Source organism: Arthrobacter sp. MYb214 (genome assembly GCF_002979865.1).
Taxonomy (GTDB): Bacteria; Actinomycetota; Actinomycetes; order Actinomycetales; family Micrococcaceae; genus Glutamicibacter.
The window spans coordinates 57554-115084 of record NZ_PCPZ01000002.1; the positions used below are offsets into that span (position 1 = coordinate 57554).

Sequence of the window (57531 nt, forward strand, 5' to 3'; positions counted from 1 at the left end):
GGCATGGGCGGGCTGACCGCCATGGGCATGGCAGTCATCGGCACGGTCATCCCGCCACGGGAACGTGGACGCTATTCGGGATATTTCGGTGCCGTCATGGCTGTATCTACCGCAGCAGGACCGCTGCTCGGCGGATTCATCGTGGACTCGCCCCTGGGCTGGCGCTGGTGCTTCTTCTTCGGCATCCCGATCAGCCTGCTCTCCATGCTCTTGATCCACCGGACCCTGCACCTGAAGCACCTCAAGCGTCCGGTGCACATCGATTGGGTCGGCGCGGTCCTGTTGACCACCGCCGTCTCGATCCTGCTGATCTGGGTCTCCTATGTAGGCAAAGCCGACTATTTCGGCTGGAATTCGTGGCAGACCTACACGATGGTCTCGATGTTCCTATTGCTGGTTGCCGCGTTGCTGCTTGTTGAATCACGGGTTCGTGAACCGATCATTCCGCTGAAGATCATTTGTACCCGAACAACCTCGCTGGCGATTCTCGCCTCGATCTCGATTGGCGTGGGGATGTTCGGCACCGGCGCATTCATCGGCCAGTACTTCCAGATCGCCCGCGAAGCGACACCGACCATGGCCGGCCTCATGACCTTGCCAATGATCGCGGGCAACTACTTCGGGTCCGTCTTCTCCGGGCAGATGATTACCCGCTTCGGCCGTTGGAAGATCTACCTGCTCATCGGTTCGGTCCTGAACATCGCCGGACTCGGCCTGCTCGGGCTGATGCGCCAGGATACCGAATACTGGCTCTTGGCCTGCGGCATGTTCCTCAACGGCGTGGGCATGGGATTCATGCTGCAGAACTTGGTGCTCTCGGTGCAGAACACGGTGAAAGTTACCGATATCGGGGCGGCAAGTTCTTCGGTGGCGTTTTTCCGTTCTGTAGGCGGCTCAGCAGGTGTGGCGGTGCTCGGCGCGCTGCTTTCGCGCAATGTGGTAGATCTTATTACCGAATCATTAGCGGCCAAGGGGCAGCTGTCCTCAGCCCCGGCCACCGGGGATTCCTTGAATCTTTCCGGGATGCCAGATGCGTTACGGCAGGTGGTGGAATCGGCGTATGGCGAGGCGACAGGGATCGTCTTCATCGTCTCGGCGGCCGTAGCCGTGGTTGCCTTCTTCTGCGTATTGCTCATCAAGGAAGTGCCATTGCGCAAGACGATCTAGTACCTGGCCTTGCCGCCGGGTCGAATCAGGATAAGCTTCAGACCATGAGTAGCATGCAACCGATTAAGCCGAAGGTATCTCTTACTGAGCAGGTGACCACGATGATCCGTGCCGCCATCGTTGCCGGTGAGATGGCTCCGGGGGAGCACTACTCGGCCATTGGCATCTCGGAAAAGCTCGGCGTCTCGCGAACTCCGGTGCGCGAGGCCTTGCAGCTGCTGGAAAAAGAGGGAATCGTTACCGTGGCGAAAAACCGCGGGGTGCGCGTCAACCAGATTTCATTGGAGGACATTGTCGAAGTCTTCCAGCTGCGTTTGGCTATCGAGCCTCCAGCTGCCGCACGTGGCGTGCGGAACGCGACCGAGGCTGATATCAACCAGCTGAAGTCGTTGCACCAGCGAATGCTCGCAATCGGCGAAACCGGTGATGGCCGGGCGACGCTGGAAGCGGACAAGGAATTCCACCTGTGCCTTCTGGGGCTGGCCGGAAATGCGAAACTCGACAGCGTGGTGGGGGAGCTGCGCAACCTTGTCCTGGCCCACGGGCAGACCACCGTGCCCTTCGCCCGCTCCAGCCAGGACCTGGCCGGGGACCGCGAGGAGATCATGGAGGCGATTCTGGCTAAAGACCCCGACGCCGCCGCGCTGGCCGTTCTGGGCCACGTCATGCGCACCGCGCAGATGCTGATCCGCTCGGTGTGTTCGCGGACCCCGGGACTGGACGCAGAACCGTTCCTGGAGCGGCTGGACGCCTTGATTTCCTAGGGCATTCCGCGCCCCCTGCAGACCCGAGCAGCGAAACATCCTGAAAATCCTTGCCAAGGGTGATCCGGGCAACATAGAGTTGCATGCAACATGTAACTAAGCAATTCTGTGCGGATTGAAGGTGTGGAAGCAAATGAGCCAACCGCTTGAAGGGGTCAAGGTCATCGACCTCTCGCGCATCTTGGCCGGGCCGCTGTGCTCCATGACCCTGGCCGACTTCGGGGCCGAAGTTCTCAAGGTGGAGAACGCTGCTGGCGATGAGACCCGCAGCTGGAAGCCTCCGGTCAATGCCCAAGGCATCAGCACCTACTACTGGTCGGTGAACCGCAACAAGCAGGCAGTAGTCGCCGACTTCGCGGACGCGACCCAGTTGCAGGCCCTGCGCGGATTGATCCGCGACGCTGACGTGCTGGTGGAGAATTTCCGCCCCGGCGTCCTGGCCAAATTCGGGCTGGACTACGAGAGCCTGCACGAGCTGAACCCTGCACTGGTCTATTGCTCCATCTCGGGCTTCGGCGAAAAGCAGGGTGCAACCTTGCCCGGCTTCGACTTGCTGGTGCAGGCAGTGGGCGGACTGATGAGCATCACTGGAGAACCAGACGGGCCTCCGAGCAAGGCCGGCGTTGCCCTGGTGGACGTATTGGCGGCGCAGAATGCGGTTGCCGGCATCCTGCTGGCCATGCGCGAACGCGATGCCAGCGGTATCGGCCAGCGGGTGACCGTCAACTTGCTCGGCTCGCTGCTGGCCGGACTGACCAACCAGTCCAGCAGCACGCTGGCTACCGGAAAATCCCCGGCACGCATGGGCAACGCGCACCCGAGCATTGCCCCCTATGAAACCTTCGCGGCCAACGACGGCGTGGTGGCCATCGCCGTGGGCAATGACCGCCAGTTCGCTGCCTTGGCCAAGCACCTTGGCCAGCCGGACCTAGCCCAGGATCCGCGCTTCAGCAGCAATAGCGCACGGGTGGCCCACCGCGAAGAACTCAAGGCAATCATCGAAGCGGCCACCGCCTCAGCCACTGCCGCGCACTGGGCGAATGCGCTGATGTCCGCGGGAGTGCCCGCCGGAAAGGTCAACTCCATTGCCGAGGCCATCGACTTCGCCAAGGAACTTGGCCTGGATCCCGTCGCGCTGATCACCGATCCGGACACCGGGGAAGCGACCGAGCAGATCGCCAGCCCCATCGGGCTCTCGCGCACCGGCGCCCAATATCGCACCATCCCGCCGGCCCACGGGGAGCACCAAGCGCTTCTGGGCACCCTGGCAAATAGCTAATCGAAAGAACTTTCAAGGAGACTTAATATGAGCACCGCAGAACGCCTTCTGGATCCGGCCGACCTGATCAATTTCGATTCGCTGCTCTCGGCGGAGGAACTGGCCCTGCGCGATACCGTGCGCGGTTTCGTCAACGAGAACATCAAGCCGAATATCGCCAAGTGGTACAACGACGCAGTCTTCCCGCTGGAGATCGTTCCGGAGATGGCCAAGCTGGGCCTGCTGGGCATGCACCTGGAAGGCTACGGCTGCGCCGGCCGCTCGGCCGTGGAATACGGCATTGCCGGCGCCGAGCTGGAAGCCGGCGATTCGGGGCTGCGCACCTTCGTTTCGGTCCAGGGATCGTTGGCCATGAGCGCCATCTACAAGCACGGCTCCGAGGAGCAGAAGCAGCAATGGCTGCCCAAGATGGCCGCCGGCGAAGCCATTGGCTGCTTTGGCCTGACCGAACCAACGGCAGGTTCCGACCCGTCGAGCATGAAGACCTTCGCCCGCCGCGACGGCGATGACTGGGTGATCAACGGTTCCAAGCGCTGGATCGGGCTGGCCAATGTGGCGCAAGTGGCGGTGATCTGGGCACAGACCGATGAGGGCATCCGCGGCTTCGTCGTGCCGACCAGCACCCCGGGCTTCACCGCCACCCCGATCGAGCAGAAACTGTCCATGCGCGCCTCCATCCAGTGCGAAATCGATCTGGTCGATGTGCGCCTGCCCGGTTCGGCGGTATTGCCGAATGCCAAGGGCCTGAAGGGACCGTTCTCCTGCCTGAACGAAGCCCGCTACGGCATCCTGTGGGGTTCCATGGGGGCCGCCCGCGATTCATTCGAAGCGGCATTGGCCTACTCGCAGGAGCGCCTGCAGTTCGACAAGCCGCTGGCCGGATACCAGATGACCCAGCAGAAGCTGGTGGACATGGCCCTGGAAATCAACAAGGGCTTCCTGCTGGCCCTGCACATCGGCCGGTTGAAGGATGCCGGGAATTTGGACCTGCACATGATCTCGGTAGGGAAGCTGAACAACTGCCGTGAAGCCATCGCGATCTGCCGCGAGGCACGCACCATCCTGGGAGGCAACGGCATCACGCTGGATTACTCGCCATTGCGCCACGCCAACAACCTGGAATCGGTGCGCACTTACGAGGGCACCGACGAGGTGCACACGCTGATCCTGGGCAACAAGCTCACCGGCGTGCCGGCCTTCCGCTAAGCCGCGAAGCCAAGGAAGACGGGAGAACCAAGCAAATGAACCTTTCCACAACACTTGCCACCCTGGAGCACTGCATCAATGGCGCATGGGTGCCTGGCGAAGGCCGCCGCATCGATTCGAAGGCGGCCGCCGACGAATCCATCGTGCTCGCGGAGGGCACCGCGGCCAGCGTGGATCAGGTGGACGCCGCTTTCGGCGCCGCCCACCGGGCCAAGAAATCCTGGGCGTCCACTCCGATGGCCGCCCGCGGGGCGATTCTGGCCAAGGCCGCCGGATACCTGAAGGAGCATGCGGAGGACTTCGGAGCGGAACTGGCCGCCGAAGAGGGCAAGACCAGAGCCGAGGGAATCGGCGAGGTGCTGCGGGCCGCACAGATCCTGGTCTACTATTCCGGCGAAGCGGAGCGCGCTGCCGGCACCGTCTTCCAATCCCCGCGCGCCGGGGAACAGATTCTGGTTACCCACAAGCCGCTGGGGGTGATCGGGGTGATCACCCCGTTCAACTTCCCGATCGGGATTCCGGCTTGGAAGATCGCCCCGGCGCTGGTTTTCGGCAATACCGTGGTGTTCAAGCCGGCCAGCCTGGTGCCGTTGCTGGCCATGCGCTTTGTGCAGGCCCTGGAGCACGCAGGGCTGCCCGCTGGCGTACTGAACCTGGTCATCGGCCCGGGCGCGCTGGGTGATGCCTTCATCGCCAATGAGCATTTGGACGGGCTGACCTTTACCGGTTCCACCGGCGTCGGGCGCAAACTCTGCGCGGCAGGTGCGGCCCGGGGGATTCCGGTGCAGGCGGAAATGGGCGGCAAGAATGCTTCGGTAGTGCTGGCCGACGCAAACCTGGACCTGGCCAGCGAGCAGGTGCTTTTCGGGGCCTTCCGCTCCACCGGCCAGAAGTGCACGGCCACCAGCCGGCTGATCCTCGACGAGTCCATCGCCGACGCATTCTTGGCCAAGCTCACCGAAAGGCTGGAGCAGTGGGTGACCGGGGACCCGCTGGACCCGTCAGTGCATATGGGCCCGCTGGTGGATGCCAAAGCGGCGAACTCGGCGGCACAGGGGATCGACCGGTCGCTGGCACAGGGCGCAACACTGCGCTATCGCGGGCTGGCCCCGGAAACCGGCAGCTTCCTGGCACCAACCATTCTGGAACTTCCGGAGGGGGAAGCCGGGCGAGCCAACTGCGCCTGGCAGGAAGAATTCTTCGCGCCCATCGTGTCCGTCCGCCGAGTCAACGGGTGGAAGGAAGCTTTCGAGGCTGCAGAAGACTCGGAATACGGTTTGAGCCTGGCATTGTTCACCTCGAATCTTGCGCTGGCCCTGGAGGCGCAACAAACTCTCGACGTGGGTATTCTGCATGTAAATTCGGAGTCAGCCGGAGCTGACCCGCACGTGCCTTTCGGCGGTGCGAAAGCTTCGGGCTACGGACCGAAGGAACAGGGAGCAGCAGCTCGCGAGTTCTACACGCACACCACGACGACCTACCTGCGCGGCTAAAAGGCGCAGGCCAGGACTCCAGAGAAAGAATGGTCAATGAAGATTGAACGTATTTTGGTGATCGGTGCCGGCACCATGGGCCGCCAGATCGCGATGAGCTGCGCGCTGGGCGGTTACGCCACCGTGCTGCAGGATATCTCTGCCGACGCGTTGGGCGCAGCACGCACCGAGCTGGAGTCCTGGGCTGCCGGCCGCGTGGCCAAAGGCAAACTCGACCAGCCCACGGCAGCTGCGGCGCTGGGGCGCTTGAGCCAGAACACCGACTTGAACCAGGCTGCTTCCGCAGCCGACTTGGTGATCGAGGCTGCTGTGGAGCGCCTGGACATCAAGGAGCAGATCTTCGCCCAACTGGGCGAGCATGCACCGGCCCACGCCATCCTGGCGACGAACTCCTCGACGCTGCTCTCCTCGAAGCTGGCCCAGGCCAGCGGCCGTCCAGCGCAGGTGTGCAATATGCACTTCTTCAACCCTGCATTGGTCATGAAGTGCGTTGAAATAGTCCGCCATGGGCAGACCAGCGATGCCACGATTCAGGCTGTTACCGAGGTAGCCAACCAGCTGGGGAAGAACCCGGTGCTGGTGAACAAGGAGATTCCGGGTTTCATTGCCAACCGCATGATGGGTGCGATCAACGCCGAGGCGCTGAACCTGGCTCACCTGGGAATCGCCAGCATCGAGGATATCGATACCACCGCGAAGACCGCTTTGGGCCACCCCATGGGTCCGTTCGAGCTGATGGACATGGTGGGCCTTGATGTTATCGATTTCATCGCCCAGGCGACCTACGCCGAGACCGGTGACGAGGCCGACCAGCCGCACCCGATGATCACCGAAAAGGTGGCTGCGGGCAAGCTCGGACGCAAGAGCGGAGAAGGGTTCTACCCTTATTCCCAGGCATCGGCTTAAAGCTGGAAACGCCGCTGCCAGCCCGATGGCCATTGGGCTGGCGGCGGCGTTTGCCGTGCAGATCGGAGAGAACTATTCAGCGACCTCTGGTTGCTCGCCGAGCTCGAAGTGGCGCCCGGAGACCGAATCAATGTTGACCCGAATCCAGAAATCCTTCTGGGTGGGGATCCAGGGAGTGACGCCGCTTTCGCGGGCCTCCTTGATATCGGCCTCATGCTCCAATACTTCGGCGCTGCCGTGCACGACAACGGACCAAGCTTCATCGGAAAGGATGCCGTCGACCTCGAAAGCGATCTTTTCATTGATCGCCATGGCCGCAAGCTTATTACCGGGCGAGGTGCGCAAGAACAGCTTCCCGTTGTGCACCGCGTAGTTCACCGGAACAATATCGATCAACCCTGCAACCGAAGTTGCTACGCGTCCGTGGGAGCTGTGCGAGAGCAGCTGCCACGATTGGTCCTCATCCAATACCAGGACCGGGCTATTGAGCTCGTGTTCGAATTTCATAGCACCAGCTTTCTACTCTTTGTAGAAAAAGGCAAGGGCTCGAGACACAAGTTGTCGTTTTCCCGTGCTTGGCGGTCGACATGAAAGACTGGGGCTATGAGTCATATTTCGGCTGATGGCGATGCCCGGCATGTAGCTTCGCGAATGGAAGACGGAGTGCATCGTTGGCGTGCACGGCGCGCCCTGGCCAACGGCCACCAAGCGGTAATCCTTCCCTATGTGGGATATGGCTCTACCGGACCGAGCGGCGGCTGGATTCGCGTCTTCGCCCGCGTTGTGCTGGCCAAGCCCGGCGCCTTTGAAGACGGGCAGCACCAAGCCCAGGTCATTGCCGATGGCATTCGCGGTTTCCGCAATTTCATTTCCCCGATCCTTCCCGGCGGCAAGGTCAGCATTGACGTTGGCGACCAGCGCTTCGAGGTCCAGGCTGACCGTGGCGGCGTCATTGATGTGAAGCTGGTAGTCGACCTGCCCGCGGGCTGGAATGAGATCCGGCTTCATGCCCACAACGGCGATGCCGCGCAGGCGAAGATTCTCGTTATCGACCAGGCGCAGAAGTTCGGGGTGATCAGCGACGTGGATGACACCGTCGTGGTCACCGCGCTGCCGCGCCCCATGCTGGCGGCGTGGAACTCCTTTGTGCTCTCCGAGCATGCCCGCGTGGCGACCCCCGGGATGGCAGTGATGCTCCAGAAGGTGCTGCTCGAGCATCCAGGAGCTCCGACCATCTACCTTTCCACCGGCGCATGGAATGTCGCGCAGACCCTGCAGCGCTTCATCTCGCGCAACCTGTACCCGAAGGGGCCGTTGCTGCTCACCGACTGGGGGCCAACAGACCGTTCCTGGTTCCGCAGCGGAATGCAGCACAAGGTTGACCAGCTGCGCCGCCTGGCCGAAGAATTCCCGCACATTTCGTGGGTGCTCATCGGCGATGACGGCCAGCATGATCCGGCCATTTATGCCGAGTTCGCGCGCCGCTATCCCGAATTGGTCCGGGCTATTGTGATCCGCCAGCTGACCCCTTCGGAAGCGGTGCTAGCCGGCGGACGTTCGCATGAGCTGCGCCGAACCACCCCCGGGGTGCGTTGGGTCTACGAGCCGGACGGAGCCCGGATCCTTCGGGAGCTGGCCAAGTTGGGGATCGTGGGCAATGACGGCGCAAACCTGCTGAAGGAAGATTAGCCATGGAAGAAAGCATCCTGCGGGTGCAGGTCCCTATGCGCTGGGGCGACATGGATGCTTACGGCCATGTCAATAATGTCAATCTGATCCGGTTAATGGAGGAAGCGCGAATCGCCGGCTTTGGCGTGCCCGGTGGCACCGGCGCGCCAGGCTCGCAGCCGCAGGCCGATATCTTCTCTGCAGTGCCTGCCGGAACCCAGATCCTCGTTGTCGAGCATCGGGTGCGGTATTCCCGCCCGTTGGAATACCGCAACGTGCCGGTCAATGTCGATCTCTGGGTTGCCAATGTCAAGCCTGCCAGCTTTGATATCTGCTACGAGTTCCGTGACCCGGTGGAGGACTATTTGTGCGTCAAGGCCTCCACTACGTTGGCTTATTTCGACCCGGTGTCCTCGCGGGTGCAGCGTTTGAGCCCCGGAGAACGCGCGGCGCTCAGTGCATATGAAGGTCCTCCGACCTTCCCGAAGTAACCACTTGCGCTCCCGTCAATTAGGATTGATCTATCTACCCTTATTAAGACAGGAAGTGATTTTGTGTCCCAGCCGGCTGGTGATCGCCCGCAAACTGGAGGCCGACCTGCGCGCCCCCAGGTCCTCCTGCAGGTCCTCAAGCGCGAGAATATCGCACCTCATCTGGTGCGGCTCACCCTTGGCGGTCCAGGCATCTGCGATTTCGCAGACAAGCCGGTGACCGACCGCTACGTGAAATTCCTGTTCGCGAAGCCGGAACTGGGCCTTGAATTGCCTTATGACATGGAAGCGCTGCGTGAGCGGCTGGCTCCCGAGGATCTGCCGGTTCGCCGTACCTATACCGTGCGCCGCAGCGATATGCAGGCGGGAACCATCGAGGTCGATTTCGTGGTCCATGGCGATGAGGGCCTAGCAGGTCCTTGGGCGCGTGACGCGCAGATCGGCTCATCGATCTGCTTCTCGGGCCCGGGCGGAATGTTTGTCCCCAAGGATGAATTCGATTTCCACTTCTTCGCCGGAGATGAAACTGCCATTCCCGCCATTGCGGCCTCCTTGGAGTCCATGGCCCCGCAGATGAGGGGCCTGGTGGTCATCGAGGTTGCCGACGAGGCTGACGAAATGCAATTGCAGGCGCCGGCCGGCGTGGAAATTCGCTGGATTCACCGCGGTGCCGAATTCTCCCCTGAAACCACGATCCTGGAGTCCGTGGTCCGGGGGATTCCATGGCCCGAGGGCCGGGTGCAGGTCTTTGCCCACGGTGAGCGCGAAGTCATGAAGAAGCTGCGCGCATACTTCTATGACGAGCATGGCGTGGACCGCCGCGACATGTCGCTCTCTGCCTACTGGGCCTTTGGCCGTGCAGAAGATGCATTCCAGGCCGAGAAGCGTACGGAAGTTGGCAAGATCTTCGCCGACTAGTCTTTTGGCGCGGACAAAATCGAGCAAGTTAGAGCGACCTAAGAAATAAATCGAAAAATTACGCAAACAGGGCTTGACGTTATTACTGGTTCTTAGGATATGCTTATTCCAGAGCTTCTCCCGTGTGTGGTCGGGAGAAGCGTCAAGCTTGACCGATATTTATCGGCTAGTTCGCTGCTTGCCGGGGCTGCTCACCTCGAAGCAGCGAGCGGCGTAGCCGGCTTGAATAAGGGGAATGGAGAATCGGCTGACTTGCTCAGTCGGCCGATTCGTCGAAAAGGGAGCTTATCAGGATTGCACACCTTGATAAGCTCCCTTTCTCGTTGCTACAGCTTGGCGGCGTCGAAGGACCAGAGCAGCAACGTAGCCAGGTAGCCCGCACCCTTCGGTGGAGGCGCCACAGTGACACCGCGATCATGAAGCTTCCTCATGGCTCGGCGAACTACTAGATCCGACTCCAGGAAGATCTCCGGATCCCGCAAACCCCGCAGGGCCATGTAATTGCGCGTCCATGGACCCACCCCGCGCAGCCCTTGGAGCTGCTCCAGGAATGCCGGCACGTCTCCGAGCAGGAACTTTCCACTGTGCTCGAACCATTCGGCTACCGCGTGCAGCGCCGTTGCCCGCGGCAACGGGCAGCGAATGATTGCACGCAATTCCCCAGGCGTGCAGGCGGCCGTTGAGGCCGCTGTGGGGAAAGCCCGAAGGCCCGAGCCATGCTGCTGGCCCAATGCGCCGACGTAGCGCCCGCCGAGGGTCCGTGCCGCCGCCAAGGACACCTGCTGTCCAATGATCGTGGTGGCCAGGGCCTCGAAAATATCCGGGTAGCTGATCAGCCGCAAGGAGGGGTAAGCCATCGCGAGCGGCTGGTAGCAAGGAAGGGCCTGGAGCGCTTCATAAGCAGCTGTGGTGTCTTGCTGCAGTCCAAGCCAATGGTTGATGATCTCCGTGAGGCGCGCAATGGATTCAGCCGGGGCGTCGTGGGTGAGCGATACGCCTGCAGGATCCAGGCTCAATGAAACTTCAACCAGGTTCCCGTCCAGCTGCAGGACGCGGTGCAGCTGGGCCGCAGCGGCATCCAGCCGCTCCTGGGCAGGCAGCGAATGCAATTCCAGGACTGCCAGTGCGTGGCCGACGTCCAGAATTCCCGTTGCCGGTAGGCGCAGTGCCATGACCTCAGGCCCAGATGCCGGAAGTGCCGCGGCGGTGCGATCCGACCAGGTGGGTATCGACCATGCCGATGGCTTCCATCAACGCGTACATGGTGGTCGGGCCCACGAACTTGAAACCCCGCTTCTTCAGCGCCTTGGCCAGTTCCTTGGACTCGGGGCTTTGCGTGGGTACTTCAGTGAAATTACGCGGAGCCGGGGTCTGTTCCGGCTTGAAGGACCACACGAAATCCGAGAGGCCGCCCTCTTCGCGCAGCATCAGGGTCGCTTCTGCGTTGGCGATCGTTGCGCGGATCTTGAGCCTATTGCGCACGATCCCGGCGTCTTCCATCAGGCGATTGAAATCGTCCTCGGTAAACAACGCGACCTTCTCGGGATTGAAGTGCTCGAAAGCGCGGCGGAACGACTCGCGCTTGGAAAGGATGATGGCCCAGGACAGGCCTGACTGGAAGCACTCAAGGCTCAGCCGCTCGAAAAGTCCCTCTTCGGAGGTGATCGGCATGCCCCATTCGGCGTCGTAGTACGTGCGGAGCATGTCATTCGAGGCGGCCCAGCGAGGGCGCGCCAATCCGTCTTCGCCAACGATGAGATCTTCAGTCATATTTTCATCTTGCCATCCATCGCGATGCGCAGTTGGCCATGCAACGTTCCGTTTCGCGGCAAAGTCACCTATCATCGTTATATGGCGATAATAGAGTCAGATATCGATGCATCGGAAATCCGCAGCGGCAAGCTCCAGTTCGCTGCGCTCTTCCACGCGCTCGCTGACCCGGCACGGCTGCTGATCCTGGACCATCTGCGCACCGGGGAGCATAAGGTCAGGGAACTGACCGAGCATTTGGGGCTTGCCCAAAGCACGGTCAGCGCGCATCTGTCCTGCCTGAAGGACACCGGCCTGGTGCACGTCCGAAGCCAGGGCCGGGCCAGCATCTACTCGCTGGGCCAGGGTGAAGCACTTGACGCATTGACCGCTGCCGCCTCGGCGCTTCTGCCGCAAGAGGCATCCCATCACCATTGGGAAGAAGCGCACAGCATGGATCCGAAGAAAGGCTGAACTTGGGACACGATCACTCTCACGGGCACTCCCATGATCATTCCGGAGCAAACCGAACCCGCCTGGCCTGGGCCTTCGCCATCACCGCTACAATCCTCGTCGCCGAGGTTGTTGGCGCTATCGTCACCAACTCGCTGGCCTTGCTGGTCGACGCAGCGCATATGCTGACCGATACCCTGGGGCTATTGCTGGCTCTGACCGCTGCCAACCTGATCATGCGCAAGCCAACGACCAAGCGCACCTGGGGATTCCGCCGCGCAGAAGTCCTCTCCGCCACCTTCCAATCGGCATTGCTGCTGGCTGTGGGCATCTATGCGGCCATCGACGCCGTGCGGCGGCTCTTCACCCCTGCAGAGGTCCAACCGGAGGGACTGCTGGCCTTCGGCATCATCGGCCTATTGGGCAACGTCATCTCCATGTGGATCATTTCCGCGGGACGCAATAGCAACCTGAATATGCGTGCGGCTTTCCTGGAAGTAGTCAACGACGCGTTGGGCTCGGTTGCCGTTATCATCGCCGCGCTGGTTATCACCTACACCGGATGGATGCGCGCCGACTCCGTGGCAGCCCTGGTGATCAGCGCCCTGATCGTTCCCCGGGCCATGAAATTGCTGGGGGAAACCACCCACATCCTTCTCGAATCCACGCCTAGGGGCCTGGATCTGCTCGGGGTCAAAGCGCATTTGGAGGCATTGCCCGGGGTGATCGCGGTGCACGATCTGCACGCCAGCCAGATTGCCTCCAACCTTCCGGTGCTCACCGCCCATGTGGTGGTCGAGGACTCGATGTTCTCCGCTGGGGTAGCCGGTGGGCTGCTGCGGGATTTGCAGCAGTGCGTGGCAGATCATTTCACCGTGAGCGTTGAGCACTCGACCTTCCAGATTGAGCCGGCATCGCACCAGGAAACCGAACGCGAACATGGCTGCTAATCGGTAACCTGCGGGGGCAGAGCGTCCACGAATTTGCTCATACCTTGGTATGACGCACCCCCGGGAAACTAGGTCCTGATGGTGGATGCGGGTTTGGCTAGGCGCTTTGTAGTATTTCTAATATGACTTCTGAGACTCTGCCAAAAACCGAAGATGCGGTCGCTGCCCGCGGCTTGACCAAGACCTACGGGCATGACAGCACCCGTGTTGAGGCCCTTCGCGACGTAAACGTTTCCTTCGAACGATCCCGCTTCACCGCCATCATGGGCCCATCGGGCTCCGGAAAATCCACGCTGATGCACTGCCTGGCTGGACTTGATACCGCCGACTCCGGTGAAATCATCATCGGCGGCAAGAACCTGCTGGAGCTGAGCGATGACCAGCTGACCGAGATGCGCCGCGAGCAGATCGGCTTTGTCTTCCAGTCTTTCAACCTCGTGCCAACCATCACCGCCAAGGACAACATCCTGCTGCCATTGTCGCTGGCCGGCAAGAAGCACGATCGCGACTGGTTCAACACCGTCATCCAGGCGCTCGGCCTGGGCGACCGCCTGAACCACAAGCCGCATGAACTTTCCGGCGGCCAGCAGCAACGTGTCGCGGTAGCCCGAGCACTGCTCACCCGGCCGGAAGTGGTCTTCGGCGATGAGCCAACCGGCAACCTCGATTCGCGTACCGGCGCCGAAGTGCTGTCCTTGATGCGCACTTCCACCCGTGAAATGGGCCAGACCATCATCATGGTCACCCACGACCCTGTGGCCGCGTCCTATGCAGACAATGTCTTGCTGATGAAGGACGGCACGATTGTCGGATCCATCCAGGAGCCAACCGTGGCTACCGTAACCGAGGCCCTGGCCTCCTTGGCGGAGTAAGCAATGCTGCACGTAGCACTTTCGAATATCAAGACCTATGCACGGCGATATATCGCCGTCATCCTGGCTGTGGCCATCGGCACCGCCTTTCTTGCCGCAACGCTTTCGGTGAACTCATCCACCCAGGCGACACTGAAGAATTCGCTCGGAGACGCCTACAAGAACGCCGATCTGGTGGCCTACCCCGATTGGGACCTGGTTCCCGGCGCCGAGGAGTTGACCGAGCTGGGCCTCAAGGACATCGCAGATGTCCGGAACCTGCCTGAAGTTTCCACCGCCTATGGCCTGGCCTACGCCGATGGCCTGCTGCGCACGGCGGACAACAGCTACGGCGTGTCCGCACAGCCAGTAGATCCCGACCAGGGGCTGGGCGGCATGGAATTGATTGAGGGCCGGGCGCCCCAAGGTTCCAACGAAATCATCATCGATGCTTCCCACGCCGAGGAAATGGGCGTGTCCATCGGGGACGTCGTGGCTCTGGAAAATGGTGCGATTTCGCCGGCGAACTACAACATCGTGGGCATCCAGCGCTCGACCACCAACCCTCGGACCTCGGCCTACGCCTTGGCCGGCATGAGCGAGAAAGCGTGGCAGCACTTTTCCGGCGGCCAAGCGCTGATCACCGAAATCGTGGTCAATGGCGACGGCTCCGACGAGTCATTGAAGGCAGAGCTGGAGAAGCTGTTTGCCGGCAAGAAGATGGCTGACATGGCGGTGGTGACCGCCGATGAGAAGGTCTTGAACGAAGTCGCCCAGTTCACCGGCGGCACCGACCAGCTCAGCGTGATCCTGCTGGTCTTCGCACTGATTGCGCTGGTGGTCACCGGGCTGGTTGTGGTCAATACCTTTGCCGTAGTCATTGCCCAGCGCACCCGCGAACTGGCACTGCTGCGCATCCTGGGCGCCAAGCGCAAGCAGATTCGTAGCTCGGTGCTCATCGAAGCACTGCTCATCGGCATTCTTGCCTCGATTCTCGGTGTCTTGCTCGCCGTCGCACTGATGGCGGGCCTGATCCAGCTGCTGCACGTGATGGTGCCGGAGATGTCCTATGCGGCGTTGGCCCTGACCCCGCAGGGATTGGCCATCCCAATTCTCGTCGGCGTGCTGATGACTGTGGTCGCAGCGAGCCTGCCGGCTCGACGGGCGATGAAACTCGCACCGCTGGCGGCCTTGCGCCCCTTCGACGCTGCCAGCGTGAAGAACCGTGCCGGCAAAGCCCGGATCATCTTCGGATCGCTGTTCGTGGTGGCCGGCGCCAGCTTGCTGGCCTACGGCGCGATCCAGGGGGATCTGGTAGTCGCCTTCCTGGGCGGCCTGGTTTCCTTCCCGGGGATCCTGATGCTGGCTTCGCTGTTCGTGCCGAGCAGCGTTTCCGGGATCGGCAAGGCCGTGGCTGGCAAATCGACGGCGGGAAAGCTCGCGGCCCTGAACGCCGTGCGCAACCCGGGCCGAACCACCGCGACGGCAACGGCACTGCTGATCGGGGTGACCTTGGTGTCCATGATCATGGTCGGCGGCCAGACCGCCAAGGCCAGCTTGAACAACGCTGTGGCCGCAGAATTCCCGGTCGACATGATGGTCTCCTTCTATGACCGCCAAGTTTCAGGCGCCGAGACCAAGAGCATGCTTGAGCAAATCAATGGCGTGGACGGGATTACCGCCAGCTCCAGCTTCAACTCCGGATATGCGGATGTGGACATGGGAACCGATGAAATGTTCAACGCCGAGGTCATGTCCGTTGATCCCACGAGCTTCGCTGACGTTGCACTGGATCCGAATATCGTGCCGGCAGATGGCGAAATCGTCTATGTGCTGGGTAGTCCCGAAAACCCGACGGTGGAAGTTGGCGGGCAAACGCTGGCAGTGAAGAATTCCGAGGCCATGCTCTCAGGAAATATCGTCACCGAGCAGACTTTCAGCAAGCTGGAAATCGATGAAGCCAATCAGTACTCGGGGATCCTGATCAAGGTGGATTCCGACGTCAATGCAGCGGGCGTCAACGAACTGGTCACCAAGGTTTCTGCCATCACCGGCGTTGAATCATCAATGATCAATGGCGGTGTGGTGATGAAGTCGATGTTCTCCCAGATCATTGACGTGCTGCTGATGATTGTCTCTGCGTTGCTGGCAGTGGCGGTGCTGATCGCCCTGATCGGCGTAGCCAACACGCTCAGCCTCTCGATCCTGGAACGCACCCGGGAGAATTCCCTGCTTCGTGCCCTGGGCCTGAAGAAGAAGCAGCTGCGCGGCATGCTGGCGACCGAAGCGGTACTGATTGGCGGCGTCGCAGCCCTGCTCGGCTTGGTGCTGGGTGTGGCCTACGGCCTGCTTGGAGCCCGCTCGGCACTCGCGTCCATGGGAACGATGACCTACGAGATCCCATGGTGGCAGCTCGCACTGGTCCTGCTGATCAGCATCGTGGCAGCGCTCTTGGCATCGGTGACTCCGGGCCGCCGCGCCGCAAAGTTGTCGCCGGTTGAAGGATTGGCCGTCGAATAGCCGGTAGCCAGCCAAAGACAGTGGTCCTGAAAGCCAAGGCTTTCAGGACCACTGTCTTTTCCGCAGGTGCGGCTCAAGCCCATAGGCTGTAGACATGAAAATTGAACTCACTCGATTCCGAGTTCTGCTAGGCAAATCAGCGCTAGCTAATGAATGGCTGGAATTCCTGAACAGCAATATGCCCGCGGTGCTTGAAACCCTGGAAGGCGAAAAGATGTACGTGGAGACGATCTTCAGCGAAACCCTGGATGGTGTCGACTACCTCTACTGGTACAGCATCCAAGGCGAGGGCGGTGCCGCGGTGCAGGACTCTGCACATGAAATCGACAAGGTGCACCTCAGGTATTGGAAGCAGTGCATCGATCCAGGCTTCGCACCCCAAGAGCTGTCCCCGCGGGTGGTCATGATCCCTGAACGCGTGCAGCGCAGCATGGTCTAGAGGCGAAGCACCAAGGCACGAGGTCCAGAACTCGCTATGGCGAATTCTGGACCTCGTGCCTTGTTCTGGATGTTCAGCTGCGCAGGGTAATCGTCGTGGCCATGGCCGGGGAACGGCCGGTGGTCACGAAGCCTGAGATATTGGAGCCAGGGTGCTTGATGATATCCGTGATGGATCCCAGATGGCGGCTCAAATCGATCTTGTCCTCGGGGGCCGCGAGCACCAGATGGAAACCGAACTCCTGCAACGCGCGTATGCCTGCCGCTGCATATTCGGAGTTGGCTTGAATGAACGCCTCGTCGATCATCACCGTGCCGTAGGAAGTGAACCCGGCTGAAGCGAAGCCCAGCTGGTAGGCCAGGGCAGCACCCATGATGAAGGATGTGAAGCGCTGGCCTTCGCCGCCGGAGAGCGTCCCGGGTTCCAAGCCGGTCTCAATCTCCCCATTGGGCTTGTGCTCATTGCAGCTGATCATCACATGCTGGCGGACATCGAGCACGGTCGAACGCCATGAAGCCATCGCCGGGTCGCTGAGTGCGGTAACCAGTGCCTCCAGCGCTTGGTAGGAGCTGGCCAAGGTGGATTCGTCCTTGGTGGTGTAAGCCTCCTGCAATGCGTCCTTCAGGTCCTTGCGGAAGGTACCGGCCTCAACTGGAATCGCATTTACTGCTTCCAGGCGAAGGACCGACCCATGCTCGAAAGTCACCTCTGCCAGAATCTGGTTCAGCGGCTTGATGCGTTCGGAGATCATCCGGCGCTCTTCATCCAGCAACTGCAAGAGGTCGCTGAAGCGTTCATAGGAACGGTTCGCGAAGTATTCGCGGAACTGCGCCTCATGGTGCGGCAGGCCGTCGGCCACGATCTGGTCGTGCAGCTGCGCGTAGTGCTCAGCTGCTTCAGCGGTGGTGCCATGGGTTTGCGCGTGCGAGGTGCCGAATTCACGGGCAAAACGACGGAAGGTTTCGCTCAGCGCGCCACCGATTTCCTGGCGCTGCGACTGCAAGGAGTTGACCTGGCTGCCCAACTGGAGCTTGACCTCGGCAAAGGCTTCGCTGATTTGTTCACTGGCAGGGCAGTTCCCTGCAACCACTTGCTGGAGAACCGGGCCAAGCAGCTGATGCTGGCGCAGCGCGGACGGGATGCTCTGCTCCCATCCGGTCCCCAAGTCATCGCTGGTGGACAGGATCTGCTGCGCACGCTGCACCTGCAAGCCAAGATCTGCAATGCGTGAACGAACCAGTGCGAGGTCCCCGACCAGGGTTTCTGCCTCGGCCTTCGCCGTTTCGATTTGCTGGCGAACCCGGGAGGAATCCCCGGACAATGCCAAGGCATCGCCGAGCTTCTGCTCGCTGCGGCGCAACGCTTCCAGTGCCTCGGACGCGTCGAACTGGCCAAAAGTCCGCTCATCGGCAATGAGGGCCTGCAAGAGCTGGGTTTTGGCCACGATCTTGTTCTTCGCCGCACTGCGTTCATCGGCAGCCTGGTGGGCCTGGACGATTTTCTCATCCAACCGTGCCGCCTTGGACTGCAACTCGGCAATCTTCGACTCGTTGGTGAAGCCCAGCAGATACTCGGAAGCAGGCAACGTGCGGGTATCGCGCTCGAAGCTTCCGGTTCCTGACTTGATGGTGCCGGCCGGGGTTATCGCCTTGGGGTGCACATGCATGGCTGCATCGTTCTCAACACAGGCCAATGGGTAGTCGGCGGTGATCTTCGCCTTCAGCCAGGCCCCGGCTTCGCCGGGCGCGAAGTCCAGCTTGGCCACCAGGTCTGCCGGGCCGGCTTCAGCGGTGCGCGGCGGCTGGGAAATGTCGCTCCACCGCACGCGGCCCAAGCCGTCGAGTTGATCAATGGCGTGGGTGACTTGGGTGAGCAGCTCCCCGGGAACCAGCAGCGTGCGGGCCAAGGAGTGCAAGGCCTTTTCAGCGGCCAAACGCCAGGTACCGGCATCGGCCGAAACATCCATGAGCTCGCCAGCGAAGGGAAGCTGTTCTTCCTTGAGCGAGCAGGCCGAAGCGATGGCTCGGCGGGCGGCTATCGAACGGTCATCGATATTGCTGGCCCGGCGCTGGTAGGAGCGGATCTGGTCAGCCAACGTTTCTGCGCGCTTGCGCAGGTTGACCAAGGTGGCCATGGCCTCGTACTCAACGGTCTGGGCATCATGCGTAATCGAGCTGAGCTGCTGCAAGGTACGTGCCGCGTTGGCCCGCAGCTCATCCAGGCCGGTGGCTGAGAATTCGAAGGCCAAGCCAGCATCCGAGGCCTGCTGCTGCAGGGTCCGGATGATGTTCTCCTTCTCGCTCAATGCCTTGCGAGCCACATCGGCCTCGCGCTCCAGCAGCATCAGGGAAGCAGAGCCCGCAGAGTCGTGGGCAGCCTCCAGCGACGCCAGCTGGTCATCGAGCTTTTCCTTGCGCTGCCGCAGCTCGGCCTTTTCGGTCTTGAGCTTGGCTAGCTCCGATTCGTGGGAGTTCAGGTCATTGCGCAGCACCAGCTGGCGGACCTGGGTTTCCAGGGTGTGCACGTCGCTTTCCAGCAATTGCCGGGCGGTGGCGATCTGTCCAGCCAAGGAACGGTAGGCCTGATCCTGCTCCGGCACCTGCGCGAGCACGTCACGCTGGGCGCGGGCGGTATCCAGCTGGCGGTAGATGCCACGCAAATGGGCAAAGTCTTCCACTGCTGCGGACGCGGCCTTCAACGTGGCTGGTTCTTCCAGCACTTCGTGGCGGAAGAACTGGTTGACGCCCTTGGCCAGGCCCTTGCCATTTTGCAAGGTGCGCAACAGGGCAAAGGCCTTATCGCTTTCGACGCCTAAACGGCGGCGCAATCGCTCAATGAACGCCTTGTGGGTATCGAATGCCTCGCTCGGTGCCAGGGCCTTGGATAGCGAGGACACGGTAAAGCGGCGCGGGCCGTGGTTTTCCAGCTCCGCAATATTGACCTTGCCTTCGCACAAAAGATAGTGCTTGGAGACTTGTCCTTCCAGGCCGGCATCGGGCAGATCGAAGACCGCGCCGGCTGTAACGGTGTTGCCCATGCCATCGTCGTAGCTGAGCACGATGGCGCTCCACGTCGCGCCGGGGCGCTGGTAGACAGTGCCGGCGCTGGTTTTGAACTTGCGCCCGCGCATGTAGGAGAACGTGGTGCGGCGGTCCTCGCGGGTGGCCGCGTCATTGGCCGATTCGTTCAGGCGGGGCGTTGCAAAGAAGACGTGGCCCATCGCATCGAACAAGGTGGATTTGCCCACGCCCGGATGGCCGGTGACCAAGGTGCCGGCGCGGTCCACGGCCAGATCATGCAAGCCGTGGAAGGTTCCCCAGTTAACTATTTGTACCCGGCTCAGACGATGCTGGCCTGGGTTGAGTGCCCCGCCCAGCGGGAGAGTCATTTCAATGCTCATCGGTTACTCCTGCACCAACTCGGGGGTCTGCTCTGCGAGGTCATCAGCTTCTTCGGCTCCCAGGCTGAAAGCTGGATCATTAGCGTCGATTGCCGCGATGTAGCGTGGTATGTCCTGGATATTGGTGATCGGCAGCGCCATCGCCAGGGCCGGGGAAATGCGGAACTCGTTCTCCAGCTCGGTGCCGGTGAGCAAGCGCAAAGCCTGCAGGCGGGTGACCGCAGCATCGCAGGATTCGGCAAAGCGCTTGTCATCGCGGTCTGAGGTCTGGCGGTGCTCGGCCAGGATCTCGTGCATGCCCGCACGCGAAATCACGGCATCGCTGCCGCTGCCTGAATGCTGTTCGAGCAACAGCCGCAGCCGCAGGGCGAGCAGGGTTTCATCACGCTTCAGCGGACGGCGCGGAGCGATAGGAGAGGTGTGGACCTGTTCAATCTGGACGGGGGCAAGCATGGCGATCTTGCGGTCCATGTCCAGCTGCAGTGCCAAGAAGATCTCGGAGAAGTAATCGCTGATGCTCTGCTGCTGGTCCAGCAGCAGCTGCCAAGCCGAGGCATCGATGGACCCATCAAGGTACGGGCCGCGCAACAACCGGACCAGCAGCTGGCGCAGCGGCAGCGGGAACTTCCCGGTATCGCCCTCGAACAAGGGTTCGGTGATCGGTGCGGCGTATGAATCGCTCTTGGTCATAGCGGCTCCTTCGTAAAGCTTAACGCGGGCAGGATTGCGGTTCGCATCGAACCATCGAGTTGCTGGAAATGGATGCTGAGCAGATCGCTCTCGTTCAGCGATTCGCCATTGGTGCGCCCGATTTCCACGAGGGCACGAATGGAATTCAAGTGCCGCTGCTCGGCATCCAAGGATTCGAAGACTTCATCCAACCGGATCGAGCCGGAACTGGACTGGCCCAGATGCCGGGTGATCGATGCACGCAGCAATGGCATGTCCGCCTGGGGCGTCGAGGGATTACGCACAATGTCGGCTTCGCTGAATTCTGGCGCTTGAGCCAGCGGAGGCGGAGCCACATGCTCGGATGGGTCGTAGATTCCAAGACCGGAAAGGGTGACGAACTGCGGAGCGAAGAGCTCCATCGGGGCCAAGCCGCTGCGGGGTTTCAGGCTCGTGGATTTGCTGATCGCTAGTTCAGCTTCGCGGACCGCTTGGCGCAATAGCTCGGCCTGCTTGTAGTCCTCGGACTGCACGAATGCGTGCAGGGATTCAGAGAGCTTGCCATAGGAGGCATGGACTTCAGCTGCCTGGCGGCGCAATTCACGCAACAGGTTAGTGAGGATCTGGCGTTCGGGCGTTTCCAGGTCATCTACGAAGTCGCGGTCCAGGACTTCGGCCAATGCGGCGCGGAAACGCTGCTGCGCTTCCGGGGAGTTCAGGAATTCAGTGAATCCGCTGAAGGTTTCGCCTTCGGCAGTGGAACGCAACTGACGGTCAGCTTCAAGAACCTGGCCCACAGCTACGCCCTTGGCTGTGGAGGCATCCAGAATGCCTTCACGCAATGAATGGAGCATATCCTGGACGCCGTCGCGCATGCGTCGGAAATCTGCTGGCAAACTCGATGCCAGATCGAGTACGGAACGTGTTGCCGACAAGGCGGTCGTGCGAGAAAGCACCGCCGGGTCATCCCCGCTGCGCAGCTGGTCGATTTGGGCTTGGCGCAGCGCGATCTGGGATTCGAGGGCACGGATACGTGCTTCGGGATCCGGATCGGTTTCGTGGGCCAGCGATTCCAGGGAAGAAAGCAACGTGTTCAGGCGAGACGAGTTCAAATGCGAATCGTCGGTGGAAAAATCCGCCAGGTAGCGCAGGGTGCGCAGGGTCTGCGCACTGGGTTCATACACGAAGCGCCCATCAATCAGCGGACGAGCCAGAATTCCCTGTTTGACCCATGTTTCGGCGAAATCCTGGGCCGAATACGAGGCGGGAATCTGGTCATCGCTTTTGCGCGCTTGCTTCAGGAAGGAATCCAAGGAGGCATGGAAAAGTTCCAATGCGATCCGTGAACGGTCTGCGGTGAACTCTGCGCGGATGAAGGCCACAGCCCACGGCTGGGCGGTCAGAAGCCGATACGCTGCCGAGCTTTTGAACTGCTGGGACTGAAGCCACAAACTATTCGCGCGGTGCGAGGGCTGCATGTACTTCCTTGATCTTTGGGACGCCTAACCAATCAATTCTAAATCATTGGACTCCTTCCAAAATGTGAGCTCCCTAAAAGCTGAATGTTAGACATCGCTCAAGTTCGGTAATTCATCCTGAAAGGGTGTTGCCTCCAGCGCTACCTGTGTAGGGTCGAAATAACCAGATGACAACTCGTTTTCTTCCGGCCTGGCGGGCACGGTGGAGGTCACGGAGGTCGAAGCCATTGAAGAATCCACGATTGGTGATTTCGCTCGGGTTGGCGCTGGGACTTGCCGGGTGCAGTGCTTCACAGGAGCCGCCAACGCCGGCCCCGGATCCCGCTGCCGTTGAAAAGGCTGAGCAGGAAGAAGAACGAGTGGACGGCGTGAGAGCCGAGATCAACCGGCTAGCTGACGGATACGACTATGACGCGGCGATTAAACTCGCCAAGAAAGACAGCGCCGAACAGCTGAACCAGATGGCCAGCGGCCTAGAGGAAGAGAAAGGGCAGGTTTCAGCTTGGGAAGAGCCGAACAACATACCTCACCTGTTCTTCCACTCGCTGATTGTCGATCCCGGCAGGGCCTTTGACGAAGGCAGCAGTTCGCAGGGGTACGCCGACTACATGGTGACCCAGAAGGAATTTGCAGCCATCCTCGACGAGCTGTATGCGCGTGATTATGTCCTGGTCAACCCGGAAGATTTCGCCTCGCTCGACGGCCAGGGGCAGATGGAGTATCGGGATATCATGCTGCCCCAGGGCAAGAAGCCAGTGGTGCTGTCCATCGATGACCTGAGCTATTACGAATACATGGAAGGTGATGGCTTCGCCAGCAAGCTGGTGCTGGATAAGGACGGCAAGGTCCGCAACGAATACGTCGATGCGGAGGGAAAAACGCAGGTTGGCGCTTTTGACGTGACCACGATGGTCGATGACTTCGTAGCGGAACATCCCGATTTCACGTATCGGGACGCTCGCGGCCTGATCGCAATGACCGGATACAACGGGGCATTCGGCTACCGCACCTCTGCCAGCCAGTATCCCCAGAGCAAGACTCTGGAAGCTGACCAGAAGAAGGCTGCGGAGATCGCAGAAGCGATGAAGAACAGCGGTTGGGTTTTCGCGTCCCATTCGTGGGGGCACATTGCCACTGGGACGGTCAGCATGGATCGGCTCAAGCGGGACACCAAACTGTGGAAAGCCGAAGTGGAACCGATCGTGGGAAAAACCGGGCACTACATCTATCCTTTTGGATCGGATATTGCCCGGACCCAGCGTTACGCGGGGGACCGGTACCAGTTCTTCAAGGACCAGGGGTTCGGTTACTTCTACGGCGTTGACGGTACGACTCGCACATGGATGCAGCAGGGTGATGAGTACCAGCGGCAGATGCGCATCAATGTGGATGGGTTGCAGTTCGCCAAGGAACTGCGCGGTGACCGGCCAGTCCTGGGAAGTTTCTTCAAAGTCGAGGATGTGATTGACCCGGCGCGCGAATGACCGGGCCAATCGATCATCAAGCTACAAAGCCATGAAGGCACCGAGCTGCGCGAGCGCCGATGGGTTGGAAGGCAGATAATCGGTGAGCCTTTCGCTGCGCACGATGATGGCCTTCCATTGGCCGCGGGAAATCGCAACGTTGATGCGATTGCGGTTAAGCAGGAATTCGATGCCACGCGATGCATCGGTGGCGCTGGAACATGCCATGGTCATCAGCACAACTGGTGCTTCCTGTCCCTGGAACTTGTCAACCGTTCCCACCTTGACCGCCGATAGGCCTTCAGCTTCGAGGACATCGCGCACCAGATTTACCTGGGCATTGTAGGCAGCAACTACCAGGATGTCAGCGGCGCCCAATGGACGGGCAGGCATGCCTGCCCCCGGACTCCACATCATCCCCAGATGCTCGCGGACCAATCGGACAATAGCCCCGGCTTCTTCGGCGCTGCTGACCGCGTTGCCTCGATGTTCAACGAACACCGTCTCGACCCCGGCCGGTGTGCCTTCGAGCTGCCGCAACCCGGCGGCGTCTGCCGAGAATAGCTGGTGGTCATAGCTCAATGCCGAAACCTTGGCGCAAAGCGCTGGATGCATTCGCCATGAAGCTGCCAGGAAGTACCCTAATGCGGCTGGCAGCACTGGTTCGCCGCCGGAAAGCCAGCCGAGCGCCGATTCGTCCACCGGCTGAGGATGAGTGCCCTGGGTGACCTGGGGCAACTGCTGGGGATCACCGAGCAGCAGCAAATTGCGGGCTGCTCGTGAAACCGCCAAGGTATTGGCCAGTGAGAACTGCCCGGCCTCATCGATCACCAGCAAATCCAGGCTATCCGCGGGGACTTTCGAACCGGTCAGCGTCCAGGCAGTACCTCCAATGAGCCCGCCGCCCGATGCGTGGAGAACTTCAGCCAAGGAATCCTTGGACGTGCCGGCCCAGGGGACCGGATCATCGTGCTTGACTTCCTTGGCTACTGCCTCGGGATCGACCCCGGCCTGCACCGCTTTCCGCAGGACGTTTTCAACTACTGCATGGGACTGGGCAACCACGCCAATCTTCCATCCGTAATCAACGAGTTCACGGATCACATGCGAAGCGACGAAGGTCTTGCCGGTCCCCGGAGGGCCTTGTACCGCAAGATAGGAATTATCAAGATCCTTCAACGTCTCGACCACGGCAGGATAGATCTGCGCCTGGCCATCAACCAGGGCTGGATCCACCGGTGCCGCAAGGGTTTTCAGGCGTGGCGGAATCCGCCGCAGGATGTCGATGCCAGGCCGTTCCGGAAGCACCGGTACGGTGGAGCCCACCCGCTGGGCGATCTCCTTGAGCGCTGCATCGATGCTCATCGTCGCCAACGGCTTATCCGGAGCCAATGCGCATGGATGGGCACCGTAGGCAGGGATCTTGCCGCTGGTTTTCTCCGCAATGGTAATCCAGCCCGGGCCGAGCTCGACTACGGTGGCGTTGAATGCGCCGCCGCGCACGGAGTCGTCAACGGCCATGCCTTCAGGCAACGGAGCATCAAACATGGCGAACACTGATGAGCCGGGGGAGAGCAGAGATCCTTCCGCCAAGGTTCCCTGCAATCTCGTCACGCGCGTAGAGGTGCGCGCCCGAGGGGTGGCCTTATGCCAATCCTCGAGTACTTCCGCAGTGTCCACAATGAACACTCCCCGGGCGTCGCTCCAATCATCCATTGGCGCGGACAAGCGGTCGAAGTGTTCCCACCAGAACTGCTTCTTTTCACGCCGGTTGTAACCGGTCGCAGCGGCGACCATCGCGATCGCGCGGTCATCGTTGCTCAGCGCGTGGGCGTGGGGAAGCTGCGCAAGGTAGTTTTGCAGCCGAAGCTCTTCGGCGGTGGGCTCGTATTCGTCTGCGGCCGGGCCTGGCTCAGGCATATCCGGCAGGGTGCCAGGCGCCTCATCGCTGAGCGAAAGCAGCCAATCCCGCAAGCGCAAAGTGGAAAGGCAGTCGTACTCGTTGTAATCGGCAATCGACTCGAGGATCGCTTCAGCGGCCCCGTCGTTCTTCGAATCCCGCGCCAGCATGTACTGGGCATAGGCGACCACCGATGCTCCGGCATCGGTGACATCCCCGGAGCGAAGGTGCTCTCCCATGTACAACGGTTCAAGCTTCTTGATGGAGTATGAGCGGGTGGAAACCACCAGGGCGTTACGCACGGTCTCGTAGAGATCGATAAGCAGGTTCTCACGCAGCCACTGGTCGACTTCGTCCTCACCGGCAATATGCACCTGCGAGAGCTTGCGCAGGGCAGTTTTCTCATAGGGCGCATAGTGGTAGACCTTCATGCGCGGGAACCGCTGGCGGCGTTCTTCGACATAGGCAATGAAGTCCAGGAAGGCTTGGCGTTCTTCGGCGCGGCTATGCGCCCAGAAGGGTTTGAACACCGGCACCCCGGTGTCATATTCGATGACGCCGAAGAGGTATTCCAGGCCCCAGGAGCCGTCGGAAGGTTCCTGGTAGAGCGGGTCGCCCTCGAAATCGAAGAAGATGTCGCCTTGATCAGGCCGCGGCAGCGAAGAGATCGGGCCTTCGTTCTTCACCCGGTAGGAGACGCCGTGGACCATGCCATCGCTCTGGGCCAGCCCCAGCTGCATTCTGGCCTGCTCCGCGGCACGGTGCAGCGAGGTGCCTGGTTCAGCCTCTAGCCCGGCGAGCTGGTCAATGGTGGAAATGCCGCGGGCGCGAAGTTTTTCTCGCTGCACCATGGACATGCCAGCGACCAGTAGAAGGTCGCGGGTTTCCTGGGCCTGCACTTCGCAATAATCGCAACGGCCGCATAAGCGCAGTTCATCGGAGTTCCACCGAACTGGCTGGTTGGCCGCACGGTGTTCCTGCACCATCTTCACGAATCGTTCACGCTGGGCCCGGAAGACTGGCAGCACTTCGTCAACCCGATGCACCGAATGCGTCCCGTCGCCGAGGACCAGGGTTGCCGAGGTGGACACGGGGAGCCCTTCTGCCAGCATCTGATCCGCGTAGGCTGCGATCTGGAGCAGGGCGCTGACCCTTGCATGGCGGGCGAGCTTGGTATCCCATACGGCCCAGGTGCCGTCCTCCTGGCGGACCAGGAAGTCGGCAAAGCCGATGAAAGCCCCATCGAAGAAGGTGGCCTGGAAAATGACATCGGCGCCGTTGCGAAGCACGTGCATGGTCGCTTCGTGGGCTGCCCGAAGACCGGCCGCAGACATCTGCGGGCGATCAGTGAATTGTTTGACGCCGGTTCCCGTCGCCGGGTCGTATTCGCCATAGGCAGCTATCAGGTCTTTGAGGACGTTCTGCTCATGGGTGTCGCCGAGCACCGCTGTTCGTTCCAGCATTTCGTCTCGTGCCTTGTCAGGCTTGGGACGCAGGCCGAGTTTCACATCCAGCAGGTACAGGGACTGGTAATTGCAGTCAACGGAGACTGACAGGTCACTCGCTGAGAAGATGAACTGATCATCTAGAAAGAACACGGGGCCTGGGCCTTTCGTTGACTTGTTTCCTACCTAGTCAACGTAGCACCAGACCCCGACAGATTCGCTGATGCCGCTTAGGACAGCTCGTCTTTGTTCTTCTTGGGGCCGCCAAGAACGAGCGAGAGAATGGCAACGCCGGCAGTCACCGAGTTCACCGCTGGCCACGCACCGATTTTCTTGGCCAGCGGATGCGAAGCGCCGAAGCCTCCGAGATAGGCGCTGATCAAGGCAATGGCTTTAGCGGTTCCAGCATCTTTCTTCCAAAGCAGGAAGGCGCCGGCACCTGCAGCACCGAGCACAACGGCAGCCAGCGGGCGCTTCTTGGTGGCACGACCGGTAGCGTAACCGCCCACTAAACCGGTGGTGGCCAAGGCGGTTGAAACGATGCGAGACATGAGACTCCTCCAGATATACGGCACAGTGTTCCGCTTTGCAGACTATGCCCGTCACCTGTGATGTTTCCCAGAAAGTCGGGAAATGCACTCGCCGGTCACTATGTGGCCGGTGGGGCTTGCAAGAATGAGTAATACCGAACGCCGATGAGGAGCAGGAATGAATCTAGATATTGCCCAGGCCTGGGAGCGGCTCTCGCAGCCGGTGAACGTGGCCCTGAACCAGTGGCAGTGGCTGATCGTTGCGTTCTTGATCCTGCTATTGGTGGTCCCTCGTCCGGTCTGGCGGATCACCGGCTTGTACTCCACGCTGATTCATGAGCTCGGCCATATCATCGCGGCCTTATTCACGGGCAGATACGTGGCTGGCTTGCGGCTGGGCTGGGACCATTCCGGAGAAGTGCGGAGCATTGGACGGGGCAAGATTTCTGTCATCATCTCCGGGATTTTCGGGTACCCCGCACCGATATGGGTTTCAGCTTTGATGCTGTGGGGCATATCCACGGGCTATTCCGGGCGGGCGCTCGGCATCTACGCGTTGCTGTTCCTGCTGGCGCTGATCTTTGTCCGAAATTGGCCGGCCTTTATTGTGTGCACTATTAGTGCACTCGTGGCATTGGCAGTGGTCTTCTTTGCGCCGGTCGAAGCGTACCTGTACCTGGCTTTGCTTATCGCCGGGTTCTTGCTGCTGGCTGGCCTAAAAGACTTCGTCAAGCTTCTTTCGGTACATGTTTGGAGACGCCACGATATCGCCCAGTCCGATGCGTACCTGATCGCCGAGGCTACCCGGACCTTCGCCTCATTGTGGGTGGTGGTGATTCTTGTTCTGGGTTCCGGCGGCCTGTGGTGGGCACTGCAGAGCTTGTCGGGACTATTCTGAGCCCCTGCGCAGATCGCGTTTGGTTTTCATGCGGCTAGCGGTCCAGGCCGCCACGGCAACCAGCCCCATGGGGAGCAGCTTCGTCTTGCGCTTAGGCTTCGTGGATGGATCCCTCTCCATATCTTGCAGCGGGTCGCCACCGTGCTTGATACGGATTTCCTGGGCCTGGACGAGATCCTTGTATGTTGCCAATTCCTGCTTGGCTACCAAAGTGTCATCACGCAGTGGAAGAAGTACGTCATCTATGGCAGGCATGCCCGTGCGAAGCTGGCGGAGGCGGATGAATTCGATATCCACCAAGGCTCCGAGGAGCAAAGCGATGTTGCTGATCCAGCAAGCAAGAATCAAGATGATCACCCCGCCAATGGTTCCGTAGGTGGCGGAGTAGCTGGCGAACTGCGAAACATAAATACTGAAACCGAATACCGACAGTCCCAGGATCACCAGAGCTGTCAGTGTGCCGGGCGAGAACCAGCGGAATTTCGTTGGCTTGACGTTGGGGGTGAAGTAGTAAAGCAAGGCTAGAACCAGGAGCAGCATAATGAGCATCAATGGCGGCTTGGCGATATTCAGCACGAGCACAAAGCTGTCGCCCATGCCAATAATATTGCCGATTCCGCGGGCGACGGAGCCAGAAGCGAGCAGCAGCACCAGGGTCACGACGGCAACCAGCATGATCAGCACGGTAATCAGGAACATCTGAGGACGCCGTTTCCACTGGGGGCGGCCTTCCGGTGCCCCATACAGCCGGTTCAACGCGCGGCTGAATGCCGTGACATATCCAGATGTACTCCACAGCGCGCCGAGTGAACCGGCCAGGATTGCCCAGAACGTTCCGCTAGCTTGGGATGCCAAGCCAGCGAGCAGCTGTTCGGCCGTGTCGAGCAATTGCTGGGAGTCGCTACTTGCAGATTGTCCGTTCGGGGCGAGGCTCTGCTCTAGCAGCTCCATGATCCATTTGGTGCCGCTTTCGCTGGCACCGGCCAAAGACAGGAGCGAGATCAATGCCAGTAATCCGGGGAACATGGCAAGAACCATGAAATAGGACAGGGAAGCGGCAACGTCTAGTCCATCGTTGCGAAAGAATTCCCGCAGGGCCCGGGGGTAGCAGGTCAAGGATTCCATGAATCGGTCTTTGCTTGTGCTGCCTTGTACTGGCATTGAGTTCCCCTGTCTGACTGATGAAATCAAACCTACAGCGCTGGCTTCTTGAAACAAATTACCTCAGGGCAATTCAGCTGTCCTGTTGCTTGAACGCCGCGGTGTGTCCATCGCCCGGGAGGCCTTGCAGGTGGCAGCGAGGAAAAGGCCGTCTGCCGGGGAAAAATTGCCCCTTCGGATTGCCTGACGCCTTGGGTTTCGGACGCCGCTATTCCAGCTTTGGCGAAGGCGGAATGCAACCTTGAAGGGAGCTGGGCACGGCCCAGAAATGAATTGCAAGCTATATCACAGCGAGCTGGATAATCTCCACTTTTGGAAAGTAACATTTTCGTTGCTTGATATGGGGATCATGGTGATTTTCGGACCCGATTCAAAATTTTTTTCTGGCCAATTGACCTGTATTTACGGGGTTTCTGACCGTTTCCTGAGTTGCGAGGGTGGTGGGTTGGTGCGTTATGGTCATTCATAACGTTTCGATAACACTCGCAGTGTTATGGGGAAACAGGTACTGCCGGGACTTCCAAACCGCTCACCAGGGCAGTATTTAATCAAAGTCGAAATGCGACGCTGAGTGGTGCACGAGGATGGTCTAGGAAGACCTGAGCGCGGGAAGAGCAACTGGAGAATCATGATCCAGCAGAAGACCAAGAACTTGATCCGCCGCGGTGGAGCCTCGCTGGCCGCCGTTGCAGTTGCCGGCACCGCAATCGTTGCAGCTTCCGCACCAGCTAATGCCGCAGGCACCTGGGACAAGCTGGCTCAGTGCGAGTCCGGTGGCAACTGGTCCATCAACACCGGCAACGGCTACTACGGTGGCCTGCAGTTCTCGCTGTCCACTTGGAAGGCGTTTGGCGGTTCGGGCATGCCTCACCAGGCTTCGAAGGCCGAGCAGATTCGCGTTGCAACCAAGGTCCAGGCATCCCAGGGTTGGGGCGCATGGCCAGCATGTACCGCAAAGCTGGGCATTAGCGGTTCCCCTTCGGGTTCCGCGACTCCTCAGAAGCAGGCTCCTCAGCAGCAGGCAGCACCAAAGCAGCAGGCAGCACCAAAGCAGCAGGCCGCTCCTAAGCAGCAGGCGGCCCCAAAGCAGCAGGCAGCACCTAAGCAGCAGGCCGCTCCGGTCCAGAAGCAGGCTCCCAAGCAGCAGGCAGCTCCAAAGCACGCTGCTCCAGCTCCAAAGGCACCAGTGTTCAACATTGACGTGACCGATTCGGGCAAGGACTACACCGTCAAGTCCGGCGATACCTTGGCTAAGGTTGCCGACCAGCTTGGCGTCAAGGACTGGCGTGGCCTGTTCGTCTTGAATGACGATCAGCTGAGCAACCCAGACCTGATCATGGTCGGGCAGACCCTGAACGTTCCAGCGAACTAATTCCGCAGAGCTTCAGATAACCCGCGTCGCGTATTTTTTACACGACGCGGGTTTTCCGTTTTCCAACTGCCTGCATCGAAGTGGTGATTTTCCGGGTATAGGCTGAGGTTCATGCTGCATTCCGAAGATGAGCGCGTGGCCGAAGGCCATATCCTGGGTTCGGGGTTCACCGCGCACCGATTGCTCGAGACGGCAGGTGATTGCCGTGTTACGGGGCCCGCGGTTTGGTGGGCTGGTCCTTTGAACGCGGAGAAGCTCGCAGCTCGATCCGTTGGCTTGGTATGTTCCGCCCTTAATGATCTTGCCGCTGCCTCACCATGGCTCGCCACAGCGACGCCGGATATCGCAGCGGCCTTCGCGTCCTCTGCCCACTTGCGCATCGCGGGGCAGAAACCACAAGGTTTTGCTCGATATTCGGGATTCTACCGAACGGCCGACGGCTGGATCAGAACCCACGCGAATTACCCTCACCATGAACGCTCGCTCCACTCTGCATTGGGAACATCTTCGGGGATTGACATCGCCGACGCAGTGGCAAGCCTTTGTGCCCACGATGCCCAAGAACGCATTATTGCCGCTGGTGGAATAGCCGCGCAGGTGCGATCCCGTCAACAGTGGCTCAGCTCGGCAGAGGGCCAAGCGGCCGGCAGCGGGCACTGGGCTCAATTCCGCATGCGCCCAACAGGTTCGGCTCCGGTCTGGAAATTTGACCCGCGTGCAGCAATGCCCCTTCGAGGGTTGAAGGTTCTGGACCTCACACGGGTCATCGCTGGCCCCACCGCAACCAGGACGTTGGCAGCACTTGGCGCCCAGGTCTTGCGCGTGGACGGACCGCTGCTCCCCGAATTGCCTTGGCAATATGTTGATACCGGATTCGGCAAGCGCAGCACGCTGCTGGATTTGAAAAACGCAGCAGGGCAGGCGCGGATCCACGAACTGCTGCAGGATGCTGATGCCGTCCTCTTGGGCTATCGCCCCGAGGCTTTGGCCAAGGCAGGGCTTGGCGGGGATGAATTAGCCCAGCGGTACCCGCAGCTCGTTGTTGCTGAATTAGGTGCGTGGGGCTTCGAAGGACCCTGGGCCCAACGGCACGGGTTCGACAGTATCGTGCAAGCTGCCACCGGCATCTCGGAGGCTTACCGTGGTAACGGGCAATCACCGGGCGCATTGCCGGTGCAGGCTTTGGACCACGCCACTGGCTACGGGCTCGCTGCTGCCGTCATCGCTTTGGTTCGGGCGCGCAGTGTCCAAGGGCGTACCGGGTCGGTGCGATTCTCCTTGGCTCGGACCGCTCATGCGCTGTTCGCCTTCGACGCCCCGCAACAACCCGTTCAATTCGACGGTGGCGTGCGGCTGAAGCGGGTGGATAGTACTTTCGGCACCCTTGACTATGTCCCGCCGCCCTTCAGTATGGCAGGCCAGGCGCTGGACTACCCTGGTCCGCCTGCTCCGTATGGAGAAGATGAACCAGTCTGGAACTAGGAAGCCAGAAGCGAGCGTGCGAAGAGCGAGGCTGGTTCCTGGAATGCGCTGGACAGTGCCAAGAAGCGTTCCCTGCTTTCATCGCCAGGCCAGTGGGCGGGCAGCATGAACTCCGGCAAGCCGGGGTCAAGGTAGGGAAGAGCACGCCATGAATCGACCATCGTGACATACCCCCGATAAGCGCTGGACGGAGCAATGTCGCTGGAATCCAGGGAAGCGGTGCTCTCCAGGAACGCTCGATGCAACGTGCCCAGGCGCTCAAGATCCCACCACTGCCCGGCAGCCTGCTGCGGTGGTCCGGGGAAGTATGGTTTCTGGGCGGTAAAAAGCGTCGCGTGTTCCCTGGCTCCCAGGGCACTGAGCACCGCCGAGACTTCCTCTCGCAGGTACTCGGGGAAAATCCATAATCCGGAGCCGAGCATGCCGCCGCCAAGCTGCAAGAAATGCTTGCGTACCTGGTGGCGCAAGGAGCGCAAGGTCTCTGGCAGGGAGTAGGCCACCAGGCACCAGGGGTCACTGCCTGACATTTGGCGCGGGGTGAATATTCTTCTGGTGCCACGCTCGAACATCTGTTGCGCCGCGCTCGGAACGCGCAAGGTGGAAGATTGCGCTGCTTCCAGCACTTCCCGGTCAATCAGTCGGGAGATGGCGGTTTGCGCCGCAGGGACCGAAACTCCGGCAGCATGTGCCAGTTCCACTATTCGGGTGCGCGCCACCGGAGTTTTCTCATGCCGTATATAAAGGCCGGTAATCGTGCGGATAATCGATGTGGCGCTTCCGCATCTCGCCTCGAAGTCATCGAGGCTCAGAGCCGTGAGGGAGGTGCTACTTGCCAATTTCGGTACGCACCGCGAACAGCTCTGGGAAAAAGGTCAGGTCCAGGGCGCGCTTGAGGAAGTCAACGCCCGAGGAGCCACCGGTGCCGCGCTTGAATCCGATGGTGCGCTGGACAACGCGCATGTGGCGGAAGCGCCATGCCTGGAAGTTGTCCTCGACGTCTACCAGGTCCTCGCAGGCTTGGTAGAAGCCCCAGCGGGTGTCCTCGGACTCGTAGATATCCTTGAATATTGGCACCAGTGCCTCCTGGAATGCCCAAGGCTTGGTGAAGTCCCGTGAAAGCACGTCTTCGGGAATGTCGTAACCGTGGCGGGACAGGGCGGCCAGGAACACATCGTAGAGACCTGGCTCGTGAAGCAGTTTGGACAGTAGCTCGTGGGCCTTTGGATCTGCCTCGTGGACCTTGAGCATGCCTTCATGCTTGTTGCCCAGAATGAACTCCACGGCGCGGTACTGGAAGGACTGGAAACCGGAGGAGGAGCCGAGGAAGTCGCGGAACTGTGCATATTCGCGCGGCGTCAAGGTCGCCAGGACCGACCACTGCTCGGTCAGGGTCTTCTGGATGTGCTTTACACGGGCAAGGCATTTCAGGGCCTTGCCGAAGTCATCGAGGCCCAGCAGGCGGCGTGCTTCGAGGAGTTCATGGAGCATGAGCTTGAGCCACAGTTCGCTGGTCTGGTGCTGGATGATGAAGAGCATTTCATCGTGGTGCTCGGGAACGCTGACCGGATGCTGCGCTGACAGGATGCGTTCCAGATCAAGGTAGCCGCCGTAGGACATCGTGTTTTTGAAGTCAGTGCGGACGCCATCTTCAATCGCGCGCTGATTCTCGGTCTGTGGCTTCGGAGTGCTCATATGCAGATATTATCAATAAGATTGCGACCGTCACAATAGTGAAAAACCGAATTGAGCCGACGAGGCGAAAAGATCTGCCGATGCCGGGAATACGTCCGGCGCCCCCGCTGTTGATACATGCATACGCATATAAATAGTGAAAGGCAAGAACAGTGAGCAAGTCAGTAGTCGTCATCAGCGGTGGGCTGGGAACCCCATCGAGCTCCTCGCTGCTGGGCCAGCAAATCGGAGAGAATATTGCCGCGCAGCTAGCTGCCGCCGGCGTGCAAGCCGACGTGAGCAATATCGAACTGCGTGAGCATGCTGGTGAAATCACTAATAATATGCTGACCGGTTTCGCCGCCCCGGGCCTGCAAAAAGTTATCGACGCAGTGGTGAATGCCGACGTGCTCGTTGCCGTCACCCCGGTCTTCACGGCCTCGGTCTCAGGCCTCTTCAAGTCCTTCCTCGATATCCTGGACCCTAAATCGCTCAACGGCAAACCGGTCGTGCTCGCTGCCACCGCGGGAACCCAGCGGCACCAGCTCGCGGTTGACTACGCCATGCGTCCGATCTTCTCCTACCTCAGGGCGCACATCATGCCGACAACGGTTTTCGCGGCTTCGGAAGACTTCGGGGGACAGGGGTTGACCGGCACGCTGGCAGATCGCGCTCGCCGGGTTGCGCGAGAAGTCGTCCTGGCGCTGTCCCTGAACGAAGGGGAATTCTCCGCTGATGCGGATTTGGGGGATACCCGTTCCATCGCTCCCTCGGTCAGCGAATTCGCCGACCCCGATGATGAACTCTCCTCACTGCCCTTCGAAGCGTTGCTGGCAAACCTCAAATCCGGATCCTGAGTCGGCCGTTCCGCCAGGTTGCGCCCACGGCCATGCACCCGCACCGGGGCTCATGGCGGTGGGCCAAATCTTTTGCGAAAAGGAGCCCGAAGGACCACGAAAAGTCGAGCAGAATGTTAGTACGATGTGCCTTCAATCTCGAACCTCGGTACGATCAAGAACCGTGAGCTAAGTCATCTCTTCGAGATGGCGGCAGCCCCAAGAGGTTTGAACAGTAGTGAAAGGTGTAGCCGTCGATGCTATCCGAGGAAACAATCACGGCCATTGCCGATGAGCTGGTCCAGGCCGGCGAGACACGGACTCCCGTGCCGCGTCTGACCGCACGCTATCCAGAAATGACGGTAGAAGATTCCTACCGGGTCCAGAACCTGTGGCGCCAGCGCTCCGAAGCCGCTGGCCGCGTGCTGGTCGGCCGCAAGATCGGGCTGACCTCCCGCGCCATGCAGATGGCTACCGGAATCACCGAGCCTGACTACGGAATCATCTTCGATGACATGGTCTACGACTCCGGCGCGAAGCTGAAGTGGGAAGACTTCACCGGTGCCCGCGTAGAGATGGAGCTGGCCTTCAAGCTCAAGAAGGACATCGAAGGCCCGAGGGCGAACATTTTCGATGTGCTCGAAGCTACCGAATACGTCATCCCCGCTTTGGAAATCCTCGATGCCCGCGTGGAGATGGAAGGCCGCACCATTGTGGATACCATCAGCGACAACGCCGCCATGGGTGCCATGGTGATCGGCGGCAACCCGGTCAAGCCGGAGAACATCGATTTGCGTTGGGTCTCCGGGATCTTGTTCAAGAACCAGACCGTCGAAGAAACCGGTGTCGCAGCCGGTGTGCTGAACCACCCTGCCGCTGGCGTGTACTGGCTCGCCAACAAGATTGCCCCGCACGGCGACAAGCTCAAGGCCGGGGAAATCATCCTGGCCGGATCCTTCACCCGCCCGATGTGGGTCAATGCAGGGGATACCGTCTTTGCCGATTACGGACCGCTAGGAACTGTGACATGTCATTTCGAGTAGAAGCGGATCCGTCGCTGAAGGATGCGCTCAAGGACGCCGACCACTCGTTGGCAGGCATCTGGGTCTGTTCAGCTTCCCCGCTGATCGCTGAAATCTGCGCAGGTGCAGGGTTCGATTGGTTGTTCATCGATGGCGAGCATTCGCCCAACGACCTGCAGAACATTTTGGCCCAGCTGCAGGCCGTGCGCAGCTACCCGGTCGTTCCAGTGGTCCGCCCTGCGGTCAACGATCCGGTGGTGATCAAGCAGTTCCTGGACCTGGGCGTGCAGTCGCTGATCATCCCGATGGTCAATGATGCCCAGCAAGCCGCCGCTGCCGTCGCCTCCTGCCAGTACCCGCCCAAGGGCGTACGCGGTGTCGGTTCCGCCCTGGCCCGCTCGGCTCGCTGGAACCGCATCCCCGAGTACCTGACCCGCGCTGATGAGACCATCACCATCATGGTTCAAATCGAAGCGGATGAAGCGGTGCGGAACGTCGAGGAAATCGTTGCCACCGAAGGTGTTGACGGGATTTTCATCGGTCCATCGGACCTGGCCGCCTCCATGGGCGTCATCGGACAGCAGAGCCACCCGGACGTGGTCGCTGCGGTGATCAAGTCCATCAATGCCGCCAAGGCCGCAGGCAAGTATGCCGGGGTCAACGCCTTCGACCAGAAGAGCGCCCGCGAATACATGGCCGCCGGCGCGGATTACGTCGGCGTGGGTGCCGACGTGGCACTGCTGGCGCGTGCCACCGAAGCACTGGCTGCAAGCTTCAATTCCGAGGCCCAAAGCGCTGCTCCGGACAGCTATTAGCCCAGTGTTCTAGGCAACCCTTCAGGTCATCATTGCGCGTCGATCGAGGCCGGTCGGCGCCAATGATGGCAACATTGAAGATGATGAGCCGCGAAAAGAAACCCATGAAGGCAGTGATGTTGCGCCTGCGCAACGGCTGGCCAATGCCCCTGGCGTTGCAGGGGGTCTTCGAGATACTGCAATCCGTGGTCTTTTGCCTTGCCCTGATCACCCTGCCGCTGGTCGCCGTCTATTTCAGCGGAGGCTTCCTCGAAGACTCGTTTGAGGCCATCTTGCAGTTCGGCGGCCTCATTTGGCTGCTTATCCACGGCGTGCCGGTGGAGATCCTGAATCTCGGCCCCGAAGCTGACCCCAGTTCAGTGACCGGATGGGTCACGCTGATCCCGTTGGGACTATCGCTGTTGCCGTTCTTGTTCTGCTTGCGTGCAGGACGGCGCATCGCTCGCGCTTCCTACACCGACCAGCTCTGGCAAGGGCTGCTCGGCGCCTTCGTGGCCTACGGGGCCATCGGTACCGGTATCGGGTTCCTCTCCAATAACGCGCATGCGCGGGTCAATATCATCGCGGCGACCTTCATTCCGCTGATCATCGCGCTCGTGGGCCTGATCATTGGCGCGCGGCGCGAAGCAGGCTCCTGGGCTCGCCTTTTCGGTGTCGATACGGCCGCCTATATCCAGCGGATCTCACCGCATCGCCGCTGGGCCGGATCCTACGTATGGCATGTGATCGTGGCCGGGTTCCTCGGCTATGTCGCTGCCGTGGGAATCTCCGGATTGCTGCTGGCCATCAACCTGGGCGTGCACTGGACCGACGTCGCCAACGTGTCGCAGGAGCTGCGCCCCGGCCCGATCGGCTCGGCCGCGCTGACCACGGTGCAGTTGTCCTTCATCCCGAACGCAGTGTTCTGGGTCTTGTCCTGGATCAGCGGTGGCGGTTTCAGCATCGGTACCGGCAGCACCCTGTCCACCTTGGAAACCACGGTGGGTCCGCTGCCGTCGATTCCGATGCTGGCTTCCCTTCCTTCAGGAGAGATGGCCCATCAATGGCTGTTCCTGCTGATTCCCGTGGCCGCGGGCATCGTGGCCGGCTGGTACTTCTTGCGTGTGGGCGAGAACCACCTCGAAGACTGGTTTGCCCGTCGCATTCCGTTCAATGCCCTGTCGCTGGCGGCATCGACCGCGTCCTTGGCGGTCTTCACCGGCGTTGTCTGCGGGCTGCTGAGCCTGATCGGTTCCTGGCTGTCATCCGGCTCCCTGGCCATTGGGCGACTGGTAGAGATCGGCCCGAACATGTGGGCGACCGCAGGTGCCCTGGCACTGCAAATCGGTGTGGGCACCGCGATCGGCTACCTGATTGCCCCGCTGTTCGAGACCGACCCGGTACTCGAAGGCTAGAGGCTTGCCGCTGTTGGCCTAGGTCAGGCTGGCCAGGACCAGCGGATCGCCATCGGGGCGGTTGATGGTGATCGTCCCCAGCACACTGGCAGTCGACTCCTCCATCACCAGCAGCACCGAATCATTCTCGGCAACTACCTGGATATCCTCGGCTTCAAGTTCGGGATGCTTGGCGCGAAGCTCGGAGATGGAGTTCTCCACCGTCACGTCGCTGATGCCAGCCGGCATCAGGTAGGTGACGGTCTTGAAGCTGTTTTCACCGCCATCGACCTTGAGCGGAATACCGTTCTGGGCCACATAATCCATCGTCGGGCAGGTGGTCCCGGCGATCTCGTAATCGCCATCTTCTTCCACAGGCTTGGGAACGGCGATCATGCACAGCTGGCCTTCGCTGCCTACGGCAACGTAGTGCCTGCCGAAGTCCGAGGTGGCCAGCAGGTGGCGGGTTTCCGCGTCGTAGGACTCGGTATCCTCAAAGCCTTCGGGAAGCTTGTCATCATCATCCTGCGTTTGCACCAGAAGCGGCATGTATTCTTCAGCCGATGGGACTGGAGCAGCGGATTCACCGGTCTCCGGAATCCCGGCAGAACACGCGGTCAAGGACAGCAGCCCGGTGAAAGCCAGTGCAGAAATTTTCCCGAAATATGCCTTGGGCATGACTGCCTGGCTCCTTATGTAGAACTGTTTTCGCGCGTACGCCAAGAAGTCTAGCCAAAGGGCAGTGCACCTGCCATTTGGCCCCTTCGTTTGTGTCGGGCGCGCCTAGCTGGTCTGCGGAGCCAGATCCCACAGATGATGCATGACGTCATGCCAGGCATACTGATTCAGCGTTTCAATGGTAAACGCGGCACCGTTCGAGCGCAGGCCGCGGCGGGAATACTGCGCCGGGTCGATGCTCGACAGCTTCGCGGCGTAGCGGGCGGCGCTTTCGCGCAACAGCTCGGCGACCTGCCCTGCAGGCAGCGAATTGTAGTTTCCCTCATCGGCGGCCCGGTCCTGGTCCCAGTTGGGGAACGTCGGGTCATCGTGCTCAAGCATCAGGTCCAGGCGCCCGGTCATCACCTGCAGCATTTCGGCGACGTGGGCCACGTACTCCTGGTCGCTCCAGCGGGCAGGGTTCGTGCGGGTCTGCGCATCGGGGCGCGCGAGCACCTCGATGTAGCGGTCCACGCACACCGGAAGCTGGGTCATGGCATCGCCGGGCGAGATGCCGCGCACATCGACGGCGCACTGCGCGCATACCGTCTCCAGGACAACGGTCCAGTCCTTGCCGTCGGGAACTATCTGGCTCATCAGCATCTCCACTTCGAATGGAACTCTCAAGGCCAGTTTAGGGCCGGCGCGCGACAACGGTGCCGGGAAAAGGCTTGCGGATCGAAACGCCATGCAACATTGCGTCCGGGATGAAGCGCCGGCCCCGGCGAACCGTAGAATTGAATTCATGCGCATTGTGGTTTTGGTTTCAGGTACCGGTTCTAATCTCCAGGCAGTCATCGATGCAGTGGCCGACGGCCAGCTGGACAATGTCGAGATTGCGGCCGTGGGAGCGGATAAGCACGGCACCTACGGCGTGCAGCGTTCGGATGAAGCCGGAATCGAAACGTTCGTCGTGAACTTCAAGGACTACGCGGATCGCGGCGAATGGAACCATGCGCTCACCGGAAAGTGCTTGTCCTACGCCCCGGACTATGTTGTCTCCTCCGGTTTCATGCGCATCGTCGGCGAGGAATTCATCAATGCCTTCGACGGCACCTACATCAACACCCACCCTGCGCTGTTGCCGTCCTTCCCGGGCGCCCACGGCGTGCGCGATGCGCTGGCCTACGGCGTGAAGGTCACCGGCTGCACCGTGCACATTGCCGATGCCGGTGTTGATACCGGTCCGATCCTGCGCCAGGAAGCCGTGCCGATTGAAGAGCACGACACCGAGGAATCGCTGCATGAGCGCATCAAGCTCGTCGAGCGCCGCCTGCTCATTGCCACGCTCGCCGATCTCGCCAAGGGAAAATAGGGCGCTGCCCACCGCGTAAAATTGGTGGGGAGATGACTGAACCTACGCCGCTGCCTTTGCAGGCACCAGAAACCGAACTGTTTACCGAAGCAGAACTATCCGCCGCTTTGAAGGTCCTGTCGGTGGTGCACCAGCTGGATCCCGAGGATGAACGGCACATTGCCGTGCGCAGGGCCACCAGCAATATGTTCAAGGCGGCCAAGCGCTACCGCAAGTCCCAAAAGCGTGCCGAGATCAGTGCCGCGGACAGGGCAGTGATCGAGCGCACCGCCACCGGCTCGCCGCAACGGCTGGATGACGAAACCCTCGGCCTGGACCTGAGCAGTTCAACCGGAAGCGCAAGCGCCGGGGAATTCCGCAAGCCGCGTGGCTGCTACATCTGCAAGCAGCGCTACACCACCGTGGATGCCTTCCACCATTATCTTTGCCCTGACTGCGCCGCACAGGGACGCGAACGCAGAGACGCGCGCGCGGACCTGAGCGGCAAGCGCGCCTTGCTGACCGGCGGGCGAGCCAAAATCGGCATGCACATCGCGCTGCGGCTGCTGCGCGATGGAGCCCACACCACCATCACCACGCGTTTTCCCAAGGACGCCGCACGGCGCTTCGCGGCACTGGAGGACAGTGCCGAATGGATGCACCGGCTGCGCATTGCCGGCATCGACTTGCGCGACCCGGCACAGGTCATCTCCCTGGCCGACCGCGTCGCTGCCGAAGGACCGCTCGATATCCTGATCAACAACGCCGCCCAGACCGTGCGGCGCACGGCCAACTCCTACCAGCATCTGGTCGAATCCGAGCAGCAGCCCCTGGCCGCGCAGTTGCTGCCTGGCAACGGGGGACCGGAGCTGTGGGGCGAAGCGAACCCGCCCTCCGAGCATCCCAAGGCCCTGGCCAGTGCCTTCCGCCTGGAAGAATCAGCCCTGCTGGCCCCGGCGGCATCGGAAAGCTACGATGCGCAGCAGCTGGCCGATCTGGCCATGAGGGCCGGCTCCGCATCGCTGGAACGAATCGCAGCGGGAACCGCAATCGATGCCGGGGGCTTGATCCCGGACGTGGTGACGGATAATTCCTGGACGCAGATCCTGGGTGATGTTGATGCCCTGGAAATGCTCGAAGTGCAGTTGTGCAATGTCACCGCCCCGTTCCTGCTCGCTTCGCGGCTGCGCCCGGCCTTGGCCGCCAGCGGGGCCCGGCGCAAGTACATCGTGAACGTCTCGGCGATGGAAGGCCAGTTCTCCCGCCGCTACAAGGGGGCCGGGCACCCGCACACCAATATGGCCAAGGCCTCGCTGAACATGCTCACCCGCACCAGCGCGGAAGAGATGCTGAAGACCGATCGGATCCTCATGAGCGCGGTGGACACCGGGTGGATCACCGATGAGCGCCCGCATGATGCGAAGGTCCGGAAAGTTGCCGACGGATGGCACGCCCCCTTGGACCTGATTGATGGCGCGGCCCGGGTGTACCAGCCGATCGTTGACGGGGAACGCGGCATTGACCTGTATGGCTGCTTCCTCAAGGACTATGAGCCATCGCCCTGGTAGGGGTCGGCGGAATCCTCCCCGGCTAGGACGCCAAGCCCGGTGATACCAACGGCCAGGGCGTAGGCGGGGTCTGGTATGCGGTTGCTCCGGACGGGAGACTGATCCAGTGATTCCAGCAAGCCAGGACCGTGGATTGCAGCGGGGCTGGACCTTCGCACGCCATGGCGTGCGAAGGTCCAGCCCCGGAACCCGCGGTTACCTGGCCAGGGCGAAGCGCAGGGTGCGCACTTCGAAAGCGCCCAGCTTCAGCGGCACAGCACCATCGGAAAGCTCGATGGCCTGCCCCGCCAGCTCATCTTCCAGCAGGCTCGCGGTGGCTGCAGACAAGGCCTGCGCGTTGACCAACAGGCTGCCGCTGGCACGGCGCCCCAGGGATTCATAGACCCGCACCACCAAATCGCCGGAGTGGTCCGCAGCCAGCTTCACGCTGGAAATCACCAGGCCTTCACCGGTGACCGATACCAGCGGGTCCACGCCGTGGGCGCCATGGACGACTCGCTCTGCGCTGTTGAGCAAGGCGCCGGCTTCTGTTGCCATGGCCACGTCCGCGCCGATGACCAAACCGTAGCGGTGGGCCTGCAGGCCTTGGTCGGTTTCAGGATCCGGGAAGCGCGGGGCTCGCAGCAATGACAGGCGCATGGTTGTCGTGACGGCCGCGTCCTTGGCATCGCGGGTGACATCGAATCCGTAGATGGAATCATTGACCAGTGCCGCGCCGAAGCCGGGTTCCTCGGCCAGCACGAAGCGGTGCATGGAAGTTTCGAACTTCGCCGCTTCCCAGCTGGTATTCACGTGGGTAGCGCGCTTGTGGTAGCCGAACTGGGTTTCGGCAATTGCATGCTCGGCACGGATATCCAGCGGGAAGGCGACCTTGAGGAATTTCTCTGCCTCATGCCAATCGGTACTCTGCGAGATCTGCACGGTCCGCGAGCCTGGCGCCAGCGATAGTTCCTGGACCAGCGTGGATTTGGAGAAGCTGCGGGCAATCGTGATGACCTGGCTGCCGTCCTCGCGCGATGACAGCTCCAGGCTATCGAGCTCGCGCAGATCGGTGACCTGGTTGCGGTAGTACTTGTCCACGTCCCAGGCGTCCCACATGTTCGGGAAGTCCTGGTGCAATTGCAGCAGGTTCGCTTCCTGGCCCTCGGCGATAGTTTCACGGCCGGTAGCCAGATCCACCGCGGAGGCAATCAGGCCCTGGGCATTGACCGCCACCCGGATGACCGAGTTATCCAGGATGTAGCCGCCATCGGCTGCGGTTGCCCTGACCGCGGAAACAGGAACGGCTTCCACTTCCCTGGCCTGGCCGAAGGCCAGGTTATTGCGCGTGAACGCCGCACCGTTGAATGCAATAGGGGTGGACCCTTCGCCAGCCAGCTGCTGCTGGGCGGCGCGGATCAGCGCTTCGGCCTGCTCGATGACCTGGGCGTAGCGTGCCACCACTTCGCGGTGCACCCAGGCGATGGAGGTGCCGGGCAGGATGTCATGGAACTGGTGGAGCAGCACGGTTTCCCACAGTTCGTCGAGCTGCTCGTACGGGTACTCGGCCCCGGTGCGGATGGCTGCGGTAGCCGCCCACAGTTCGGCCTCGACCAGCAGCTGCTCGGTGCGGCGGTTGCCCGACTTGGTCTGGTGCTGGCTGGTCAGCGTGGCGCGGTGCAGCTCCAGGTAGAGCTCTCCCACCCATACCGGAGGGTTGGGCAGCTCGGCCTTGGCCCGGTCGAAGAAGTCGTTCGGGTGTTCCCACCGGACTTTCGCACTGCCTTCCAGATTGGCCAGGCGCTTGGCTTTGCCGGTCATTTCCCGGGTGGTGCCGCCGCCGCCATCGCCCCAGCCGACCGGTGCGATGGAGTTGTTGGCAAGCCGGGCTTCGCGGAACTGGCGCGAGGCCTTGGCGACTTCCTCCCCGGAGAGCTGCGAGTTGTAGGTGTCCATCGACGGGAAGTGGCTGAACACGCGCGAGCCGTCGATGCCTTCCCAATCGAAGGTGTGGTGCGGGAATTTGTTCTGCTGGTTCCAGGAGATCTTCTGGGTGAAGAACCATTCGAAGCCGGCACGGCGCATCAGCTGGGGCAGGGCAGGGGAGTACCCGAAGGAATCGGGCAGCCAGACGCCCTTTGAAGCGATGCCGAATTCGTCGCGGAAGAATTTCTGGCCGTAGAGGAACTGGCGGACCAGCGATTCACCCGAGGGCATCACGGTATCGGACTCGACCCACATGCCACCCAGCGGCAGGAAGCGCCCGTCGGCAATGGCCTTCTTCACCCGATCCCAGACCTCGGGGCGATGGGTCTTGAGCCACTTGTACTGCTGGGCGCTGGACATGCCGTAGAGGAATTCTTCCTCGTCGCCCAGCAGCTCCACCATCGAGGAGCAGGTGCGGGAGACCTTGCGGATGGTTTCGCGCAGCGGCCACAGCCAGGCCGAGTCGATATGCGAGTGGCCAATCGCGGAAATCTGGTGCGCACTGTGCTCGGCTGGGGCGGCCAGGACCGCTGCCAGCTCCTTGCGGGCGGCCTGCGCGGTCTCGGTAATCCGCTGCAGGTCGAGCACGTCCAACGCGTTGTCCATGGCCTGCAGGATCTGCATCTTGCGCGGGCCGGCCGGCAGCTGCTCTTGCAGATCCAGCAGCACTTCCAGATCCAGCGACAACTCGTGTACTACGGATTCAAAGACCGCCAGGTCCATGCGGCGGGTGGTGTACAGCCGGCGCGAAGACGAGGTAAGGATATCGCCCTGCTCGGTGGGGAGGAACGGGTGGTAGTCCAGCAGCACCGGGTTGGATGCCGCTTCCAGGTACAAGTCGATGACCTCATCGCCTTCGGCCTGACCGGCAATGGGCACCCACTGGTTGCGCGGGTTGATCGCCTTGATGGTGATGCCATCGGGCCGGTAAACCAGGCCCTCGCACTGGAAGCCGGTCATGTTGATGTCAAATCCCAGATCAATCACGGCTTCCACCCGGCGTCCGGCCCAATGCGCCGGAACCTGGCCCTGCAAATGGAACCATGTGGTGCCCCAGGCCGCGCCCCACGGGGTACCAACCTCTGTGGGCTGGTAGTCCAGTGCAAGACCCTGCGCAGGAGCTACCGGCTCTCCTGGCAATTCGTGCCAGGAGAGGGCCAATGGCATGGTTTCCGAATATATCGCTGGAAGGATACGTTCGGTCAGAACGCGGCGGACGCGTCCGGTGGTCAGGGAAATGTCGTCGTGCATGAGGGCCTTCCGTTTGTGCGCTCAGCGGAAAATGAGCTCCCCTGCCAGACTACCGAAAAAATAGATGCTGAGTTGGTGCAACTCGCAATCCCCGGTGGAGCGGGGTGCTCAGGGGATGCCGTCCTCGCCGCCCGTTACGTCCTCGGTGAGAACATCGCGAACGAAGTCGCCACCGAGCGGTTCTGGATTCCACCATTCCAAGGCCCACGTTCCGCCGATGCCCAATTCCAGCAAGGAGCCACCGGTATTCTCGATATGCAGCTCTGCGGCATCGGCAGGCGCCATCTTCGTAGCCCATGCGCTGAAGACGCGAATGGCGGCACCATGGCTGAATACCGCGACCGTGCCGGAGTAGTCCTGTGCCCGGGCGATGGTTTCCAGGGCCTTGGAATATCTTTCAATGAAGTCGTAGCCGTTCGGCCCGCCGGGCATCTTCTGCTCCCAGTCGCCATGCATCCACGAATGCAGGCACATGCCGTAGGCATAGCGTGAGGCCTCGTCGGCCTGCATCTCCAAGGTCCCGGCTGAAATCTCCTCGAGGCCGTCAATGACCTGCAGCTTCTGTCCGGTGGATTCGCTCAATGGCTGGGCCGTCAGCTGCGTGCGGTTCAGCGTCGAGGCATAGATGGACTGCAGCTGCCCGCCACTGAATGCCTGCGGCAGGGCACGAGCCTGGCGATGCCCCAGCGGAGTGAGGCTGGCACCCGGGTAAGCGGTATCAAGCTGCCCGGCAACATTCGATGGGGTTTGTCCGTGCCTGATGAGCTGAAAACGCATATCCGAGGATTCCTTGGCCTTGAGGTTCTAGATCCTAGGGATAGCACGGTTTCTGGAAATGCGGAATGGCTGGGCGAGGGCGCGGGGAGCAAACTTTTCGTTCTGGAAAGTTGATTTCCGCTTCGTCAGAGCACTGCCTGTCCGCTATCGTGAAATCGTCAGGTGGCAAGTCGTGCGCCAGAATTTCCTTCAGATCGGATTCCACTCATGCGTTCAGATGCTCTTCGGCGACGTGAGAACATCCTTCGAGCAGCTCGTGAATTATTTGCAGAACACGGCGCCCAGATTGCGATGGAAACTATTGCAGAGGCCAGCGGAGTGGGCATCGGCACACTGTATCGAAACTTTGCTGACCGGAATGCGCTGGTTGAAGAAGTCACCCTCGGCACGCTTGGGGATATCCGAATCGCTTCCCAATCAGCGGTTCAGCGGCTTGAAGACGGTGACACGGACGCTTGGGAAGTTCTGCTTGGCACGCTGGTCCAGCAGAATCTCGGGGCACTGAGCGAAGCGCTCGGGCTGCAACTGCCACGGAAGATCAGCCCCCGCATTCTGGAGGTCCAGGCAGAGGCCGGCCAGTCCCTGAACTCCGCCTTGGGCTTGGCCAAGAACGCGAATTTGGTCCGCAAAGACGTAACGGAGATAGAACTGATTGCCACCATCGGGGCCATGACCCGTCCACTGCCGCGGGCCTTCAGCAAGAGCCAGCCTGGTTTGGAGAACCGCATCGTGCAGATCATGCGCGATGGCTTGCGCCCGCAAACTACGCAGGACTAGCGAATGCCAGCACCAGAAGGTGCTGGCATTCGCCGCTGGCAGATGATCCTTAATCCAAACTCATGCCGCGCGTTTCTGGAGCGAATCGCGACATGAAGACGACGGCTACCAGCACCAGCGCAGTCGCGCCGGCAAAGAGCCAGCCCAGCCCGACCACTGGCCACAGGGCCGCGAAGAGCAGGGGACCGAAGCCGGCGGCAAAGCGGGACATGGTCGAGGCCCAGCCGAAACCGCTGGCGCGCAATTCGGTAGGGTACAGCTCGGAAACGTAGGCATACAGCACGGGAATAGCGACCTGGACCACCACGCCGAAGACCAGCACCCAGGCAATCGCGGTCGCTGGGATATGCAGGTTCTGGGCTACGATCACAAGCACGATGCCTGAGATTGGCGCGGAGATCGCCAGCAGCCATTTACGGCCAACCCGCTCCACCAGCAATGCTGCCAGAACAACGCCCACCAGCCCCATCAGGGCCATCACCGCGGTAGCGAAGAACGAGGCTGACTGGGCCATTCCGGCCTCGGTCAGAATCGATGGCAACCAGGTCAAGGCCAGGTAGTAGACCAGCAAAATGGTCATGAACAGCAGCCAGCTGGTGGCGGTGATCTTCCAGGAGTACCGCCACAGCGAGGCGACCTGCTCCCACCAGCGCGGAGCCTTTTCCAATTCCACAGGTGCAATTACGTACTCGCGCTCAGCGGCCCCGGTGCGTTCCACGAGCTGGTCGATGACCGCACGGGCCTCGGCGTCGCGGCCCTTGGCTGCCAAGAACAGCGGGGATTCGGGCATGGAGCGTCGTACCAGGTACACCATGAACGCGGGCAGGATCATGACCGCCAGGATCAGCCGCCAATTATCGGCGGTGGCCATCACCCACCCCGAAACGAAGAAGGACAGTGCCGCGCCCACCGGCCACCAGCCATCCATGGCGGTGAGCACGCGTCCGCGCAGCTTGGCAGGGGTGAACTCTCCAACGAGCGCATAGTCCACCGGGATGCAGCCTCCCAGGCCGACGCCGGCCAGGAAGCGGAAGGCGACGAAGAAGCCGAAATTCGGGGACAGCGCGCCGAGGATGGTGAATAGCGAGAACATCAGAAGCGTCAGGCTGAAGGCGTTCTTGCGTCCATAGCGGTCGGCGATCCCGCCCCAGAGGAAGGCGCCCACGGCCATGCCCACCAGATTGGAAGTGCCCAGCAAGGCCGCGGTGGGACGGTCAAGCCCCCACTCTTCGGCGACCAATGGAATCAACGCGCCGTTGAGGGTCACGTCCCAGGCATCGAACATGAAGCCGAGTCCGCCGATAATGAAAATGGTGCCCTGCACCTTCCATTTGAACGGCAGCTCTTGCACGATCGATGTGCCAGAAGGCAGGGGTGCGGAAGACACAGTGGTGCACCTTTCGGTGTGCGAGCAGAAATGGTTTGTACCGCGTGAAGCATAGCCGAAAACCAGGTTCCAGGTGTAGCTCTCTACGCTTCTTCTCCCGCCACGTCAAGGCCTGTTGTCTGCGCCGGCAAGGGGGTAATCTCTGGACATGGGAGTAGATTGGACCGCTCTCGAAGAGGCTATACGGGTGACTGCCCTTCGACACGCAGCGGAAGTGATAGCTGGACACCCCGACCAGGACTTCTATGCCATTGCCTTGCATGGAGTCAGCACCGAGGAAAGCGAAAGCATCGCCATGCCGTTGCTGGCCTTGAACTCGGTGCAGGCCCTGGAACGAGATCGCCTCACGGAGTCTCGCGAGCAATTGGTGGAACGCGGTGAAGACGCCGATGAGCCTGCCGATTACGAGGACCGTCCCGATGCCGAAGGCGATGGAAGCCTTGAACCTGAAACCGTCACATTGGAAGACGATTCGCTGCTGATCACGGATTCCGATGATGAAGACGAAGACCAGCCGGATGACGAGGATTCCGACGGGGAAGATCTCGACGACGTCTTGGCCTCCTTGGAAGCGGATCTGGAAGACAGCGACGAGGAGAGCTTCTACTCGGATAAGTGGGAACCCAGCGATTGGCACTGGTCATCCATTGATTTATGCGAAGATCCCGCGGCCACGCTATGGTCCGAGGCGATGACCGGACTGGCAGCGCGTGATGGCTGGGAACCTACTATCAAGCGCTACTATCACACGCTGGTTGCGGTAGCCCGGTCGTTGCGCGAAGAGTTGGGCGAACGGACCAAGGCGGATCTCGTGGCCTATGTCGCAGATGAAGAACATGCAGAGAAACTTCTGCAGCTTTGCCTGACTGACAAGCAGCTTTCTTCATATTTCCCGCACCTTTCCTCATTGCCGGAAGGGGCTTGACACGAACTGAAATTCCGGTGCCTTCCTTGGTTAGAATGAAGGCGGTGGCCTCTGCGCTGCCCGCCCCATTCATTCTCACCGCCGGGAGAAAAATTTCGTGAGTAAGACCGTGCTGGACAAAGTCGCTATCCGTCGCGCACTGATTTCCGTCTATGACAAGACCGGCTTGGAGGAGCTGGCCGCTGGATTGCACGCCGCAGGCGTGCAGCTGGTATCCACCGGCTCCACGGCCAAGAAGATCGCTGCCGCTGGAATTCCCGTGACCGAGGTCGAGCAGGTGACCGGTTCCCCTGAAATGCTCGATGGCCGCGTCAAGACCCTGCACCCGCGCATCCACGGCGGCATCCTTGCGGACCGCCGCGTCACCGAGCACATGGACACCCTCTCCTCGATGGATATCGAGCAGATCGACCTGGTAGTGGTGAACTTGTACCCCTTCGTGCAGACCGTCGCCTCGGGTGCCTCGCAGGATGAAGTTGTCGAGCAGATCGATATCGGGGGCCCAGCCATGGTCCGCTCGGCAGCGAAGAACCACGCCGCCGTTTCCATCGTGGTTGATCCAGTTTTCTACCCGCAGGTCATCTCAGCAGCAGCCGAGGGCGGCTTCGATCTGAAGACCCGCCAGCGCCTGGCCGCCAAGGCCTACGCTCACACCGCAGCCTACGACACCGCGGTAGCTTCGTGGACCGCAAGCCAGTTCCTGGATGAGGACGGCGACGGCGTCATCGACTGGCCAGCCTACGCAGGCGTGGCCCTGCAGCGTGCCGATGTGCTGCGCTACGGCGAAAACCCGCACCAGCAGGCAGCGCTCTACGTTGACGAAGCCGCTCCAGCCGGCATCGCCCAGGCTGATCAGCTGCACGGCAAGCCAATGAGCTACAACAACTACGTGGATGCAGATGCTGCACTGCGTGCCGCATACGACTTCGAGAAGCCGGCTGTGGCTGTGGTCAAGCACGCCAACCCTTGCGGTGTGGCCGTCGCTTCGGATGACGCGGCAGATCCAATCGCTGATGCGCACCGCAAGGCCCACGCTACCGACCCGGTGTCCGCATTCGGCGGCGTCATCGCCGCGAACCGCACGGTCACCAAGGAAATGGCAGAAACCGTCAAGGGCATCTTCACCGAGGTAGTTATTGCCCCGGACTTCGAGGCCGAAGCGGTGCAGATCCTCTCCGCCAAGAAGAACATCCGCCTGCTGGCCCTGCCAGAAGGCTATGGCCGCAACAAGAACGAGTTCCGCCAGGTAAGCGGTGGCATGCTGGTCCAGGCCGGCGACAAGATCGACGCCGAGGGCGACAACCCGGGGAACTGGACCCTTGCTGCCGGCGAAGCTGCTGACGCTGCTACCTTGGCAGATCTGGAATTCGCTTGGAGCGCCGTGCGCGCTGCCAAGTCCAACGCGATTCTGCTGGCCAAGGACGGCGCTGCAGTGGGCATTGGCATGGGCCAGGTCAACCGCATCGATTCCTGCAAGCTGGCCGTGGAGCGCGCCAACACCCTGGGCGTGAAGGTCGAGTCCGGCGCGGATGCCGCCGGTGGTGCAGAGAACGCTGACGCGGCTGCTTCCGAGCAGCGCGCGCAGGGCGCGGTTGCTGCCTCGGATGCGTTCTTCCCGTTCGCCGATGGCCTGCAGATCCTGATCGATGCCGGCGTCAAGGCTGTTGTGCAGCCGGGCGGCTCGGTACGCGATGAGGAAGTCATCGCGGCAGCGAATGAAGCAGGCATCACGATGTACTTCACCGGTGCACGCCACTTCTTCCACTAGTCGAGCCGCGTCGTGAGGAAGGCTGCTGCCAAGACATCCAAATGTCTTAGCAGCAGCCTTCTTCGCTTGCTGGCAAGCTGCCAGCAGATAGGCACCAAGCTTACTATGACGGCCGCCGTATGCGGGCTCTGCTCCCGTCCTCGGTACAAACCGGCAAATCGACTAATCCATCTGATTGCCTAGGGAGAATGCCAGTTTCTGAACAGCCTAATGGGTAGGGTTCTCTTCGGGGGTCGAGCAGGTGGAATGGAATTAATCGGGTCCGACGCAATATTATGTGAAGTTATGGATACTGATAAGTCACGTCCAAGAAGTTCAGCAGACAGGTCTGGAGAAGTTTCTTCGGCTTCTCCAGATATGCAAGAAAGTTCGGGGAAGAAGGCCAACAAGGTTAAGAACGCATTGCGCGGTGTCGCGAAGGAACCAGCATTTGGGATCCACCCAGGTTTGATTCCGGGGATCAGCGTTGAGGACACCGGAATCAAGTTTTCGACGCGCCGCAGCGTCTTCGTTGTGGCGTTGCTGGTTTCAACCGCGGTCTTGGTCTGGGCCATTTTCGCGCCGAGCAATCTGAACCTGGTGGGAACGACCATGCAGAGCTGGGTCGTGGAAAACTTCGGCTGGCTCTTCAATCTCACCGTGGTTGGAATCGTCATTTTCATGCTGGTGGTCGGCTATGGTCCGACGGGGAAGATCCGCCTCGGCGCCGATGACAGCGTTCCCGAGTTCTCGACAATTTCCTGGATTTCGATGCTCTTCGCTGCGGGGTTGGGCATTGGCTTGATCTTCTACGGCCCGCTTGAGCCGTTGAGCCACTTCATCACGCCGCCGCCTTCGACAACTGCCGAAGCGGAATCCGCGGCAGCGGTGCTTCCAGCCATGACCGACTCGATTTTGCATCAAGCCAGCTTCGCATGGTGCATCTATGCGTTGGTGGGCGGAGCCTTGGCGTATGCGTCCTACCGTCGCGGTCGCCTGCCTCTGATCTCCTCGCTCTTCGAACCGGTATTCCCCGGAGGAAATAACAAGGTCCTGGGCAAGATCATCGACATCTTCGCGGTGCTGGTGACCCTGTTCGGCACTGCAACCTCGCTGGGCATCGGCGCGCTGCAGATTCGTACCGGAACGAACATCATTACCGGGCTGGAGCTGGGCAACGGATATGTTGTCGTCGTGATCAGCATTCTGACCGCGGTCTTCACGCTGTCGGCCGTAGCCGGGATCAAGAAGGGCATTCGCCTGCTTTCTAATGCGAATATGACCCTCGTCGTAGCCATGGCCTTGTTCGTGCTGGTCACCGGACCCACGGTCTTCATCCTGGACTTGGTTCCTACCTCACTGATTGCCCTGATCGGCAACTTGCCTGAGATGCTTACCGTTGCCGCGAGTCAGGGCGAGGTGCAGAAGGAATACTTGACCGCCTACACGACTCTGTATTGGGCATGGTGGATCTCGTGGTCGCCATTCGTGGGCATGTTCATTGCAAAGATTTCCAAGGGCCGCTCCCTGCGCCAATTCGTGACCGTGGTGGTCTTTGTACCGGCCGCGATTTCCATCATCTGGTTCGTCGTTTTCGGTGGCAGTGCCATCTGGATGCGGATGACCGGGCAAGACATGGAGGTGAAGAACTCAGGTGAGAATGTCATGTTCGATCTGCTCTCGAATCTTCCCTTCAGCCCGGTGATGTGGGTGGTCTGTTTGGTGGCAATTCTGGTGTTCTTCGTGACGGCAGCGGATTCCGCAGCCAATGTCATGGGCTCGATGTCCCAGTCCGGTCGACCCGAGCCCTCCAAGCCCGTGACCATTGTGTGGGCTGTCGCCCTCGGCCTGATTGCCATGTTCCTGCTGCTGGCCGGCGGACGCAACGCGCTGTCTGGCTTGCAGTCGATCATGGTAACCTGCGCCTTGCCGTTCACCGTGATCCTGATCGGCGTGATGATCTCCTGGGCCATGGACCTGAGCAATGATCCGCTGATGATCCGCCACCGCTATGCGGTCGAGGCGATCCGCGGCGGTGTCCGCCGGGGCATCGACGAGCATGGCGATGACTTCGTCTTCGGCGTGGCCGCAGTGCCCGAGGAGGAAGGTGCGGGCGCGGACTTCGAAAGCGATGACCCGGCGCTAACCGAGTGGTACACGGATACCGGAGTGCTGGATATCGTGGAAGTGAAAAAGGAACTGACCGATGAGTCCACGACGCCTAAGGGAATCGAGGCCAAGCACGAGGAGCTTGGCGATTCGAAGCAGTCCTGAACGCTGCGCTTCCTGGGATGCAGCGGCAAGAAACCTTTGGGGCCGGGCAGGGCACCGAGTAATCGAAGGCCCGCGCGGCCCCATTTGCCTGATCGCCGCACGGAGCCCTGATCACCTTCATATTGGCGTTTTCAGCTGAACCGGCATGCGGGTGAGCTGCCACAGTAATTTAAAAGCGCAAAAATTCGAAAATTGTTGAACAACCCGTTGCAATAGTTGTTCAACAACCTGTATTGTCTTGTGCGTTACATTGATTCTGTGACAGCTGTCACCACTATCGCATTGGAACGTCATCATGGCACTTCCTGAGTCAACATCCCAAAGCAGCAAGGCGCGGCGCACGGCGCTCCTAGGCGCCATGTTCCTGATGGCCACCAGCGCCATCGGACCGGGCTTCATCACCCAAACCACAGAATTCACGGTCCAAATTGGCGCGGCCTTCGCCTTCGCCATTGTCGTCTCCATCCTTGTGGACATCGCGGTCCAGCTGAACGTCTGGCGCGTGATCGGGGTATCCGGAATGCGTGCCCAGGAACTGGGCAACAAAGTCGTCCCTGGCATCGGTTGGGTACTGGCCGCACTGGTATTCATCGGCGGCATGGTCTTCAATATCGGCAATATCGCCGGCACTGGCCTGGGCCTGAACGCCATGCTGGGTGTTGATGCCAAAATTGGCGGCGCCATCTCCGCGGCCATCGCCATTCTGGTCTTCCTGTCAAAGAAAGCCGGCATGGCATTGGACCGCATTGTGGTGATGCTGGGAGCCGTCATGATCCTGCTGATGCTGTACGTGGCAATTGTCGCCGCCCCACCGGTGGGCGATGCGATCCGCAACGTGGTGCTCCCCGAGAAGATCGATTTCTTGATCATCACCACCCTGATCGGCGGCACCGTTGGCGGCTACATCACCTACGCCGGCGCCCACCGCATGATCGATTCGGGCACATCGGGCGTGGAGCATGTCAAGTCGATCTCCAACATCTCGACCCTGGCAATCATCGTCACCGGTGTCATGCGCGTGCTGCTCTTCCTGGCGATCCTCGGCGTTGTGGCTGGCGGCGTAGCGCTGACCAGCGACAACAAGGCTGCCGAAGCTTTCGGCCACGCCGCCGGCCCCATCGGCATCCGTGCTTTCGGCATCATCCTCTGGGCTGCCGCGCTGACCAGTGTGATCGGTGCCGCCTACACTTCGGTTTCCTTCATCACCAAGCGCACCACACCGGAGCGCACCCGCAACCTGATCACCGTGGCTTTCATCGTGGTCTGCGGGATCATCTACCTGTTCCTGGGCAAGGCGCCGGCAACCCTGCTGATCTTCGCCGGAGCCTTCAACGGTCTGATCCTTCCTGTGGGCTTCGCAGTACTGCTCTGGGTCGCATGGCGCCGCCGCGACCTGATGAACGGATACAACTACCCCAAGGCCCTGCTGGTCATCGGTGCCTTGACCTGGCTGCTCAGCGTCTACCTCGGCTGGAACTCGATTTCGGGTCTGGCAGCCCTCTGGAACGGCTAGGAGCCAAGCAATCATGAAGGACCTGAAGAGTCTCGGGCATTCCGAACGTGCGGCGATGGCCCCAAGCGAAGCCCGCGAATTGTTCCGTGCCGGGCAGGTGCTGCCTACCGCCGGGATCAGCGCTGGATATGCGCAGGCAAATCTGATCATCGTTCCCCAGGAGCTGGCCTTCGATGTGCTGCTCTTTGCCCAGCGCAATCCCAAGTCCTGCCCGATCCTCGGTGTCCTGGAGGCGGGGCAGACCAGCAACGAGTTGCTGGCAGGCGGGGACATCCGTACCGACGTGCCGAAGTACATGGTTTACGAAAACGGGGTCAAGGTGGATGAGCCCACCGACCTGTCAGAGTACTGGCGGGATGATCTGGTGACCTTCATTGTCGGCTGCTCGTTCACCTTCGAGAGCGCACTGATGGAAAGCGGCATTTCCATCGCGCATATCGACCAGGGCGTGAACGTGCCAATGTACAAGACCAATATCCGCTCGCAGTCGGCCGGAGCGATGTCCGGTCCGATGGTGGTCTCCATGCGTCCGATTCCTGCCTCGCAGGTTGCCGACGCGGTACGCATTACCTCGCGCTATCCAGCTGTGCACGGGGCTCCAGTGCATATCGGGAACCCCCAAGAGCTGGGCATAGCAGATCTGGGGTCACCTGACTTCGGAGATGCAGTGCAGATCCCGGAAGGGACGATTCCGGTGTTCTGGGCCTGCGGCGTCACGCCGCAGGCAGCAGTGATGGAGTCCCGCCCGGCCTTGGCCATCGGCCACGCACCGGGGCACATGCTCATCACGGATATCAGGGATTCCCAATACCAGGTTCCCTAGCACATAGACCGAACGGGGCGGCCTCACCCCAAGGGGGCCGCCAAGTTCCCACCAGGGCCTTTGGCACTGGATCGAACGCGGTGGCCTTCCCCCAAGAGGCCGCCGCGTTCCCATGTCTAAAGGCTTTGCCGCTGAACCCAGGCCTGGACTTCGGCAAGCAGTACCTGCTTGGATTCTTCATTCAGGAATGCGGATTCAAAGGAATTCCTTGCCAGCGTAGCCAGCTGCCCGGTGCTGAAGTTGAAGCTTGCCATGAGCGAGGCAAAATTGGCATCCATGTATCCGCCGAAATAGGCAGGATCATCGGAATGCACCGAAACCTTCAGGCCCTTTTCGAGCATCTGCGGCAACGGATGATCGGCCATGGTGTCCACCGCACGCAAGCGGATGTTGGATAGCGGGCAGACAGTCAAAGGCATCTGCTCGTCGACCAAGCGCTGAACCAGCGTCGGGTCGTCCAGGCAACGGATGCCGTGGTCCACGCGCTCAACCTCCAGCAAGTCCAGCGCCTGCCAAATGTAGTCAGCAGGGCCTTCCTCGCCCGCATGGGCAACGACGTGCAGGCCGTGGGCGCGGGCATAGGCAAAGACTTCCTGGAACAGCTCGGGCGGGAAACCCACCTCCGAGGAATCCAGGCCGATGCCATCGATATCGTGCTTCTCGGCGACCAGCACCTTCATCAAGTCCATCGCTTCTTCCGCTGGGGCATGGCGCCAGAAGCACGCGATGAGCTTGTGGGAGATCCCCCAGCGTTCTGCGCCCTCGGCCAGACCGGAACGGATGCCGGCGATGACCTCGCCCAGGCCCAGTCCGCGCTGGATGTGAGCCTGCGGATCGAAGAACAATTCCACATGGCGCACGCCGGAGTCATGGGCGCGCTGCAGGTAGGCCACGGTGATTTCGTGGAAGTCTCCAGCGGTGCGCAAGACCGCCATATTCGCATAGAACAGGTCGAGGAAGGACTGCAGATTGCTGAACTGGTACTTGGCACGCAGCTGGTCAACGGTGGCATAGGGCAGCTCAACACCGTTTTTTGCCGCCAGCGCCATGATCATTTCTGGCTCCAGCGTTCCCTCAAGGTGGATGTGCAATTCGGCTACAGGCAATTTCACGGGTGGTGCGACCTTCCAAGCAGGGGACGAGGGCCTAGGCCGTGATGAAACGGCGGTGGCGTGCAATGGTTTCGTTAAACCATACGTTGGCTATCTATGTGCTTGCTTGGTTTGTCCGTGCGTCGAGGAAACCCGCAGGGCGCTGGGCTTGCGGCTGTCCGCACCGGCAGGCAGGCGGCGGCGATAGCATCAAGGATCCGGAAAAACCGGTGATCGCAGTGGAAATTCCGCGGGGCAAACCCGGATTCGGCGTCTGGGGCATCCGTGGAAAACGAGGGTGCACAACCCGATGAGGCAAGCGCTGGAGGCTGGCATTTGCCGCAGAGCAGTGAGGAATGCACGGCGCGGATGAGATGGAAATCGCAAGCGGCATGGGCCAAGGCCCTGCTCCATGCCTACTCCGGGCGTTGGGCGATGTGGCTGAGCAATTCAGCTTCAGCGGTGTCGAGATAGCCGCGCAGGGTCTGGGCGGCTTCCAGGCGCTTTCCGGCGCGGAGCATGGCCAGCAGATTCGCATTGCGTTCTACGTAGTGCGAATGGAAATCCGGGGCGTCGCTCATGGCGTGGAAGACCAGGCGCATACGAGCCAGCACGCGGCTCATCAGCTCCTGGAGCAGTTCGCTATCGGAGGAGGCCACCAGCTGCTTGTGGAAAGCCTGATTGGCATTGGCCATCCGCGGCACGTCGCCGGCAGCCAGACCTGTGCGAGCCTCCTCGATGATTTTGCCCAACCGGTCCAGATCAATGTCTTGGCCCCATGCCAGGCATGCAGGCTCGACCGTGCGGCGCACCGCATAGATTTCCCGCACATCATCAGCATCCGGAGAAGCCACGAAAACACCCCGGTTGGGGATCCGGGTGATGATCAGCTCGCTATTGAGCAAGGTGAAGCTCTCGCGCAAGGTATTGCGCGAGAGCCCCAACGATTCAGCCAGGGTCTGTTCGGAAAGCTTGTCACCGGGCAATAGCTCGCCTTCGGCAATGCGGCGGCGCAGCTCATTGGCAGCCCAGAGCCCGCTGTGCGCGTGAGGG

General features: G+C 60.9%; 48 protein-coding genes and 1 pseudogene (2 of these 49 only partly in view). 31 read left to right on the forward strand and 18 right to left on the reverse strand.

Annotated elements, in window-relative coordinates; genetic code table 11:
- The 6 genes from CQ012_RS06080 to CQ012_RS06105 all read left to right on the forward strand — a co-directional run.
- A protein-coding gene (locus CQ012_RS06080; protein WP_105661611.1) for an MFS transporter crosses the window boundary here: on the forward strand, positions 1-1167 show its 3' portion. The gene continues 393 nt to the left of window position 1, outside the view; the window shows 1167 of its 1560 coding nt (coding positions 394-1560); its start codon lies off the left edge, out of view; it ends in the stop codon at positions 1165-1167.
- A gap of 44 nt (positions 1168-1211) precedes the next feature.
- On the forward strand, positions 1212-1931 hold the full coding sequence (locus CQ012_RS06085; RefSeq protein WP_105661612.1) for a GntR family transcriptional regulator: 720 nt from the start codon (positions 1212-1214) through the stop codon (positions 1929-1931).
- 133 nt (positions 1932-2064) lie between these two features.
- On the forward strand, positions 2065-3210 hold the full coding sequence (locus tag CQ012_RS06090; RefSeq protein ID WP_105661613.1) for a CaiB/BaiF CoA transferase family protein: 1146 nt from the start codon (positions 2065-2067) through the stop codon (positions 3208-3210).
- 27 nt (positions 3211-3237) lie between these two features.
- On the forward strand, positions 3238-4416 hold the full coding sequence (locus CQ012_RS06095; RefSeq protein WP_105661614.1) for an acyl-CoA dehydrogenase family protein: 1179 nt from the start codon (positions 3238-3240) through the stop codon (positions 4414-4416).
- A 35-nt stretch (positions 4417-4451) separates the two neighbouring features.
- On the forward strand, positions 4452-5909 hold the full coding sequence (locus tag CQ012_RS06100; protein WP_105661615.1) for an aldehyde dehydrogenase family protein: 1458 nt from the start codon (positions 4452-4454) through the stop codon (positions 5907-5909).
- A 36-nt stretch (positions 5910-5945) separates the two neighbouring features.
- Positions 5946-6815, forward strand: a complete 870-nt coding sequence (locus tag CQ012_RS06105) for a 3-hydroxyacyl-CoA dehydrogenase family protein (protein WP_105661616.1) — start codon at positions 5946-5948, stop codon at positions 6813-6815.
- Positions 6816-6887: 72 nt separating this feature from the next.
- Here the strand turns inward: CQ012_RS06105 and CQ012_RS06110 are convergent, their stop codons facing one another.
- Positions 6888-7322, reverse strand: coding sequence for a pyridoxamine 5'-phosphate oxidase family protein (locus CQ012_RS06110; RefSeq protein WP_105657333.1), 435 nt, complete (start codon positions 7320-7322; stop codon positions 6888-6890).
- 96 nt (positions 7323-7418) lie between these two features.
- Here CQ012_RS06110 and CQ012_RS06115 point away from each other — a divergent pair, with 96 nt between their 5' ends.
- The 3 genes from CQ012_RS06115 to CQ012_RS06125 all read left to right on the forward strand — a co-directional run bounded on the left by CQ012_RS06115 (position 7419) and on the right by CQ012_RS06125 (position 9892).
- Positions 7419-8504, forward strand: coding sequence for an App1 family protein phosphatidate phosphatase (locus CQ012_RS06115; RefSeq protein WP_105661617.1), 1086 nt, complete (start codon positions 7419-7421; stop codon positions 8502-8504).
- A gap of 2 nt (positions 8505-8506) precedes the next feature.
- On the forward strand, positions 8507-8974 hold the full coding sequence (locus tag CQ012_RS06120) for an acyl-CoA thioesterase (protein WP_105661618.1): 468 nt from the start codon (positions 8507-8509) through the stop codon (positions 8972-8974).
- 63 nt (positions 8975-9037) lie between these two features.
- Positions 9038-9892 (forward strand): siderophore-interacting protein, encoded by an 855-nt coding sequence (locus tag CQ012_RS06125; protein WP_105657336.1) that lies wholly within the window; start codon positions 9038-9040, stop codon positions 9890-9892.
- A 326-nt stretch (positions 9893-10218) separates the two neighbouring features.
- On the opposite strand, the gene CQ012_RS06130 is transcribed toward CQ012_RS06125, so the two are convergent.
- Both CQ012_RS06130 and CQ012_RS06135 read right to left on the reverse strand, forming a co-directional pair.
- Positions 10219-11064, reverse strand: coding sequence for a DNA-3-methyladenine glycosylase family protein (locus tag CQ012_RS06130; RefSeq protein ID WP_105661619.1), 846 nt, complete (start codon positions 11062-11064; stop codon positions 10219-10221).
- A gap of 4 nt (positions 11065-11068) precedes the next feature.
- Positions 11069-11662: a DNA-3-methyladenine glycosylase I gene (locus CQ012_RS06135; protein ID WP_105657338.1), complete on the reverse strand. Its 594-nt coding sequence runs from the start codon at positions 11660-11662 to the stop codon at positions 11069-11071.
- An 81-nt stretch (positions 11663-11743) separates the two neighbouring features.
- Here CQ012_RS06135 and CQ012_RS06140 point away from each other — a divergent pair, with 81 nt between their 5' ends.
- The 5 genes from CQ012_RS06140 to CQ012_RS06160 all read left to right on the forward strand — a co-directional run bounded on the left by CQ012_RS06140 (position 11744) and on the right by CQ012_RS06160 (position 16854).
- The gene (locus CQ012_RS06140) at positions 11744-12115 is read left to right on the forward strand and encodes an ArsR/SmtB family transcription factor (RefSeq protein WP_105657339.1); all 372 of its coding nucleotides are present in this window, start codon (positions 11744-11746) and stop codon (positions 12113-12115) included.
- Between the two features lie 2 nt (positions 12116-12117).
- Entirely contained in the window at positions 12118-13044 is a 927-nt protein-coding gene (locus CQ012_RS06145; protein WP_105661620.1) for a cation diffusion facilitator family transporter, read from the forward strand.
- Positions 13045-13166: 122 nt separating this feature from the next.
- Positions 13167-13916 carry an ABC transporter ATP-binding protein gene (locus CQ012_RS06150; RefSeq protein ID WP_105661621.1) on the forward strand — a complete coding sequence of 250 codons (750 nt, stop codon included), beginning with the start codon at positions 13167-13169 and terminating at the stop codon, positions 13914-13916.
- 3 nt (positions 13917-13919) lie between these two features.
- A complete protein-coding gene (locus CQ012_RS06155; RefSeq protein WP_105661622.1) occupies positions 13920-16415 on the forward strand; it encodes an ABC transporter permease in 2496 nt (831 codons plus the stop codon).
- Between the two features lie 94 nt (positions 16416-16509).
- Complete coding sequence (locus CQ012_RS06160; RefSeq protein ID WP_105661623.1) at positions 16510-16854, forward strand: DUF6176 family protein; 345 nt, start codon at positions 16510-16512, stop codon at positions 16852-16854.
- 73 nt (positions 16855-16927) lie between these two features.
- Here CQ012_RS06160 and CQ012_RS06165 read toward each other — a convergent pair whose 3' ends face one another.
- From CQ012_RS06165 to CQ012_RS06175, 3 genes are read right to left on the reverse strand one after another with little or no spacing between them, the layout of a single operon-like run.
- Positions 16928-20254, reverse strand: a complete 3327-nt coding sequence (locus tag CQ012_RS06165; RefSeq protein WP_105661624.1) for an ATP-binding protein — start codon at positions 20252-20254, stop codon at positions 16928-16930.
- Between the two features lie 3 nt (positions 20255-20257).
- Complete coding sequence (locus tag CQ012_RS06170; protein ID WP_105661625.1) at positions 20258-20944, reverse strand: DUF4194 domain-containing protein; 687 nt, start codon at positions 20942-20944, stop codon at positions 20258-20260.
- Positions 20941-22401 (reverse strand): DUF3375 domain-containing protein, encoded by a 1461-nt coding sequence (locus CQ012_RS06175; RefSeq protein ID WP_105661626.1) that lies wholly within the window; start codon positions 22399-22401, stop codon positions 20941-20943. The genes CQ012_RS06170 and CQ012_RS06175 overlap by 4 nt, the downstream gene beginning before the upstream one ends.
- 245 nt (positions 22402-22646) lie before the next feature.
- Here CQ012_RS06175 and CQ012_RS06180 point away from each other — a divergent pair, with 245 nt between their 5' ends.
- Entirely contained in the window at positions 22647-23885 is a 1239-nt protein-coding gene (locus tag CQ012_RS06180; RefSeq protein WP_286134611.1) for a polysaccharide deacetylase family protein, read from the forward strand.
- 21 nt (positions 23886-23906) lie between these two features.
- On the opposite strand, the gene CQ012_RS06185 is transcribed toward CQ012_RS06180, so the two are convergent.
- Positions 23907-27362: a TM0106 family RecB-like putative nuclease gene (locus CQ012_RS06185; protein ID WP_105661628.1), complete on the reverse strand. Its 3456-nt coding sequence runs from the start codon at positions 27360-27362 to the stop codon at positions 23907-23909.
- Between the two features lie 77 nt (positions 27363-27439).
- Complete coding sequence (locus CQ012_RS06190) at positions 27440-27760, reverse strand: hypothetical protein (protein WP_105661629.1); 321 nt, start codon at positions 27758-27760, stop codon at positions 27440-27442.
- 157 nt (positions 27761-27917) lie between these two features.
- On the opposite strand from CQ012_RS06190, the gene CQ012_RS06195 reads away from it, so the two are divergent.
- Complete coding sequence (locus tag CQ012_RS06195; protein WP_105657350.1) at positions 27918-28637, forward strand: M50 family metallopeptidase; 720 nt, start codon at positions 27918-27920, stop codon at positions 28635-28637.
- On the opposite strand, the gene CQ012_RS06200 is transcribed toward CQ012_RS06195, so the two are convergent.
- Positions 28629-29762, reverse strand: a complete 1134-nt coding sequence (locus tag CQ012_RS06200; protein WP_166650682.1) for a YihY/virulence factor BrkB family protein — start codon at positions 29760-29762, stop codon at positions 28629-28631. The genes CQ012_RS06195 and CQ012_RS06200 overlap by 9 nt on opposite strands.
- 664 nt (positions 29763-30426) lie before the next feature.
- Between CQ012_RS06200 and CQ012_RS06205 the strand changes: the two genes are divergently transcribed.
- Entirely contained in the window at positions 30427-31170 is a 744-nt protein-coding gene (locus tag CQ012_RS06205) for a LysM peptidoglycan-binding domain-containing protein (protein ID WP_105661631.1), read from the forward strand.
- A 597-nt stretch (positions 31171-31767) separates the two neighbouring features.
- Positions 31768-32652 carry a CoA transferase gene (locus tag CQ012_RS17855; RefSeq protein WP_286134580.1) on the forward strand — a complete coding sequence of 295 codons (885 nt, stop codon included), beginning with the start codon at positions 31768-31770 and terminating at the stop codon, positions 32650-32652.
- Here CQ012_RS17855 and CQ012_RS06215 read toward each other — a convergent pair.
- On the reverse strand, positions 32649-33368 hold the full coding sequence (locus tag CQ012_RS06215; protein ID WP_146112260.1) for a PaaX family transcriptional regulator: 720 nt from the start codon (positions 33366-33368) through the stop codon (positions 32649-32651). The two genes, CQ012_RS17855 and CQ012_RS06215, sit on opposite strands and share 4 nt — an antisense overlap.
- 109 nt (positions 33369-33477) lie before the next feature.
- Positions 33478-34344 (reverse strand): tryptophan 2,3-dioxygenase, encoded by an 867-nt coding sequence (kynA, locus tag CQ012_RS06220; RefSeq protein ID WP_105657355.1) that lies wholly within the window; start codon positions 34342-34344, stop codon positions 33478-33480.
- 152 nt (positions 34345-34496) lie between these two features.
- On the opposite strand from kynA, the gene CQ012_RS06225 reads away from it, so the two are divergent.
- The 4 genes from CQ012_RS06225 to CQ012_RS06240 all read left to right on the forward strand — a co-directional run bounded on the left by CQ012_RS06225 (position 34497) and on the right by CQ012_RS06240 (position 38390).
- Positions 34497-35180: a CE1759 family FMN reductase gene (locus tag CQ012_RS06225; RefSeq protein WP_105661633.1), complete on the forward strand. Its 684-nt coding sequence runs from the start codon at positions 34497-34499 to the stop codon at positions 35178-35180.
- A 236-nt stretch (positions 35181-35416) separates the two neighbouring features.
- Positions 35417-36202 carry a 2-oxo-hept-4-ene-1,7-dioate hydratase gene (gene hpaH, locus CQ012_RS06230; protein WP_105657357.1) on the forward strand — a complete coding sequence of 262 codons (786 nt, stop codon included), beginning with the start codon at positions 35417-35419 and terminating at the stop codon, positions 36200-36202.
- Positions 36187-36996, forward strand: a complete 810-nt coding sequence (locus CQ012_RS06235; RefSeq protein ID WP_105657358.1) for an aldolase/citrate lyase family protein — start codon at positions 36187-36189, stop codon at positions 36994-36996. The genes hpaH and CQ012_RS06235 overlap by 16 nt, the downstream gene beginning before the upstream one ends.
- Positions 36997-37079: 83 nt before the next feature.
- On the forward strand, positions 37080-38390 hold the full coding sequence (locus CQ012_RS06240; protein ID WP_286134581.1) for a cell division protein PerM: 1311 nt from the start codon (positions 37080-37082) through the stop codon (positions 38388-38390).
- An 18-nt stretch (positions 38391-38408) separates the two neighbouring features.
- On the opposite strand, the gene CQ012_RS06245 is transcribed toward CQ012_RS06240, so the two are convergent.
- Together CQ012_RS06245 and CQ012_RS06250 are read right to left on the reverse strand one after the other, a co-directional pair.
- The gene (locus CQ012_RS06245) at positions 38409-39047 is read right to left on the reverse strand and encodes a hypothetical protein (RefSeq protein WP_105661634.1); all 639 of its coding nucleotides are present in this window, start codon (positions 39045-39047) and stop codon (positions 38409-38411) included.
- Between the two features lie 105 nt (positions 39048-39152).
- Positions 39153-39683 carry a DinB family protein gene (locus CQ012_RS06250; RefSeq protein ID WP_181149021.1) on the reverse strand — a complete coding sequence of 177 codons (531 nt, stop codon included), beginning with the start codon at positions 39681-39683 and terminating at the stop codon, positions 39153-39155.
- 148 nt (positions 39684-39831) lie between these two features.
- Here CQ012_RS06250 and purN point away from each other — a divergent pair, with 148 nt between their 5' ends.
- The 3 genes and pseudogenes from purN to CQ012_RS17995 form a co-directional block, all read left to right on the forward strand.
- A complete protein-coding gene (gene purN / locus CQ012_RS06255) occupies positions 39832-40401 on the forward strand; it encodes a phosphoribosylglycinamide formyltransferase (protein WP_105661636.1) in 570 nt (189 codons plus the stop codon).
- Positions 40402-40433: 32 nt separating this feature from the next.
- The gene (locus CQ012_RS06260; protein ID WP_105661637.1) at positions 40434-41948 is read left to right on the forward strand and encodes an SDR family NAD(P)-dependent oxidoreductase; all 1515 of its coding nucleotides are present in this window, start codon (positions 40434-40436) and stop codon (positions 41946-41948) included.
- 29 nt (positions 41949-41977) lie between these two features.
- Positions 41978-42058 (forward strand): annotated as a pseudogene (locus CQ012_RS17995) (hypothetical protein); the annotation flags it as partial.
- Between the two features lie 85 nt (positions 42059-42143).
- Here the strand turns inward: CQ012_RS17995 and CQ012_RS06265 are convergent.
- Positions 42144-45164, reverse strand: coding sequence for an alpha-mannosidase (locus tag CQ012_RS06265; protein ID WP_105661638.1), 3021 nt, complete (start codon positions 45162-45164; stop codon positions 42144-42146).
- 108 nt (positions 45165-45272) lie between these two features.
- Positions 45273-45941, reverse strand: coding sequence for a histidine phosphatase family protein (locus CQ012_RS06270; RefSeq protein ID WP_105661639.1), 669 nt, complete (start codon positions 45939-45941; stop codon positions 45273-45275).
- A gap of 207 nt (positions 45942-46148) precedes the next feature.
- Between CQ012_RS06270 and CQ012_RS06275 the strand changes: the two genes are divergently transcribed.
- Positions 46149-46718, forward strand: a complete 570-nt coding sequence (locus tag CQ012_RS06275; protein WP_105657365.1) for a TetR/AcrR family transcriptional regulator — start codon at positions 46149-46151, stop codon at positions 46716-46718.
- Positions 46719-46767: 49 nt separating this feature from the next.
- Here CQ012_RS06275 and CQ012_RS06280 read toward each other — a convergent pair whose 3' ends face one another.
- Positions 46768-48105, reverse strand: coding sequence for an MFS transporter (locus tag CQ012_RS06280; RefSeq protein WP_105661640.1), 1338 nt, complete (start codon positions 48103-48105; stop codon positions 46768-46770).
- Positions 48106-48292: 187 nt separating this feature from the next.
- Between CQ012_RS06280 and CQ012_RS06285 the strand changes: the two genes are divergently transcribed.
- From CQ012_RS06285 to CQ012_RS06310, 5 genes are all read left to right on the forward strand, one after another.
- The gene (locus CQ012_RS06285) at positions 48293-49030 is read left to right on the forward strand and encodes a hypothetical protein (RefSeq protein ID WP_146112913.1); all 738 of its coding nucleotides are present in this window, start codon (positions 48293-48295) and stop codon (positions 49028-49030) included.
- 97 nt (positions 49031-49127) lie between these two features.
- Complete coding sequence (gene purH / locus CQ012_RS06290) at positions 49128-50798, forward strand: bifunctional phosphoribosylaminoimidazolecarboxamide formyltransferase/IMP cyclohydrolase (protein ID WP_105661642.1); 1671 nt, start codon at positions 49128-49130, stop codon at positions 50796-50798.
- 357 nt (positions 50799-51155) lie between these two features.
- The gene (locus CQ012_RS06295) at positions 51156-53051 is read left to right on the forward strand and encodes a BCCT family transporter (protein WP_181149022.1); all 1896 of its coding nucleotides are present in this window, start codon (positions 51156-51158) and stop codon (positions 53049-53051) included.
- A gap of 295 nt (positions 53052-53346) precedes the next feature.
- Positions 53347-54564, forward strand: coding sequence for an NRAMP family divalent metal transporter (locus CQ012_RS06305; RefSeq protein ID WP_105661644.1), 1218 nt, complete (start codon positions 53347-53349; stop codon positions 54562-54564).
- Positions 54565-54577: 13 nt separating this feature from the next.
- Entirely contained in the window at positions 54578-55387 is an 810-nt protein-coding gene (locus CQ012_RS06310; RefSeq protein ID WP_105661645.1) for a putative hydro-lyase, read from the forward strand.
- A 116-nt stretch (positions 55388-55503) separates the two neighbouring features.
- On the opposite strand, the gene CQ012_RS06315 is transcribed toward CQ012_RS06310, so the two are convergent.
- On the reverse strand, positions 55504-56499 hold the full coding sequence (locus CQ012_RS06315) for an adenosine deaminase (RefSeq protein ID WP_105661646.1): 996 nt from the start codon (positions 56497-56499) through the stop codon (positions 55504-55506).
- 395 nt (positions 56500-56894) lie between these two features.
- Positions 56895-57531: the 3' portion of a GntR family transcriptional regulator gene (locus CQ012_RS06320; RefSeq protein ID WP_105661647.1), read on the reverse strand. 38 nt of this gene lie beyond the right edge of the window; only the last 637 of its 675 coding nucleotides appear in the window; its start codon lies off the right edge, out of view — the gene reads right to left on this strand; its stop codon occupies positions 56895-56897.

Excerpts from the sequence above, each read along its gene's own strand:
- CQ012_RS06085 (WP_105661612.1), top strand. The coding sequence starts at position 1,212 with ATGAGTAGCATGCAACCGATTAAGCCGAAGGTATCTCTTACTGAGCAG.
- CQ012_RS06090 (WP_105661613.1), top strand. The coding sequence starts at position 2,065 with ATGAGCCAACCGCTTGAAGGGGTCAAGGTCATCGACCTCTCGCGCATC.
- CQ012_RS06095 (WP_105661614.1), top strand. The coding sequence starts at position 3,238 with ATGAGCACCGCAGAACGCCTTCTGGATCCGGCCGACCTGATCAATTTC.
- CQ012_RS06100 (WP_105661615.1), top strand. The coding sequence starts at position 4,452 with ATGAACCTTTCCACAACACTTGCCACCCTGGAGCACTGCATCAATGGC.
- CQ012_RS06105 (WP_105661616.1), top strand. The coding sequence starts at position 5,946 with ATGAAGATTGAACGTATTTTGGTGATCGGTGCCGGCACCATGGGCCGC.
- CQ012_RS06110 (WP_105657333.1), bottom strand. The coding sequence starts at position 7,322 with ATGAAATTCGAACACGAGCTCAATAGCCCGGTCCTGGTATTGGATGAG.
- CQ012_RS06115 (WP_105661617.1), top strand. The coding sequence starts at position 7,419 with ATGAGTCATATTTCGGCTGATGGCGATGCCCGGCATGTAGCTTCGCGA.
- CQ012_RS06120 (WP_105661618.1), top strand. The coding sequence starts at position 8,507 with ATGGAAGAAAGCATCCTGCGGGTGCAGGTCCCTATGCGCTGGGGCGAC.
- CQ012_RS06130 (WP_105661619.1), bottom strand. The coding sequence starts at position 11,064 with ATGGCACTGCGCCTACCGGCAACGGGAATTCTGGACGTCGGCCACGCA.
- CQ012_RS06135 (WP_105657338.1), bottom strand. The coding sequence starts at position 11,662 with ATGACTGAAGATCTCATCGTTGGCGAAGACGGATTGGCGCGCCCTCGC.
- CQ012_RS06140 (WP_105657339.1), top strand. The coding sequence starts at position 11,744 with ATGGCGATAATAGAGTCAGATATCGATGCATCGGAAATCCGCAGCGGC.
- CQ012_RS06150 (WP_105661621.1), top strand. The coding sequence starts at position 13,167 with ATGACTTCTGAGACTCTGCCAAAAACCGAAGATGCGGTCGCTGCCCGC.
- CQ012_RS06155 (WP_105661622.1), top strand. The coding sequence starts at position 13,920 with ATGCTGCACGTAGCACTTTCGAATATCAAGACCTATGCACGGCGATAT.
- CQ012_RS06160 (WP_105661623.1), top strand. The coding sequence starts at position 16,510 with ATGAAAATTGAACTCACTCGATTCCGAGTTCTGCTAGGCAAATCAGCG.
- CQ012_RS06165 (WP_105661624.1), bottom strand. The coding sequence starts at position 20,254 with ATGAGCATTGAAATGACTCTCCCGCTGGGCGGGGCACTCAACCCAGGC.
- CQ012_RS06170 (WP_105661625.1), bottom strand. The coding sequence starts at position 20,944 with ATGACCAAGAGCGATTCATACGCCGCACCGATCACCGAACCCTTGTTC.
- CQ012_RS06175 (WP_105661626.1), bottom strand. The coding sequence starts at position 22,401 with ATGCAGCCCTCGCACCGCGCGAATAGTTTGTGGCTTCAGTCCCAGCAG.
- CQ012_RS06190 (WP_105661629.1), bottom strand. The coding sequence starts at position 27,760 with ATGTCTCGCATCGTTTCAACCGCCTTGGCCACCACCGGTTTAGTGGGC.
- CQ012_RS06195 (WP_105657350.1), top strand. The coding sequence starts at position 27,918 with ATGAATCTAGATATTGCCCAGGCCTGGGAGCGGCTCTCGCAGCCGGTG.
- CQ012_RS06200 (WP_166650682.1), bottom strand. The coding sequence starts at position 29,762 with ATGGAATCCTTGACCTGCTACCCCCGGGCCCTGCGGGAATTCTTTCGC.
- CQ012_RS06205 (WP_105661631.1), top strand. The coding sequence starts at position 30,427 with ATGATCCAGCAGAAGACCAAGAACTTGATCCGCCGCGGTGGAGCCTCG.
- kynA (WP_105657355.1), bottom strand. The coding sequence starts at position 34,344 with ATGAGCACTCCGAAGCCACAGACCGAGAATCAGCGCGCGATTGAAGAT.
- hpaH (WP_105657357.1), top strand. The coding sequence starts at position 35,417 with ATGCTATCCGAGGAAACAATCACGGCCATTGCCGATGAGCTGGTCCAG.
- CQ012_RS06235 (WP_105657358.1), top strand. The coding sequence starts at position 36,187 with ATGTCATTTCGAGTAGAAGCGGATCCGTCGCTGAAGGATGCGCTCAAG.
- CQ012_RS06240 (WP_286134581.1), top strand. The coding sequence starts at position 37,080 with ATGAGCCGCGAAAAGAAACCCATGAAGGCAGTGATGTTGCGCCTGCGC.
- CQ012_RS06245 (WP_105661634.1), bottom strand. The coding sequence starts at position 39,047 with ATGCCCAAGGCATATTTCGGGAAAATTTCTGCACTGGCTTTCACCGGG.
- CQ012_RS06250 (WP_181149021.1), bottom strand. The coding sequence starts at position 39,683 with ATGAGCCAGATAGTTCCCGACGGCAAGGACTGGACCGTTGTCCTGGAG.
- purN (WP_105661636.1), top strand. The coding sequence starts at position 39,832 with ATGCGCATTGTGGTTTTGGTTTCAGGTACCGGTTCTAATCTCCAGGCA.
- CQ012_RS06260 (WP_105661637.1), top strand. The coding sequence starts at position 40,434 with ATGACTGAACCTACGCCGCTGCCTTTGCAGGCACCAGAAACCGAACTG.
- CQ012_RS06265 (WP_105661638.1), bottom strand. The coding sequence starts at position 45,164 with ATGCACGACGACATTTCCCTGACCACCGGACGCGTCCGCCGCGTTCTG.
- CQ012_RS06270 (WP_105661639.1), bottom strand. The coding sequence starts at position 45,941 with ATGCGTTTTCAGCTCATCAGGCACGGACAAACCCCATCGAATGTTGCC.
- CQ012_RS06275 (WP_105657365.1), top strand. The coding sequence starts at position 46,149 with ATGCGTTCAGATGCTCTTCGGCGACGTGAGAACATCCTTCGAGCAGCT.
- CQ012_RS06295 (WP_181149022.1), top strand. The coding sequence starts at position 51,156 with ATGCAAGAAAGTTCGGGGAAGAAGGCCAACAAGGTTAAGAACGCATTG.
- CQ012_RS06305 (WP_105661644.1), top strand. The coding sequence starts at position 53,347 with ATGGCACTTCCTGAGTCAACATCCCAAAGCAGCAAGGCGCGGCGCACG.
- CQ012_RS06310 (WP_105661645.1), top strand. The coding sequence starts at position 54,578 with ATGAAGGACCTGAAGAGTCTCGGGCATTCCGAACGTGCGGCGATGGCC.